The organism is Corynebacterium sp. UMB9976, assembly GCF_030212265.1.
In the GTDB taxonomy this organism is placed as follows: Bacteria; Actinomycetota; Actinomycetes; order Mycobacteriales; family Mycobacteriaceae; genus Corynebacterium.
This window is the reverse complement of record NZ_JASODY010000014.1, coordinates 1-54558: the sequence shown is the minus strand read 5'-3', so window position 1 is coordinate 54558 and position 54558 is coordinate 1. Positions and strand designations below refer to the sequence as shown.

The 54558-nt window shown below is 64.2% G+C and carries 39 protein-coding genes and 2 pseudogenes; 21 read left to right on the top strand and 20 right to left on the bottom strand.

Annotated features, from left to right (window positions below):
* Positions 1-943: 943 nt before the first annotated feature.
* The 3 genes from QP140_RS10430 to QP140_RS07465 form a co-directional block, all read right to left on the bottom strand.
* On the bottom strand, positions 944-1156 hold the full coding sequence (locus tag QP140_RS10430) for a helix-turn-helix domain-containing protein (protein WP_442875024.1): 213 nt from the start codon (positions 1154-1156) through the stop codon (positions 944-946).
* The gene (locus QP140_RS07470; RefSeq protein WP_284758927.1) at positions 1146-1997 is read right to left on the bottom strand and encodes an FtsK/SpoIIIE domain-containing protein; all 852 of its coding nucleotides are present in this window, start codon (positions 1995-1997) and stop codon (positions 1146-1148) included. The genes QP140_RS10430 and QP140_RS07470 overlap by 11 nt, the downstream gene beginning before the upstream one ends.
* 374 nt (positions 1998-2371) lie before the next feature.
* Positions 2372-2716, bottom strand: coding sequence for a hypothetical protein (locus QP140_RS07465; protein WP_284758926.1), 345 nt, complete (start codon positions 2714-2716; stop codon positions 2372-2374).
* A 128-nt stretch (positions 2717-2844) separates the two neighbouring features.
* Between QP140_RS07465 and QP140_RS07460 the strand changes: the two genes are divergently transcribed.
* Together QP140_RS07460 and QP140_RS07455 are read left to right on the top strand one after the other, a co-directional pair.
* Entirely contained in the window at positions 2845-3714 is an 870-nt protein-coding gene (locus QP140_RS07460) for a helix-turn-helix domain-containing protein (protein WP_284758925.1), read from the top strand.
* A 40-nt stretch (positions 3715-3754) separates the two neighbouring features.
* Positions 3755-7096, top strand: a complete 3342-nt coding sequence (locus QP140_RS07455) for a type ISP restriction/modification enzyme (RefSeq protein WP_284758924.1) — start codon at positions 3755-3757, stop codon at positions 7094-7096.
* A gap of 250 nt (positions 7097-7346) precedes the next feature.
* On the opposite strand, the gene QP140_RS10385 is transcribed toward QP140_RS07455, so the two are convergent.
* Together QP140_RS10385 and QP140_RS07445 are read right to left on the bottom strand one after the other, a co-directional pair.
* The gene (locus QP140_RS10385; protein WP_336620636.1) at positions 7347-8447 is read right to left on the bottom strand and encodes a replication initiator; all 1101 of its coding nucleotides are present in this window, start codon (positions 8445-8447) and stop codon (positions 7347-7349) included.
* Positions 8448-8751: 304 nt separating this feature from the next.
* The gene (locus QP140_RS07445; RefSeq protein ID WP_284758922.1) at positions 8752-9105 is read right to left on the bottom strand and encodes a proline racemase; all 354 of its coding nucleotides are present in this window, start codon (positions 9103-9105) and stop codon (positions 8752-8754) included.
* Positions 9106-9756: 651 nt separating this feature from the next.
* Here QP140_RS07445 and QP140_RS07440 point away from each other — a divergent pair.
* The 6 genes from QP140_RS07440 to QP140_RS07415 are packed head-to-tail and all read left to right on the top strand — an operon-like array spanning position 9757 to position 16833.
* Entirely contained in the window at positions 9757-13128 is a 3372-nt protein-coding gene (locus QP140_RS07440) for a DUF4040 family protein (protein WP_284758920.1), read from the top strand.
* On the top strand, positions 13125-13643 hold the full coding sequence (locus tag QP140_RS07435; protein ID WP_284758918.1) for a cation:proton antiporter subunit C: 519 nt from the start codon (positions 13125-13127) through the stop codon (positions 13641-13643). The genes QP140_RS07440 and QP140_RS07435 overlap by 4 nt, the downstream gene beginning before the upstream one ends.
* Positions 13643-15409, top strand: coding sequence for a monovalent cation/H+ antiporter subunit D family protein (locus QP140_RS07430; protein ID WP_284758917.1), 1767 nt, complete (start codon positions 13643-13645; stop codon positions 15407-15409). Before QP140_RS07435 ends, QP140_RS07430 begins: the two co-directional genes overlap by 1 nt.
* Positions 15409-16119 carry a Na+/H+ antiporter subunit E gene (locus QP140_RS07425; RefSeq protein ID WP_284758916.1) on the top strand — a complete coding sequence of 237 codons (711 nt, stop codon included), beginning with the start codon at positions 15409-15411 and terminating at the stop codon, positions 16117-16119. Before QP140_RS07430 ends, QP140_RS07425 begins: the two co-directional genes overlap by 1 nt.
* Positions 16120-16398, top strand: coding sequence for a cation:proton antiporter (locus tag QP140_RS07420; protein WP_070759227.1), 279 nt, complete (start codon positions 16120-16122; stop codon positions 16396-16398). It begins immediately after the preceding gene.
* A gap of 3 nt (positions 16399-16401) precedes the next feature.
* A complete protein-coding gene (locus QP140_RS07415) occupies positions 16402-16833 on the top strand; it encodes a Na+/H+ antiporter subunit G (protein WP_070759225.1) in 432 nt (143 codons plus the stop codon).
* A gap of 90 nt (positions 16834-16923) precedes the next feature.
* On the opposite strand, the gene QP140_RS07410 is transcribed toward QP140_RS07415, so the two are convergent.
* Positions 16924-17349 carry an organic hydroperoxide resistance protein gene (locus tag QP140_RS07410; protein WP_012361116.1) on the bottom strand — a complete coding sequence of 142 codons (426 nt, stop codon included), beginning with the start codon at positions 17347-17349 and terminating at the stop codon, positions 16924-16926.
* Positions 17350-17401: 52 nt separating this feature from the next.
* On the bottom strand, positions 17402-19018 hold the full coding sequence (locus tag QP140_RS07405; protein WP_442875023.1) for a catalase: 1617 nt from the start codon (positions 19016-19018) through the stop codon (positions 17402-17404).
* A gap of 228 nt (positions 19019-19246) precedes the next feature.
* On the opposite strand from QP140_RS07405, the gene QP140_RS07400 reads away from it, so the two are divergent.
* The 4 genes from QP140_RS07400 (at position 19247) to QP140_RS07385 (ending at position 24375) form a co-directional block, all read left to right on the top strand.
* Positions 19247-19909, top strand: coding sequence for an RNA polymerase sigma factor (locus QP140_RS07400; RefSeq protein WP_284758914.1), 663 nt, complete (start codon positions 19247-19249; stop codon positions 19907-19909).
* A 47-nt stretch (positions 19910-19956) separates the two neighbouring features.
* On the top strand, positions 19957-21441 hold the full coding sequence (locus QP140_RS07395; protein ID WP_284758912.1) for a TIGR01777 family oxidoreductase: 1485 nt from the start codon (positions 19957-19959) through the stop codon (positions 21439-21441).
* Between the two features lie 3 nt (positions 21442-21444).
* Positions 21445-22710: a ferrochelatase gene (locus QP140_RS07390; protein ID WP_284758911.1), complete on the top strand. Its 1266-nt coding sequence runs from the start codon at positions 21445-21447 to the stop codon at positions 22708-22710.
* A gap of 132 nt (positions 22711-22842) precedes the next feature.
* Positions 22843-24375, top strand: a complete 1533-nt coding sequence (locus QP140_RS07385) for an ABC transporter permease (protein WP_284758910.1) — start codon at positions 22843-22845, stop codon at positions 24373-24375.
* Positions 24376-24527: 152 nt separating this feature from the next.
* On the opposite strand, the gene QP140_RS07380 is transcribed toward QP140_RS07385, so the two are convergent.
* Both QP140_RS07380 and QP140_RS07375 read right to left on the bottom strand, forming a co-directional pair.
* Positions 24528-25565 (bottom strand): aspartate-semialdehyde dehydrogenase, encoded by a 1038-nt coding sequence (locus QP140_RS07380; RefSeq protein WP_284758908.1) that lies wholly within the window; start codon positions 25563-25565, stop codon positions 24528-24530.
* Between the two features lie 52 nt (positions 25566-25617).
* Positions 25618-26883 (bottom strand): aspartate kinase, encoded by a 1266-nt coding sequence (locus tag QP140_RS07375; protein WP_012361123.1) that lies wholly within the window; start codon positions 26881-26883, stop codon positions 25618-25620.
* Positions 26884-27052: 169 nt separating this feature from the next.
* On the opposite strand from QP140_RS07375, the gene QP140_RS07370 reads away from it, so the two are divergent.
* Positions 27053-27898, top strand: coding sequence for a DMT family transporter (locus QP140_RS07370; protein ID WP_284758930.1), 846 nt, complete (start codon positions 27053-27055; stop codon positions 27896-27898).
* Positions 27899-28000: 102 nt separating this feature from the next.
* Positions 28001-29776, top strand: a complete 1776-nt coding sequence (locus QP140_RS07365; protein ID WP_284758906.1) for a long-chain-fatty-acid--CoA ligase — start codon at positions 28001-28003, stop codon at positions 29774-29776.
* Between the two features lie 219 nt (positions 29777-29995).
* On the opposite strand, the gene QP140_RS07360 is transcribed toward QP140_RS07365, so the two are convergent.
* The 4 genes from QP140_RS07360 to QP140_RS07345 are packed head-to-tail and all read right to left on the bottom strand — an operon-like array spanning position 29996 to position 36419.
* Positions 29996-33145 (bottom strand): SpaA isopeptide-forming pilin-related protein, encoded by a 3150-nt coding sequence (locus QP140_RS07360; RefSeq protein WP_284758904.1) that lies wholly within the window; start codon positions 33143-33145, stop codon positions 29996-29998.
* Positions 33146-33150: 5 nt separating this feature from the next.
* Positions 33151-33984 carry an adhesin gene (locus QP140_RS07355; RefSeq protein WP_284758903.1) on the bottom strand — a complete coding sequence of 278 codons (834 nt, stop codon included), beginning with the start codon at positions 33982-33984 and terminating at the stop codon, positions 33151-33153.
* A complete protein-coding gene (locus QP140_RS07350; RefSeq protein WP_284758902.1) occupies positions 33977-34915 on the bottom strand; it encodes a class C sortase in 939 nt (312 codons plus the stop codon). The genes QP140_RS07355 and QP140_RS07350 overlap by 8 nt, the downstream gene beginning before the upstream one ends.
* A gap of 40 nt (positions 34916-34955) precedes the next feature.
* Positions 34956-36419 (bottom strand): SpaH/EbpB family LPXTG-anchored major pilin, encoded by a 1464-nt coding sequence (locus QP140_RS07345; protein WP_284758900.1) that lies wholly within the window; start codon positions 36417-36419, stop codon positions 34956-34958.
* 534 nt (positions 36420-36953) lie between these two features.
* Between QP140_RS07345 and QP140_RS07340 the strand changes: the two genes are divergently transcribed.
* From QP140_RS07340 to QP140_RS07310, 7 genes and pseudogenes are all read left to right on the top strand, one after another.
* Positions 36954-37967 carry a class C sortase gene (locus tag QP140_RS07340; RefSeq protein WP_284758899.1) on the top strand — a complete coding sequence of 338 codons (1014 nt, stop codon included), beginning with the start codon at positions 36954-36956 and terminating at the stop codon, positions 37965-37967.
* A gap of 41 nt (positions 37968-38008) precedes the next feature.
* A complete protein-coding gene (locus QP140_RS07335; protein WP_284758897.1) occupies positions 38009-38923 on the top strand; it encodes a hypothetical protein in 915 nt (304 codons plus the stop codon).
* 307 nt (positions 38924-39230) lie between these two features.
* Positions 39231-41072: a 2-isopropylmalate synthase gene (gene leuA, locus QP140_RS07330; RefSeq protein ID WP_148811357.1), complete on the top strand. Its 1842-nt coding sequence runs from the start codon at positions 39231-39233 to the stop codon at positions 41070-41072.
* A 258-nt stretch (positions 41073-41330) separates the two neighbouring features.
* On the top strand, positions 41331-43169 hold the full coding sequence (locus tag QP140_RS07325) for a DNA polymerase III subunit epsilon (RefSeq protein WP_284758896.1): 1839 nt from the start codon (positions 41331-41333) through the stop codon (positions 43167-43169).
* A 31-nt stretch (positions 43170-43200) separates the two neighbouring features.
* The gene (locus QP140_RS07320) at positions 43201-44613 is read left to right on the top strand and encodes a MurT ligase domain-containing protein (RefSeq protein ID WP_284758928.1); all 1413 of its coding nucleotides are present in this window, start codon (positions 43201-43203) and stop codon (positions 44611-44613) included.
* Positions 44613-45434, top strand: a pseudogene (locus QP140_RS07315) (type 1 glutamine amidotransferase); the annotation flags it as partial. The gene QP140_RS07320 and the pseudogene QP140_RS07315, both read left to right, overlap by 1 nt.
* 391 nt (positions 45435-45825) lie before the next feature.
* A complete protein-coding gene (locus QP140_RS07310; RefSeq protein ID WP_284758895.1) occupies positions 45826-46845 on the top strand; it encodes an FAD-dependent oxidoreductase in 1020 nt (339 codons plus the stop codon).
* On the opposite strand, the gene QP140_RS10425 is transcribed toward QP140_RS07310, so the two are convergent.
* From QP140_RS10425 to QP140_RS07280, 7 genes and pseudogenes are all read right to left on the bottom strand, one after another.
* The gene (locus tag QP140_RS10425) at positions 46842-46919 is read right to left on the bottom strand and encodes a hypothetical protein (RefSeq protein WP_371441318.1); all 78 of its coding nucleotides are present in this window, start codon (positions 46917-46919) and stop codon (positions 46842-46844) included. The genes QP140_RS07310 and QP140_RS10425 overlap by 4 nt on opposite strands.
* Positions 46920-46943: 24 nt before the next feature.
* Positions 46944-47660: pseudogene (locus QP140_RS07305) on the bottom strand (recombination mediator RecR); the annotation flags it as partial.
* Positions 47661-47749: 89 nt separating this feature from the next.
* Positions 47750-48067: a YbaB/EbfC family nucleoid-associated protein gene (locus QP140_RS07300; RefSeq protein ID WP_015382056.1), complete on the bottom strand. Its 318-nt coding sequence runs from the start codon at positions 48065-48067 to the stop codon at positions 47750-47752.
* Positions 48068-48185: 118 nt separating this feature from the next.
* Positions 48186-51374: a DNA polymerase III subunit gamma and tau gene (locus QP140_RS07295; protein ID WP_284758893.1), complete on the bottom strand. Its 3189-nt coding sequence runs from the start codon at positions 51372-51374 to the stop codon at positions 48186-48188.
* A gap of 207 nt (positions 51375-51581) precedes the next feature.
* A complete protein-coding gene (locus tag QP140_RS07290) occupies positions 51582-52217 on the bottom strand; it encodes a TM2 domain-containing protein (RefSeq protein WP_284758891.1) in 636 nt (211 codons plus the stop codon).
* A 109-nt stretch (positions 52218-52326) separates the two neighbouring features.
* Positions 52327-53007 (bottom strand): hypothetical protein, encoded by a 681-nt coding sequence (locus tag QP140_RS07285; protein WP_070759770.1) that lies wholly within the window; start codon positions 53005-53007, stop codon positions 52327-52329.
* 32 nt (positions 53008-53039) lie between these two features.
* The gene (locus QP140_RS07280; RefSeq protein ID WP_284758890.1) at positions 53040-54338 is read right to left on the bottom strand and encodes an aminotransferase class I/II-fold pyridoxal phosphate-dependent enzyme; all 1299 of its coding nucleotides are present in this window, start codon (positions 54336-54338) and stop codon (positions 53040-53042) included.
* Positions 54339-54558: the final 220 nt, after the last annotated feature.

Sequence of the window (54558 nt, the reverse complement as noted above, 5' to 3'; positions counted from 1 at the left end):
AAGCGCGACATCGAATGCAACGGCTATGTTGAAGGGGCGAAAGCCACCGGGTGGAAACAAGCCATCAACCAACTAGCTGTGGCATACCCCGACCGATTCGCGGACTACTTGTAAACCAAGCCCCCGCACACAAACAATCGGACACTCTCGCCGGACCGTCTCGCGACAGAAGGTAGTCGTCCGCATGGCGCCCACGCGAGAGAACTTGCACCACCGGGAGCAACCGTTGCGCCAGTGGCACGATTCGCATGCGTCCTGACTTCGGGACTTTTTCTGTCATGCCCTCCGGGTGGGATCTCATCACGTGGATTCTCGGGGGCTCTTCCTCGAGGCACACGTCCCCAACACGTAGCGATCGTGCTTCACCCCACCTCAAACCTGTCAGGGCCAAGAACAGGACAACGTCACCATTAAAGCCGCCGATGGTTTTCACGAGGGCTTCTAGCTCCACTTCATCCATCGGCCTAATCTGATGGACTTTCTTTTTCCTTCGCGGAACTTCGACCTGCTGCATCGGATCATTCAAGATGTATCCCTTAGCCTCCGCCCACCGGAAAAATGCAGCGAGACTATCCGCGTACCGTCGCACTGTGGCAATAGATTTTCTCTTCCGCCAGGTGTCGATCAGCAGTTGTAGGTCTTGCGCTTTTATTCCCCGGATTTGGCGACGGCACATCGCTGCAGGCACAAGCCGCATCACCATTTGATCCATGGAGTATGTCGAGTCTGCGACTTCTTCGCTGCGAATCGAGAGCCAAACGTCAACCACCTGTTGCACCGAAGAACGACCAAGCCGCGCAGAGAACGAGGCGTCTGAGTATTTCAGACGCTCCAGCTCTTCCCAAGCTTTAGCCTCTTTCTGGGTGTCAAAGGTTCGAGATATCTGCTGGCCTCGGATCTTTACCAACCCTTGCCAGCGTTCCCCTCGTTTCCTAGCCATGCTTCACCGACTCTCAAGTAGGCGGCGCACATCAGCCCTCGCGTAGCGCACTACGCGCCCCTCAGCAATCACTGGCTGCAAAGGAGGCGATCCCAACCTGCGCCACGATGAGAGTGTGGAACGTGAAATAGACAGGATTTCTGCAACCTCACGCGGGGTGAGCACGGGCCCATAATCTGCCCAACGAACCGGACTACTTGCTGCCTTAGAAGACATCGCGACCGGCCCCCTTCTTCGACCTTTCGAGAACCCAGGACTCAATCTTGTTGTCGCTGATGAAGGGAGCTCGAACCCTTACAGGTGCCGGCTCGCCATCCGTCCGGACATACCCGATTCCGGCAGTAGCGTATCCATTAGATTCCGTAGCAGGTTCAATCATGTGCGCTTTCGCCCCTAGCTCTACAGCCCCACTTCCAAGCACTATGTCCACTTCTTGAGCCGACTCCACTCGCAGACAAACACGATTCATGAAATGCGGACGATATGGCCCGAGCATATCCTTCTGCGGCTGCTGAGCTGCCGCTAGAACATAGATCCCCGAGGAACGCCCCTGCGACATAAGCTGTTGCAGCGAGCTACGCACTGCCGTCTGCCACTTCCGGTCTTCCATGACACTCAAGGCATTAAACTCATCGATCACGAGCAAAATCACCGGATTATCGTCCGAGTGCTCAAAGCTCCGCCGACCGGCACTCTGACGACGCTGCATCACCCGAACAAGGTTCTGCAACGACCGCAGAATTTCTGGACCATCGAAAGCAACCGCTTCAAAAGCACCATCGACGCCCGCCAGTTCAGCACGCTTAGGGTCAATACCCCACAGCTGAGCACCGCGACCATCCATTCCGTACTGGGCCACAACACTCATGACGTAGCTCCAAAGCATGGATCCCTTTCCCGATCCCGTGGCTCCGACGATCAACGTATGACCAAGGTTGAGTTCTCGAGCAGCACCCGAGTCATCACGGCCGATCGGCAATTTCCCAACGGAACTTTTCGCTGAAAATTCACTCGCCTCAAACTTTTCGGGCGCAGCTTCACGGTTGTAGACCTCCACCTCTGCACATCCACGACCGATTGGAACAACCTTCACTTCACGTGCGCACAAGGCATCTCGGATCGCATCTGCACAACCCACGATGTCTTCGACGGTTCTACCTGGGTTCGGCCGTACTCGAAATGCAAACGCGTCCGCATCTATCTTCTTTCGAGAGAAAACACGCGGCCGGTGTCGGACCGTCCGCTGATCCTCGCCCGCCCCGCGTGTCTCAATGCGAGTAAGCCCCGCGCCATCCCACACCGGTCGAAGTCGTCGTGTCAGCCGAGAGGTGGGGCCAAAGTGAAACAGCCCCGCCATCAAAAGAGCCAACAAGCTGGTCCCCCAAGCGACCATCGCCAGCTTCGGATCTGTTTGCCCAATCGCCAATAACATCACTTCACCCCCGCATCCTTAATCCCATCCAGAACCACCGTCACACGAACGTTGAACTGGTCCTTCGGCATGACACGCAACTCTCCCTTACCGACCCCGCTGAGTACAGTGCCGAAGGGCAACTCAGGCAGCTCACGAACAGGCGACTCGACACGAACCGCCCCTAAAGATTGGCCATCAATGGCAACAGCTGCATCAAACGCAAAGACCTGCTTGCCGTTCTCGAAGACGACCGGCTCATCCGTAGCCTTACCGTCCCGATACTTGAACTTTCCCCGCGTCTCACCTGTGGGCACCACCTGAACCCGGCGGGCATCGTCTACTGGCAGCACTACTCCAGCCATGAAACTCTCCTAACTAGACAACTGAGCCGGTCCGCCTATTTAGCAGATCTTCATCTGCTTATTTAGCGGCTCAATATCGAAGGTATATCAGGAGTGCTTGCAGCGCAATGAAGTTCTAAGATGAGATCATGGCTCCCAACAGACGTTCCGGCCGCTACGACGCCGAAAGCTCGACTTCCTACGTTGTACGCACCAACCTCCGCCGCCTACGAGAAATGCGCAGGTTAACGCAAGATCAGGCTGTTTCCCGCCTCGAGCCTCCCCACCTGTCATCCAGCAGTCTCGGCAAGATCGAAAACGGAGACCGGAGCGTATCTATCGAAGAAGCAGTCCAACTTTCCGTCGCATATCAGGTCCCCCTTCAAGTCATCATCTGCCCCTGGGAACCACTAACCCCACAGCAATCACCTGCGTTATCAGGTGCTGACCGGATGACAGGCGTCCGAGATACTCAAAACTGGCTACTCAACTTCGAATACCCCCGCTACCCCACAACAATCGCTCGCGTTGGCTCTGCGCTCGAAGGGGCAGCCAATGCACTAGTTTTCCGAAACCCTGAAAACCTCGAAAAACTTGCAGCAGACCCCACCCCAAAAACGTTAAATTCGCTGCTCAACGAAGCCATCGAAGTAATTCTTGCACCCCTAGAAAAAGCCATCGACGCGCTAATTAACGACCTAGAAGACTGGCTCGGTTTTAACCCCTTCCAGCTATTCGAGGGATTCGAAGAGACCCCACAAAATTATTGGCCCCCTGAGCTTCAACAGCGGCTCAAACAAGCTCAACTTCAGGATGCCCCAGAGAAAATGGAAACACTCTGGAAAGCCCACCGAGCCATCTTGGATCAAGCAGACCAGTTGGAGAACGAGTACATGACAGACCTCATCTACGCCACACCAACCATGCCTGGCGATCTCAGCAGTTGGATCCAGGACCAGCTTCTAAGGTTGCAACAATGGCACCCTATCTACACTGCACTTCGAACAAACCTCCTGTAGATCCACCCCAACCCCAGACCGCTGACGCTAAAATCATGGTGTGACTACCACTTTCGATGACGTTTACAGCCAGCTGCTTTCGGACCTCCAGCGCATTGATACCGAACTCGGCCGAGACAAGCGCACGAGCCCTGAAGATCAGCTCAAGGTTCCTGTTCATAATCTCCTCACGAGCCTCGGCAGACTCCGTTCAGAGCAAATCAACGTCGCCACAGAACACCGCCAGCAACGATACGACCAAGTGGAGGGCGTTCGGCTCGACCTTGCTGTCAAAAATGGCCACGGCCAGCTTCTTGGCCACATCGAACTTAAAGCGCCTACTAAATCAGCGAACCCCTACCGCCCCACTGGGTGGACCCGCCACGATAAAAAGCAGTGGAAGCGCCTATCGAACCATTCCAACTTGATTTACACCAACGGTTGGGAGTGGACACTGCTGCGCTACGGATCCGACCGCCCACTAGCGCACGTCAGAATCGATCCGGACGCTGCCCCAGCAGTGGCTAAGACAACTCAGGCAGAGTTGCAGGATCTACTGCAGCAATTTCTCTCTTGGCGCCCCTCCACACCATCAACTCCAAAGGGACTCGCCGACACGCTGGCACCCCTCACACGGTTCCTACGTGACACGGTTATCGACGTTGTTACTGACAACGACCCAGACTCCCTAGACAAGCTTTACAACTCGTGGACAGCGGACCTCATGCCCGGTGCCACGAAAGCGCAGTTCGCCGACTCCTTCGCACAAACTTTTACCTACGCACTACTCTTGGCCCGCGTCGAGTCCGACGTTCCTGCTGAACAGTTCGACTCGAATTCGATTACACCCACCCTTCGGACCAACGGCCACCGTCTTATCAGTTCAGTCCTCGAACTGATGGCCCAACGGCAAAACCGCGAACTAGTCGAAGGCCCCGTAGCACTACTGGAAGCAACGATCGGCACTGTAAACGTCGATAAATTCACTCAAAAGGCGGACCCATGGTTGTACTTCTATGAAGACTTCCTCGCTGCGTACGACGAAAAAATGCGAAAAACCGCCGGCGTGTACTACACCCCGGTCGAAATCGTTGAGACACAGGTTCGATTGCTCGACGACGCGCTTAAAACGCGGTTCGGCCGCCCCGAAGGTTTAGGGGATGAGGCAACCAGCATCCTGGACAACGCAACGGGTACCGCTACCTACCCACTAGCAGTCGCACGCCGTGTCCTCGATCGAGCGGCATCACCCCAAGACGCCGCTCGCAGCCTCGCAAAACGCTTGTTTGCATTCGAACTACTCATGGGGCCATACTCCGTTGCCCACATGCGCCTAACCCAACTTCTGGAAGCAACTGGCGCAGACCTCGGAGCCGATGGTGTCCAGGTGTTCCTGACCAACTCGCTCACTGATCCAGGCGAGGTTTCCGGTGACAATGAGCAGATGTCAATCTGGGAGGTCCTCGAAGACATCAACGAAGAAACCCGCAAGGCTGGGCTTGTTAAAAATTCCCAGACGCCCATCCGGGTCATCCTTGGAAACCCCCCGTACGACCGCGGCTCAAAGGCCAAGACCCTTGGGGCAGGATCTACACAGTACAAAAACATCGTTTTAGAGGAGACCAATGGACATCCACCACTCCTCGAAGATTTTATCGAACCGCTGAGAGCTCGAAAGCAGGGTGGACAGGCAAAAAATCTTTACAACTCGTACATCTACTTCATCCGATGGGCGATTTGGAAAGCCTGTGAACAACGCCCTGGACAAACAGGAATCGTTAGCTACATCACTGCAGCTTCCTACCTAAGGGGACCGGGATTCGCCGGCGTCCGCGAACACATGCGGAGGATCTTTGATGAAGTCTGGATCATCGACCTGGGCGGAGAAGGCCGCGGGGCACGTCAAGAAGAGAACGTTTTCTCTATCCAAACTCCAGTCGCCATTTTCGTAGGAGTGCAACACCCAACCACAGCCAACGGCACCCCAAAGAAGAACGCGGACCGCCTCCGTCAAAAGGCTACAATCTACTACCGTCGAGTGACGGGGACGAGAAAACAAAAGCTTGAATCACTGGGCAGCATTGCGGCACCGTCACCCCGACATCACCCAGGTTGGGAAAAACTTCCCCTTACAGAATGGGGCGACAAGTTCGCACCTTCCAGCGCAGCTGCGCTGTCTGATGGGCTACCGCTCGACAATATCTTTCCTTGGAGCATCTCAGGAGCTCAGTTTAAACGCACCTGGCCTATTGCGGCCACCAAGGAAGCTCTAACCCTGCGCTGGAAACGTCTTTTTGAAGATGGTCCTGCCGATCCCGAGCTTTTTTCACCCGATCGAGACCTAACGACAGCCACTCAGAAAACCCATGCTGTCACCGGCGAACCGCTCCCACGGCTTTCCAACCCCACAGCTCAGGACTCCATGCTGGAACCAGTACGGTACGGGTACCGCAGCTTCGACCGACAGTGGTGCCTCCCGGACCACCGTGTAGGGACATACATCCGTCAGAGCCTCTGGGACACTTCGTCGAACGACCAGCTCTTTCTTTCGACAGTCACGACCACTCCTTTGAGTAAAGGCCCCGCCATCACGATCAGCCCCTACGTACCGGATCTACACTTTTTCAGGGGATCGTTTGGCGCTAAAAATGTACACCCCTTGTACCGCTCCGACGGCGTAGACCACCCCAATGTATCCTCCGAGCTGCTCCAGGCACTCGAACACCATTACGGCCGAACTGTTAGCGCTTTCGAAGTTCTCAGCTACGTGGTGGGGCTTCTAGGAACCTCGGCATACACCGAAATTTTCGAGGAAGAACTCACTGAGTCAGTTCCCCACGTGCCATTCACAGCGAGCGAAGAGTTATTTCAACGGGTAGTTGCCTTTGGCCGGAAAATTATCTTCGAGCAGTCATGGGGTGAAAGAGGCGGCGAACTCAACGAATTCGGACAGCCAACCGGGCAGCGATATAAAGGACGAGCCAGGATCGGCGAACCAACCCCGTCAGCTCCATACCCCCAATCATGGTCCTATACGCCCGACTCTCACGAACTACTGGTTGGGAACGGTCGGTTCGACCATGTTTCCCCCGAAGTCATGAATTTCGAAATTTCCGGACTCAAGGTCATTGATTCTTGGTTGGACTACCGCATGGCTCGCCCCACCGGGAAATCCTCATCTGGCTTAGGCCAAATCCAAGCCAACTTTTGGGAACATGACACCGAGCTGCTTGAACTTCTTTGGCAGATCGAATTCATGATTAACGCTGAGGTTGAAGGCCGCGACTTGCTTAATGAAGTCTTCGCCGAGGAGAAGATTCCGCCAACAGAGCTTGGGGTTCCAAACGATGCAGAACGCAAAGCACCTCCCCGAAGCAAGCGTGGCACGCTTCCCGAGCTTTAGCTTGACCACCGAAACCGCGCACACTGTTTGAGATTTTCTCTACATGATCAAGGCGGGCCCGACCAGCGGGCCCGCAAAGTGGCGCCGGCCACCTGTTAAAACTGCGTCCGGCGCCACTCTAGGAGCACACCAACTTCAGATCCCCCTGTGCTGCTAACGAATCTAACTACGCCGCTTTCTTTCTGGTCTTAGGCACGCGAAACTGGCGAAGCCCCCTCACTTCGCCAAGCAGCTTTTCCTCCGCCTCGTTCTATCCTCGAACTCGCTCGTCGACACTCCTCATCCGCCAAAGCCCACCCGATTCAGCTCGCAATACAGCATCCAACTGTTCCTGAGCCTGCTCAAGCAGCGTCATTTTCTCAGCGAATTCTCGCCGGGTCCGCACCAAATCCATCTTCCGCAGATCACACCATCCGCGACGGTGAACTCCCCCACGACTCTTCGACATTGTGCTGCTGCGAGCACCCCACCGGCGATGACACAAACGGCCACAAGCCATTGCCCCTCCAGAGCACTGACCACAGTTCATATCCCGAGCTGCACCGTCGAGGCGGTCGAAATGCTCCCGGGCACGCCAATCTCGCGCCCATTCGCCATCTTCGGATACGTCCTTCGTCACATAAGCCAATGCTTTTGCAAGGTATCGTGCGGCTTTCTTGCGGTCCTCGCCTGTTTTGATCTCTCGAATATCCAACGCCTTAGCACCCCATCGCCAACGGTTATCCACCACAACATCTGAAACCTGCTGACGAATGAGCTGCGTTACATCGCCTCCGTGTGAACCTGGTGCTGTAACTAGTGCATGCCAATCACACCGGGGAATGCGCAGGATCACATGGAGATGCAAAGCACCGCGCAATTGCCACTCCGAAACCTTCACGTAATCCATCGTCGGTAGAAGCTTTTTCAAACGCGTGTTCGTAGCATTCCACAGCCGCCCTACATTGTGATTCCACTGCACAGCTACATCGAAACGGTAGCTATCCAGATCAACGGCAACACCCCGAAGTCCTCGGTCTTTGTCTGCATGATGAAACTTCCCGCAACGACACCGCACTTCGCTTCTACCCTGCTTGGGAACCCGGTGAACAGCCCCGAACGACGGAGCTGTCAAGGTCAGTAGATAGAACGCATACTCGCCAACGCTCGACTCCAGCTCCTCGTAACCTGCCTTTAGCAGTCTCCGGTAGTCCCCTTGCGCCAAGTACGAGCACGATTCACACTGCTTTTTCCTTCTGCTTCCACAACGCACATGCTGTACTCGGCCGTCCTTATCTATTACCCGCACAGGCCTCGAGCAGGGGCCGACACGAACACGGCCTCGCTTTTCGCCTGCCTCGACATCACTCATCATCTGTCACCCGTCTGTCACCCGCGGTGACAAAACAAGGTGCACAAGACGCACACACCCTCACGCAAAAGCTGTAAAAGCGCAGTTGGCAGCTACCAGATATAGCTCTCTCTTCGTTCGGGACGAGGGGGTCGCAGGTTCAAATCCTGTTATCCCGACCACGTGATTGAAGCCCTGGCCTTTCGGCCGGGGCTTTAATCACACCTGCAGTTCATCGCCGGGCATACTCCATCACGTCGCCCCCCTACATGCCGCAGACCACTGTCCGATCTCGCAGCCCCGCTGATGGCGACACAGTCGTAAACTAGCCCTGAGGATTCATTCGACGCTGGTAGTCAGCCGTATCAACAGGGTCTCCAACCCGGTTCCCCGCAGCGTCGACAACCTCCACGTCGATCACCATCTCACGCATATACGCAGATTGTTGAGTAGTCCAGCCAAACTCCGTGGCATAAAAATCACCGAGATTGCCGCCCCACGGTGCGATGGCGGCAGGCCATTCATCAGCGCGTTCGATACCATTCGGGTCAATATGAATCGTCATGTGCCCATCGACGAGGCTCACCTTCGTCACAGCCTGAGCAAGAACCACCCCAGACTCCGCTCGCTCCTTGATCCAATTGCGCACGATGACATCTGGCTCTGAAGAATTTTTCATAGACATCTCCTTCAATTTGTAGTCTTCTCCCCACCTTAAAAGGCTTTTCCGTTGTTTCGGCTAACCGTCCACAAGAACTTTGAAGAAGACCTTAGGGACCGGTGCCGACATCAACTAAGCACTCGCCTAGGACACCGCACACCCCAAGCAGCATCCTGGTCACCCCGTGGCTAGATTAGCTCATTTCCCAGCTCAAACTAAAAACTTACGAAGCACTTCGCACGCGAGCTATCGCAGCGAGCATTAGGTCGATAGTCGCACTCCAGCACTCCCGAGAACAATGCGACCCCGCTGAAGCCGTCGCGTCCCAAAACCACCCTGTTGCCCATGTGGTGTGTGTGTGGCAAAAGTGCCAAAAGGGGCCTCGTGTTGGATCTCACAACCTGGCTGATAGACTGAGAAAGTCGCATAACTGCTATCCGCATCACATTGTGACGCTCGAGCCCCCGGGTTTATCCGCACAGAGCGCCGTCACCACGAGTCGCACCGCGGAAAGCACCCGGCGCCCGCGCGCCACAACCGCCACCGGACAACGCAGGTCTATGCGTTAGACCTTTGCACGCCGCGCCTCCAGGGTCCGCGACCAGCAGCCACTGGCTGCGGGTCCCCCGGGGCCGCACACCGAGTCCTTAGTTGGGGTGTTTTTAGCACGTGGCTCTGCTTGCGATCCCAGCCACCGTTGCGGTGGCCCTCGTTTTAGTTCCACTGCTGGTCAAAGTTCTCGACCGAAACGCGGGCTGGCCACTAGCAATCACCTTCGTCGCGCTGGCGGGGTACGTCCTCAAGCACGCGCGCGTCCCGATGGAGGGCGGCGCACACCGCTGGTCAGCAACCTGGATTGAAGGTGCGCTACCCGCCACCTCCGCGCACCCCGATGGCGGGGATATCACCTTCGGGCTGACAATGGACGCGCTCAGCCTCTTCTTCACGCTGCTCGCGCTGCTCATCGGCGCAGTGGTGTTCATCTACTCCACCCGCTACCTGCACCCGGGCGAGAAGATCCTCAGCTTCTACCTGTTGATGACGGCCTTCATGCTCGCGGTGCTGCTGCTGGTGCTGGCTAGCGACGTCGCCCTGCTGTTCATCGGCTGGGAGCTCGTCTCGCTGGCCTCCTTCTTCCTCATCGCCCGCTCCGGCAGCTCGGGCCAGGCCGGTTCCACCCGAACCCTGATCCTGACCTTCGTGGGAGGCCTGTTCCTCATCGCCGCGCTGGGCATCATGGTCGGCGTCACCGGCTCCACCCAGCTGGCCGACATCCTCGCGAACCCGAGCTGGGGCAATAACGCGGTGCTCACTGGCGTGACCGCCGTGCTGATCGCGATGGCGGGCTTCTCCAAGGCCGCGCAGATCCCCTTCCACTTCTGGCTGCCCGAGGCCATGGCCGCGGACACCCCGGTCTCCGCGTTCCTGCACGCCGCAGCGGTCGTCAAGGCTGGTGTCTACCTGCTGCTGCGCTTCTCGGGAATCTTCCAGGGAACAATGATCTGGCACTACACGCTGATCATCATCGGCATGGTCACGGCACTGATGGCCGCCTTGTTCGCCATGCAGAAGACGGACCTGAAGAAGCTCACCGCGTACTCCACGGTCTCCCAGCTGGGCTGGATCGTGGCCACCATCGGCGTGGGCACCCCCTTCGCCATCACCGCGGCGATCGTGCACACCGCGGCGCACGCGCTCTTCAAGTCCTCCCTGTTCATGCTGGTCGGCGTGGTCGACCACCAGGCGGGTTCCCGCGATACCCGACGCCTGGGCTCGCTGTGGCGCCGCATGCCCTTCACCTTCTGGTCCGCGGTCGTCGCCGCCGGCTCCATGGCTGCGATCCCCCCGACCCTGGGATTTGTTTCCAAGGAGGGCATGCTTACCGCCTTCCAGGAGGCACCGTTCTCCCAGGCCGGTGTCTGGGTGCTGCTGGCGGTCGCTGGCATCGGCGCCCTCGCGACGTTCATGTACTCCGCCCGCTATGTCTTCGGCGCCTTCGTCGACGGCAAGACGGACGAGTCCGAGACCCGCGAGGCCCCGGTCAGTCTCTGGCTGCCCGCCGCCCTGCCGGGCCTGCTCTCCCTGCCCGCCGTGTTCTTCCTGGCCTGGCCGGAAAGCTGGCTGGATAACATCGCCGTGGCCACCGGCGTGGGTGAGGCGCAGACCCACCTGACGATGTGGCACGGCATCAACGCCCCACTCGTGATCTCCGTGATCGTGATGGTGCTGGGTGTGATCGGCATCTTCCAGCGCAAGGCCATCTTCCGCTGGTTCCAGCACCAGCCGCTCGGCCCCTACACCGGCGCGGAGATCATCCACCTGGTCACGGAGTGGATGATCCGCTTCGGCCGCGTGGTCGCCGCCCCGGCCAACTCCATGGCCGCCAACCGCCACGTGTTCTGGATCCTGGCGATGTTCATCACCCTGGGGCTGTTCAGCCTGATCGGACCGGGCCGCCTGCACGGCCTCGGCGATCTGCCGGCCCGCATGGAGGGCGCGGACCGCGTCACCGACCTGATCGGCCTGCTCATCATCGGCGCGGCACTCACCGCCCTGCTCGGCACCCGCTCGCGCCTGGCCTCCGTGGTGCTCGTCGGCATGGTCGGTGTGGGTGTCTCCTTCATGATGCTCACCCTCGGCGCCCCGGACGTCGCCCAGACGAACCTGCTGGTCGAGCTGTGCGTGACCGTCATCATGATGCTGGTGGTCCGCCACCAGCCGCGCCTGTACCTACGCGAGGGCGAGAACCGCGCCCGCTTCGCCACCATGATCGCCACGGTCGTGGGTCTGGTGACCTTCTTCGGCGTCTGGATGCTGCAGAGCCGCCACCCACGCCCGGAGCTGGCGGAGTGGTACCTGGAGAACACCCCGGACGCCACCGGCGCGGACAACGTCGTCGCCGCGATCCTCGTGGAATTCCGTGGCTACGATACGTTGGGCGAGCTGATCGTCCTCGGCATGGCGGGCATCGTCATCGCCGCGATCATCTCCTCCATGCCGCGCTCCCCGAAGCCGGGCTACGGCCCGGGCTCGACCTCCGAGGCTTTCCGCGCACCGGGTCAGACCCGCTTCCCGGATGTCCACAAGGTCCCGGAGCTGGCACCGTTCTACTCCAAGAACCTGCGCTCCACCCACTTGAACTCGATCCTGCCGCGCATGGCACTGTACCCGCTGATCCCGATCGTGGTCATCCTCTCGCTGATCACCTTCTGGCGCGGCCACAACGCCCCGGGCGGTGGCTTCCTCGCGGCCCTCGTCGCGGCCTGTGGCCTGTTCTTCTGGTACCTCGCGCAGTCCCGCGCCCGGAAGCTGGGCTCCGACAACCTGGGCTACACGCTCATTGGTATCGGCATGCTGCTGGCCCTGTGCACCGGCCTGCTGGGCTTCCTGCAGGGCTCCTTCCTGGCGCCGCTGCACGGCACGTTCCTGGGCCAGCACATGACCACCTCGCTGCTCTTCGACGGCGGCATCTACTTCGCGGTCTTCGGGCTCATCGTCGTGGTCATCAACCAGCTCGGCGGGCGTGACCGCCCGGGCAACCAGTACGCCCGGGCCAACCAGGATCGCTACATCCCGGCCAAGACGCACCCGGCCTCCGCACAGCAGGCCAGCGAGTCGGCGAAGCGCACGGTGGCCGAGGCCTTCAGCCAGTCCCCCGTCGCGGTGCGCATCGGCGGGTCCAATATCGTGCTCAACCCCTCCGAGGTCAGCCGCGCCGCCCGCGAAGCGGAAGCCCGGCACCGTTCGGAGCGTGAGTCCGCAAAGCGGCCCGCCGGCTCCGTGAGCCCGATCCCGGAGGCAAGGCCAACAGATTCCGCGGAACGCGCTACCGAGGCGGAACGCGGTGGCGTCGTGAAGGCAAAGGACGCAGCCCCCGCCCACCGGGAAGAAACCGAAGAAGAGTTCAAGGCACGTAAACGCCGAGAACGGCGGCTCACCGGCCACGACGCATTCGACCGAGAACTCGACGAACTGCGCAGCAAACGAGGCCAAGTAAACCCAGCACCCCAGGAAAAGAAGCGGAGAGGAGACGACCAGTGATTCTTGCAGCAATCATCGCAATCCTCGTCGGTGGCGGTGTCTACCTCATCCTCCAGCGAGGCATGCTCCGCCAGATTCTGGGGCTGTCCCTGATCAGCCACGGCGTGAACCTCATGATCCTCGGTGCCGGCGTGCCGGTGTGGCGCAGTGAACCGCTGATGAACCGCACGAGCGCCGCCGAGGCCGGCGACCCGCTCCCCCAGGCTTTCGTGCTGACGGCCATCGTGATCTCCATGGCGGCGACGGCCGTCATGCTCGCGCTGGCTGCCGTGGGGCGGGACGACGACACCGCCTCTGCGGAGGATCCGGAGCGCGCCGCACGCACGTTCCGCGGGCTGTCGACCCTCTCGCGGCACACGGACACCGAGCAGGTGGCCAAGGAGGCCGAACAGGCGGCGGCTGCGAAGCACACGCCACAGGCAGACACGCTGGGCGCACCCTACGGTAAGGGCGGCCCCCACGGTGCCGGTAGCGGCGCCGGGAACAGCACTAATAACGGCAAGGAGGAGCGATAATGACGTCCCTGCTCCTTGCGGCTAACAACCCCCAGTCCCCGGACGCTTTCGCCGACGGGGCGGTTCTCGCCCTGTTCGTCGTGGTGCCACTCATCGCCGCCGGCCTGTGCACCTTCCTGCCCTGGGCGAAGGCCCGAAACCTGCTGGCACTGCTGGTACCAGCCTTCGGGCTAGCGACCTCCGGCTGGCTGCTGGTCCGCTTCGGCGGCGACGAGTCGGTGATCGCCGATAACGTCGGTAACTTCGTGGGCGGCGTGGCGATCCCACTGGCCGCGGACACGCTGAGCGCCCTGATGATCTTCACCACCGCCCTGGTTGCGCTGGTGGCCAACTGGTTCGCCCTCGTCGTGGGCGAGATGCGCGCCCGCTTCTACCCCGCCCTCGTGCTGATGCTCCTGGGCGGCGCGTGGGGCGCGATCCTCACCGCGGACCTGTTCAACCTCTTCGTGTTCATCGAGGTCATGCTGATGCCGTCCTTCGGGCTGGTAGCGATGACCGGAACCTGGGGTCGCCTGGCCGCAGCCCGCACGTTCATCGTGGTGAACCTGGTGACCTCCCTGCTGCTGGTCTCCGGCGTGGTGATGACCTACGCCGTGGTCGGCACGACGAACCTGGCTGCTCTGGCTGGTGCCGCTGGCCCGCGCGGCGAGGCAGGCTTCGCCGATGGCATCTACGGCACGCAGTGGCAGCTGGTGGTCGCCCTCGGCATGGTGCTGCTGGCCCTGTCCGTTAAGGCCGGTGTCACCCCGACGCACACCTGGCTGCCGCGGGCGTACCCGTTCACCTCCCCGGCCGTGATGGCACTGTTCTCCGGCCTACACACGAAGGTCGCGGTCTACGGCATCCTGCGCGTCTACATGACCGTCTTCGAGGGTGACGCCCGCTACGCGTGGGCGATCCTCGTCATCATGGTCCTGGGCATGTTCATCGGCGGCTTCGCAGGCCTGTCGGAGAACACGATCCGCGGGGTGCTGGCCTACCAGATGGTCAACGGCATCCCGTACATGCTGATCCCGCTGGCCTTCCTCTCCGCCCGCCCGACCCTGGTGCTGGGCGCTGGACTGTTCTACATGCTGCACCACATGGTGATCGCCGCCAGCCTCATCATGGCCGGTGGCGCGATCGAGGAGACCTATGGCCACGGCAGGCTCCGCCCGCTGCACGGCCTGATGCGCCGCGACCCCTTCGTGGCGACGGTGTTCGCCGCCGGCGCGCTGGCGATCGTGGGCTTCCCACCCTTCTCCGGCCTGTGGGGCAAGCTGGCGCTGGTCTTCGGCATTGCCGAGGACGGCAGCTGGAAGGCGTGGCTGGCGATCGGCACGATCATCCTGACCTCCATCGGCGCGCTGCTGAGCATGATCTACGTGTGGCGCGAGATCTTCTGGGGCCGTCCGATGAACCGCAACGAGGCGGACCCGGATCTGCGCATCAAGCCGAAGTACGTGCTCCCGTCTGCCGCGATGGCCGTGGTCTCCGTGGTGATCTTCTTCGCCGCGGGCCCAATCTTCTCCATCACCAACCGGGCAGCGGAGGACCTCATCGACACCACCGAGTACGTCAGCACCGTTTTCGACGCCAACCAGTCCGACGAGCTGGTGGGCGGGCCTGGCCCGATCGGGCAGGTGCTAGACCCGGGTCCGTCCGGACTGGCGCACGTGCCGGGTGCGGATGAGCCGCAGGGCGTGTCCGAGGTTGCCCACGGCGATGCGGACGCCGCCGATAACGCCACCGCCGATAATGCCGGTGGTCAGGAAGGAGCACGCTAATGAAGCCCTGGAAAGTCCCCTTCCACTGCCTGTTCTACGCGGGCTGGCTGATCGGCCAGGTGATCAAGGAGTCGATCGTGATGATGATCGACACCTTCGGCACCGGCCGCCGCATCGCCCCGGTGGTGATCTACTACCCGCTACGGGTCCGTAAGGAACGCAATATCGCCGCCCTCGCGGCCTCCATCACCATCACCCCGGGCACGCTGGCCCTGGGCATCACGGGCCCGAAGGAGGTCGACTACGACGCGGAGCGCGGCGAGCGCTCCCTCAACGACGCCTTCGAGGTCAAGTCCAGCGAGTACGAGGTGCAGCACCGCGATACCGCACAGCGCTACCTCGCGATCCACGCCATGTACGGCCAGGATCCGCTGGAGCTGATGGAGGGCTTCGCCGAGATGGAGGAGACGCTGGTGCCGTCGGTGAAGGGCATCAAGCAGAACTTCGACGTCGACTCCCTCGTGGAGCGGGGCCGTCCGGGACCTCGCGGTTTCCGTGGTTCCCGCGGTGGCCGTGCCTCCGACGAGACGGTCTTCGACGTGGAGAAGGTGGACTCCACCCCGCACGCCGCGGCCTACGTCGCCGCCGTCCTGAGCGAGGACTCCGAGGACGGTGCGAAGGCGGACGCCCCGAAGCACGAGGACTACGGCTTCCGCGACCCCCTGTACCCGAACAAGTACCGCGACCAGAAGAAGAAAAAGGGGAAGTAGATGGAACCCACAACGCTGCTCTACATCCTGGTCGGCATCGCCGCGGCGATCATCGTCCTTGGTTTGCTGACGGTGCTGTACCGTGCGGTGACCACCAAGAACGACGGGCGCCGCGCGGTGCTGTCCGACATGCTTTTCGCCTGCATGATCGCGCTGTTCCTGTGCTTGAGCATCTTTAACCACACGGCGATTACCTACGAGGTCGCGATGTTCGCCGGGCTGTTTTCCGCCCTGTCGACTGGTGCCGCGGCCCGCATTATCACCCGAGGGAGGCGCTAAACCATGGCTGTTTCTACCGCTGCTACCGCTGCGTCTACGAACGAGCTGCTGTTGGCTGCATCCGAGCAGGTTGAGTACCAGGAGCCGAGCTGGTTCGCGGTCGTGCTGATCGGCATCCTGGCGATCACCGGATCGGTGTTCGTGCTGGTGTCCGCCCGCGCGATGTACCTGGCTCCAGATGCACTGAGCCAGCTGAACATGACCGGCCCCGCAATGGGCGTGGGTATTCCGCTGCTGATCTGCGCGAACCTGGTCTTCCACTTCGCCACCGAGGGATTCGTGTTGGGCTATCTGATCCGTGCCTGCGTCGCGATCACGGCCTTCCTGGTGATCAGCTCGGTGGGTTCCTTCTTCATGGGGCGCGCGCTGCACGCCACCCACTGGGATCACACGGTGCCGCTGTCCGGTGGTACCCGCCAGCCAGACGCGAAGTAGCGCCGCTGCTCCCCTCCCCCAGATAGCGCGAAGGCCGCCCAGAGGATGTCCTCCGGGCGGCCTTTCGCTGTGCGCTAGTTAGTCAGCGGCTTAGGCGACCTTGGCGACGACCTCCACGTCGGTGTCGCCGCGCATTGCCTTGGAGTACGGGCAGAAGGCGTGGGCCGCCTGCACGAGCTCATCGGCCTGCGCCTGCTCCACACCGAAGAGGGTGGCCTCGATGCGGGAGGTGATGCGGAAACCCTCATCGACGGAGTTCAGGGTGCACTCCACCAGAACCTCGGGAGCCTTGGAAAGATCCACGCCGTTGTCCTTCATCTGCTTCTGCAGCGCACCGTTGAAGCAGGCCGCCCAGCCAGCAGCGACGAGCTGCTCCGGGTTGGTGCCCTCACCGGAGCCACCGAGCTCCTTCGGCGGGCGGACGTCCAGGTCGATCTGGCGATCCGAGGTAGCGACGTGGCCGTCGCGGCCGCCGCCGGTGGACAGTGCCTTCGCGTTGTACAGCGCCTTGCTCATCGAAAACTCCTTCGCTGGTTGCTTAAAACCTTGCTCTGCTGCCCGAGTGTACTTACTTGCTGGCGGTGAAGAGTTCCTTCACGCGAGCAGCCAGCTCCTCGTCCACGTGGCCCCAGTAGGTGTAGCACTGCTGTTCCACCTGCTCGGAGACACCAGCCATCGCGCCCGCGATGTTCTTGGCCAGGCGCTCGCGCTGCTCGTCGTCCATGACCTCGCGGACGAGCTGGCCGGCCTGTGCGAAGTCGTCGTCCTCTTCGTGGCGGTGGTATGCGCCGAAGGTCAGGTCGCCGCCGTAGTTCTCGTCGAACAGGCCGAGCTCATCAGCCAGGCCGGTGCCGGACTCGGCGCCGCGGCCGAAGCCGTACTGGGACTCGCCGGCGGCAATACCCTTCTGGACCACGCCCGAGCCGTCGGAGGTGTCCTGGGTTCCCTCGCCGCGCTCGAAGCGGTTCGGGGAGTACACCGGGGTGTCGCGTGGCGGGAACTCATAGGCCATCGCGCCGTCCTTGGTGTTGTACCGGTTCAGGTCCTTGCGGATCGGGCGGTTGACCGGCAGCTGGGCGTTGTTCGCGCCGAGGCGGTAGCGCTGGACGTCCTGGTAGGCGAAGACGCGGGCGAGCAGCATCTTGTCCGGGGAGAAGCCCACGCCCGGCACGATGTTCGACGGCGCGAAAGCGGCCTGCTCGATCTGTGCGAAGTGGTTCTCCGGGTTCTGGTTCAGCGTGAAGTGGCCGACGTCGATCAGCGGGTAGTCCTTCTGCGACCAGGTCTTGGTCAGGTCGAAGGGGTTCCAGCGGTAGTCCTTGGCCTCCTCGAAGGGCATGATCTGCACCTTGACGTCCCAGGTCGGGTAGTCGCCGCGCTCGATGGCGTCGAAGAGGTCCTGGCGGTTGTGGTCGAAGTCGCCGGAACCGACGATCTTGTTGGCTTCTTCGTCGGTGAGGGTCTTCCAGCCCTGGCGGGTCTTGAAGTGGTACTTCACCCAGAATCGCTCACCGGAGGCGTTGATCCACTGGTAGGTGTGGGAGCCGAAGCCGTCCATGTGGCGGAAGGTGGCCGGGATGCCGCGGTCGCCCATGAGGTAGGTGACCTGGTGGGCGGATTCTGGGGAGCGGGTCCAGAAGTCCCACTGCATATCCGCAGAGCGCAGGCCGTTGTTCAGGCGCTTCTGGGAGCGGATGAAGTCCGGGAATTTCACGCCGTCGCGGAGGAAGAACACCGGGGTGTTGTTGCCCACGATGTCGTAGTTGCCCTCCTGGGTGTAGAACTTCAGGCTGAAGCCACGCACGTCGCGCACGGTGTCCGGGAAGCCGAGCTCGCCGGCGACCGTGGAGAAGCGGGCGAGCATCGGGGTGACGCGCCCCTTCTGGAAGAGGTCTGCCTTCGTGTACTGGGAGACGTCCTCGGTGATGGTCAGTTCACCGAACGCGCCGGAGCCCTTGGCGTGGACGTTGCGCTCCGGGATGCGCTCGCGGTTGAAGGACTGGTGCTTCTCCACCAGCGAGACGTCGTGCAGCGCGATCGGCCCCTGGTCCCCGACGGTGGCGGAGTGCTCCTGGGTGGTGATGGGGGCACCGTTGTTTCGGGTGGCATGACCGGTGACGGGGCACATGCCCCGGGATGCGATGTCCTTGGCGGTCAGGTTGCCGGTGTTCTTCTGGTTAGTCACGGTGATCCTCCTTAGGGAATGTGGCTTCCATCACCCAGGTTGCCACAGTGGCGAACACGCCGCCACAGTCTTTACCTATCAATCAAGGTCTATTAAATAGGTTAAACACTATCTATCCGGCGCGCAACCATCGCCCCTACCTATCGATGCGCCAACGAGCGCCACGTCCACATCCCGGCTCGCAGGGGAGCGTGAAAACCGCAGGCCACTGCTAAGCTGGTCTTTAACATGAGCAACTTCCCTCCCTCCCCCGCTGGCCGTCACGGCCGCACCGCCGAGGTCGACGCACACGTCACCGACCTCGCGCTGCGTGCCGCCCGGGGAGATAAGGCAGCGCTCAACGAGTTCATCGCCGCCACCCACGACGACGTCTGGCGACTGCTCGCACACCTGGCGAACCCGGACCAGGCGGATGACCTCACCCAGGAGACCTACCTGCGGGTCCTCTCCGCACTCCCCCGCTTCGCTGCCCGCTCCACGGCCCGCACCTGGATCCTTTCCCTGGCCCGGCGCGTGTGGGTGGATAACATCCGCCACGACATGGCCCGCCCCCGCAAGTCCGCCGCCGAGTGGGAGGACGCCGCCGGCGACACCCCCGCGGCCGAGACCACGGGTGGCTCCAGCTGGGCGGAGTGGCTGGACACCCAGGACATGCTGAACTCCCTGGAACCGGACCGCCGGGAGGCGCTGATCCTCACCCAGATGCTGGGCTATACCTACGCGGAGGCCGCGAAGATCGCGAACGTGCGCACCGGCACCATTCGCTCCCGTGTTGCTCGGGCGCGGGCCGACCTGGTCGAGATGCAGCAGGCGCAGCAGGCCCGCCAGGAACGCCAGCAGACCGAGGCCACCGGGCCCACCCGCCTGGGGCGGCGGTTGTGGCAGGCGTAGTGCCCGAGCCTGACGTCCTAAAAATTTAGCGCGCGTACCCTGGGGTCATGAGCGAGACAGTCTTCGAGCAGACCCTAGATCACCCCATTGACCAGGTGTGGGGCGTGCATGCGACGCCGGGGATCGTCACCCGGCTGACGCCTGGTTTCACGCGTGTGCGGCTGCTGCAGGAGGCCGGGAATCTGAAGAGCGGGCTGACGCGCATGCGTTTCCCCGGCGGCGTGGTGTGGGAGGGCAAGCACGACCCGGGGTTCTACCGCCCGCTCGTCGCGGCCAGTGGTGGGCGACCGGCGCACGTGGACTCCCCGGCGCAGTTTTCGGACGTCTGCGCGACTCCCGGGGTCGGTTCGGCGTTCGGTTGGCGCCATGTCCATTCTTTTCAGGACGCCCCTACCGGGGGCGGAACTATCTTGTGTGATCGGATCACCACGAATGCGCCGAGTTTTCTGGCAGACCAGCTGCTCAAGGGGGTTTTCGGCTACCGGCAAGCGCAGCTGGCGGGGGATCTGAAGCACCTGCAGCAGGCCCGGGGCTGGGCCGGGGAGTCCACCGGTGAGATGACGATCGCGGTGACCGGCGCGACGGGTGCGGTGGGCACGCAGCTGTGCGCGCTGCTGCAGTTGGCGGGGCACCGGGTGATCCGGCTGAGCCGGAACCCGCAGCCGCTGATCGATGAGGCGAATGCGCGCCCGGGTGGGGCGGCGGTGCATTACCGGCGCTGGAATCCGGAGCACCCGGCCGAGGATCTACTGGCCGATGTGGATGCGGTGGTGCACCTGGCTGGCAGTTCGATCGCGGGCAGGTTTACAGAAGAACACCTGGCGACGGTCGCGGGCTCGCGGATCGAGCCGACCCGGAAGCTCGCGGAGCTGGCGGCGCGCACGGATCGGGTCCACACCTTCGTGTCAGCCTCGGCAGTGGGTTTCTACGGGGCCAATGCGCCGGAGCCGGTGGATGAGTCCGCCCCGGCGGATGAGTCCTCGACGCTGGGCCGGATCGTCCGGGACTGGGAGGCCGCGACGGAGCCTGCGGTGGCTGCCGGGCTGCGCGTCGTGCAGGTGCGTACCGGGCTGGTGATGGCCGCGGGCACCGCGCTGCTGGATCTGCTGACCGCGCAGGCCAAGCTGGGCGGCGGGGCGCTCGGCAGCGGGCGGCAGTTCTTCCCGTGGATCGCGATGAATGACCTCGTGGATATCTACCACCGGGCGCTGACCGACCCGATGCTGCACGGCCCGGTCAATGCGGTGGCGCCGGGGATCGTGCGCAACCGGGAGTTCATGGCCACGCTGGCGGAGGTGGGCGGAAACCCGCTGCTCCCGCGGGGCCTGCGGTCTAAGATGCAGGTGCCGGTTCCGGCTGCTGGGCCCCGGCTGCTGCTGGGTGAGGATGGTGCCGCTGAGCTGGCGCTGGCGGATCAGAACGTGCGCCCCGCCGTGCTGGCCGATCTGGGTCACGAGTTCCGGACCCCGGAGCTGGCCGACGCGCTGCGGCACGAGTTGGGGAAGAACCCAGCGCGCCCACTACAGTCATAGGTTATGAGCGCTACGGATTCTGCTTTCGCTGCCGCACCGGCTGGCCGGTCGGCTCTGCTGTTCCTTTCCTTCGGCGGGCCCGAGAAGTCGGAGGATGTGATCCCGTTCCTGGAGAACGTGACGCGTGGCCGGGGCATCCCCCGCGAGCGGCTGGAGAAGGTCGGGGAGCACTATTACGCCCTGGGCGGGCGCTCCCCCATCAATGACCAGAACAAGCAGATCATCGCGAATATCGAGGCCGAGCTGGCCACCCGTGGCGTGGACCTGCCCGTGTACTTCGGCAACCGGAACTGGGAGCCGTATGTCGAGGACACGATGGTGCAGCTGGCCCGCGAGGGCTTCGACACGGTGTACGTGTTCGTCACCAGCGCCTGGGGTGGCTACTCGGGCTGTGGCCAGTACAACGAGGACATCCGCCGTGCCCTCGACGCGGTGCGCGAGGCTGGGCTGGAAGCGCCTAAGGTGCAGCGCCTGCCGCACTTCCACGATCACCCGGCGTTCGTTTCTGCCTTCGCCGCTGCGGTGGACGCGGCGCGCGCGGAGCTTCCCGCTTCCGTTCAGGACGACGCCGACCTGGTGTTTACCGCGCATTCCGTGCCGAATAAGGCGGACGATACCGGCGGGCCGCGCAGCTTCGGGGGCAACCTGTACTCGGAGCAGGTGCTCAATGCCTCCCGTCTGATCCAGGAGGCCTCGAGCTTCGCGGGTCAGCCTGGTTCGGGCGCGTCCCTGGGGTGGACGGGCCAGCTGGCGGCGGGCAAGCCGGTGGGCGGCCGCGGGGACGGCCCGGCCCACACGGGTGAGACCGCGGGCGTGGACCTTGGCGTGGGCACTCCCCATGACGTGGAGTTGGTGTGGCAGTCCCGCTCTGGCTCGCCACACGTGCCGTGGCTGGAGCCGGATGTGTGCGATCACCTCGAGGCGCGCGTGGCGGCGGGCAATAAGCGCCCGATCGTGCTCTGCCCGGTGGGATTCATCACCGACCACGTGGAGGTCATGTGGGACCTGGACACGGAGGTCCGGGAGGTCGCGGAGGAGCACGGGGTGCCCTTCGTGCGAGCAGCCACGCCGGGCCTGGATTCCAGCTTCGCCAGCATGATCGTGGACCTGGTCGCGGAGGTCGCTGATGGCGAGCTGCCGGTCGCTGAGTTCACTGAGGCGCAGCGTGCTGCGGCGGAGCTGGTGAAGAAGCTGGGGACGGTGCCGAATTTCGGCGGCACCTGCGACGGCGCGCCGTGCGCACCGGGTTGCTGCGGGGCCCAGCGCTAAGCCAACCGCGGCGCTGGGGTCGAGGCCGCGGAGACCTCGCGGCAAGCACGGTTCGCCTACTCTCTGTTCGCCGGGTGGCGGGAGGCGCTAGCATCGGGAAGGTCAACCTTTCCCAACCGTCATGAAAGGGTCGTGACGCACGAGATGGCGAATCCCTATAACCAAGACCCCACCGACCCGGCTGAGGGTCCGGACGCGACCGGGCCCGCGAACGCTGATCGCGCCGCGACAACTGACGGCGCCGCCGCAGCCGAGGGCAGCGCAGCGACCGATAGCGACGCTGTGGCTCACGGGGACGTCCCGACCGGTGACGTCGCCGCGCAGGGCACCGCTGCTGACGGCACCGTCGCGGATGGCGCTACCCCGGTGAACGGCGCGGTTCCTGCGGACGGCACCGCGGAGGGCGCCGTCCCGGGCGAGGAACAGGAACAGAAGAAGCCTGCGGGACCGATGGCGCTGTCCATCGGCACGGCGATCATGTCGATCGCAGCCATCGCGGTGATCTTCCTGACCTTCCTGTGGCCCGCCCAGAATGCCGAACCGCAGAACATCCCGGTGGGCATCGCGGCGTCGGAAAAGACCTTCAATGAGCTCGACAGCCAGATGAAGGAGGTCGCGGAACAGAACCAGCTCGTCATCCCCTTCACGATGGAGCGCTACGAGGACGCCTCCGCCGCGCGCACCGCGGTGAAGAACAACGAGGTTCAGGGCGCGCTGGTGATCTCGGATGAGCCGGGTCAGGTGCGTGCGCTGCTGGCGTCCGCGAATGGCCTGGAGCCCTCCCGGGCGATCGCGGAGTTCGCCCAGGAGGTTAACCAGCTGCCGGCGCAGCGCGCGCAGCTCGAGGGCAAGCAGCCTTCCCCGGAGGTCATGCAGGCCGCGATGGCTGGCCCGGATATCCAGGACCTGGTGCCGCTGTCCGAGCAGGAGCAGCAGGGCAAGACGCTGGGGAAGATGACGCTCCCGCTGGTCTTCGCCGGTCTGCTGCTGGGGCTCGCCTCGGTGGGGCTACTGCGTGGCGCTCAGCAGCGGGTGCTGACTCTGCTGGCGGGATCGGTGCTCGGTGGCCTGATCGCGGCTGTCGTGACGGTGCTGACGGTGGGTTATGTGGATGGCAACCTGGTCTCCCTGTGGCTCTCCTTCACGCTGGGGATCCTGGCTATCGCCGCTCCGGTGGCGGGCCTCGGCGCCCTGCTGGGCAGCTACGGGGCGTGGATCGGCGTGGCGATCCCGGTGCTGGCTTACCCGCTCTCTGGGGCGAACGAGCCGCGCGAGTTCCTGGGCGCGCTGGGCAACCTCGGCGAGGCGCTGGCCCCAGGTGCGGCGACGCGGCTGAACAAGCTGCTGGTGCACTTCCCGGATGCCGCGCTGTGGCAGCCGCTGCTGGTGCTGCTGGCCTGGTCGGTGCTGGGCATCGCGCTGATCGCGGTCGGTCAGCTGCGCGATGAGCAGGAGGCCAATGAGGATCATGAGGCCTTCGGCGAGGACGTTGGCGAGCCCATTGGCGCGGAAGCCGGCACGGCCGCCGAGAATGGCGCATTCGCTGGGAACGGTGCTGCCGGGTACGGCGCTGCGAACCACGACACTGGGGCGCACGGCGCCCAGCAGGCGAATGCTGGCGAGGGTATCGCCTCTGCCGAGGGCACTCCCACGGACCGCACCTAGCTTCTGCGAATAGCTCTCGGACAAGACAAAGGGGGCGGCCTAGCGTGATGCTAGGCCGCCCCCTTTCGCTATGCGCTGACCACTGGAGCATGCTCTCGGAACACACGCCAGATATGGCGCCGGGCCGGACGTCGCCCGCGCCCGGCAGCGGGCTACTTATCGAGCAGCAGCTCCGCGATCTGGATGGTGTTGAGCGCCGCACCCTTGCGCAGGTTATCGCCGGCCACGACGAACACCAGGCCGCGGTTGCCGTCGACCGCCTGGTCCTGGCGGATACGGCCGACGAGGGTGTCGTCGATGCCGGTTGCCTGCAGCGGGGTCGGGACGTCCACGACCTTCACGCCCGGGGTGGCCTCCAGGACCTCGCGGGCGCGGTCCGCGGTGAGCTCGTTGGCGAACTCCGCCTGCACGGTCATCATGTGGCCGGTGAACACCGGGACGCGCACACAGGTGCCGGATACCTTCAGCTCCGGGATGCCCAGGATGCGGCGGGACTCGTTGCGCAGCTTCTGCTCCTCGTCGGTCTCCCCAGTGCCATCGTCCACGAGGTTGCCGGCCATCGGCAGGGAGTTGAAGGCGATCGGCGCCACGTAGGGGCCGAGGTCCTCCGCGGTGAAGGCAGAGCCGTCCTCGACGAGCTGCTCCATCTTGTCCAGGTTCTCGCGCAGCTGGTTCATCAGGGTCTGCACGCCAGCCAGCCCGGAGCCGGAAACCGCCTGGTAGGAGGAGACGTGCAGGTGGGTCAGGCCGGCTTCCTTGTGCAGCGCGCCCAGTGCCGGCATGCAGGCCATGGTGGTGCAGTTCGGGTTCGCGATGATGCCCTTGCCGGCACCCGTCTTATCGCCGGGGTTGACCTCGGAGACGATGAGCGGGACCTCGGTGTCCTTGCGCCAGGCGGAGGAGTTATCCACCACGGTCGCACCGGCCTCCGCGAAGCGCGGGGCGTGCTCCCGGGAGGTCGCGCCACCGGCGGAGAACAGAGCGATATCGATGCCCTTGAGTTCCTCGGTCGGCGTGGCGGCGACGTCCTCAACAACAATCTTCTTGCCACCGAACTCCAGCTCCTTGCCTGCGGAGCGGGAGGAGGCGAAGAAGCGCACCTGATCGGCTGGGAAGTTGCGCTCCTGGAGCAGGTCGCGCATCACCTGGCCGACCTGGCCGGTGGCGCCGACGACAGCAAGCGTGGTCACGGGGAATCAGTCCTTAAAAGATTTTTTAGAGAAGTTCTTGTGGGCGTAGTGTTTAGCGGCCAGTTCCGGCGTAGACGGTGGCCTCTTCGTCGCCGCCCAGCTGGAAGCGGTCGTGCAGGGCGGTGACGGCCTTATCGACGTCGTGCTCGCGGATCAGCACGGAGATGCGGATCTCGGAGGTGGAGATCAGCTCGATGTTGACGTTCGCGTCACGCAGCGCCTCGGTGAAGTCGGCGGTGACACCCGGGTGGGACTTCATGCCGGCACCGACGAGGGAGACCTTGCCGACCTGGTCGTCGTACAGGACGTTCTGCCAGTCGCCGGACTCCTGCATGCCCTTGAGCAGCTTCACGGCGCGGGCGCCGTCCTCGCGTGGGCAGGTGAAGGTAATGTCGGTGCGGTTGTCGTCCAGCTTGGAGACGTTCTGCAGGACCATGTCGATGTTGATCTCGGCGTCCGCGACGGCGCGGAAGATGCGGGCGGCCTCGCCCGGCGCGTCTGGGATTCCGACGACGGTGATCTTCGCCTCGGAGCGGTCGTGGGCAACGCCCGTGAGTACTGCTTCTTCCACTGGAATATCCTCCATCGATCCGGAAACTAGGGTGCCATTGTCGTTGCTGTATGAGGAGCGCACGCGCAGGGGGACGTCGAAGGCCCGGGCGTACTCCACGGAGCGGAGCATGAGGACCTTGGCGCCGACGGCGGCCATCTCCAGCATCTCCTCGAAGCTGATGTTATCCAGCTTCTTTGCATCGCTGACGATGCGTGGGTCGGCGGTGTAGACGCCGTCGACGTCGGAGTAGATCTCGCAGACGTCTGCGTCCAGAGCCGCGGCGAGGGCGACGGCGGTGGCGTCCGAACCACCGCGGCCGAGGGTGGTGATGTCCTTCGTCTCGCGGTTCACTCCCTGGAAGCCTGCGACGATGCAGATCTTGCCCTCGTCGAGCGCCTCGCGGACGCGGCCTGGGGTGACCTCGACGATGCGTGCGTTGCCGTGGCGCTCGGTGGTGATCACGCCGGCCTGGGAGCCGGTGAAGCTCTGCGCGTCGGCGCCGAGGGATGCGATTGCCATGGCCACGAGGGCGTTGGAGACGCGCTCACCGGCGGTGAGGAGCATGTCCATCTCGCGGGCCGGTGGCACGGGGTTGACCTGCTCGGCGAGGTCCAGGAGTTCATCGGTGGTGTCACCCATGGCGGAGCAGACGACGACCACGTCGTTGCCCTGCTTTTTAGTGTCCACGATCCGTTCCGCCACGCTGCGGATGCGCTCTGCTGATTCCAGCGAGGAGCCGCCGTATTTTTGCACGATGAGTGCCATGTAGTTTTGGCCCGCCTTCCCGGATGCTCGGAGTTATTTGGGGTGGTTTTTCGTGTTGCCGTTGTGGGGCGTTTTCCGTGTTACACAGATTACAGGAGGGTCTAGCGCGCCCCTATAGGAGGGCGCTGGCCGGGGGCAACCGCTTGTTGGTTTAGGGTGGAGGCCGATGATGCATAGCAACGCACTGGCGATTTTCTTCGGTCTCGCCTCCGCGCTCACGATCGCGTGGGGCACGGTGGTTCGGCACCGGGTCGCCGAGGATTCCGGGGGGACGGATACCTCTTCTGTGGTCGCGGCGATCACCCGTGTGCGGTGGTGGGCCGGGCTGGGCCTGTCCTTTTTGGGCTATGCCTTCCAGATTGTCGCGTTGGCTTTCGGCACCTTGTTGGTCGTGCAGCCGATTCTGGTGCTCTCCCTGATGTTCACCCTGCCGCTCTCGGCGAAGCTTTCTGGCCGCCGGATCTCGAAGTCGGAGACGGCGTGGGCGGCACTGCTCACGGTCGCGGTGGCGGTGATCGTGGTTTTGGGCCGCCCGCAGGCCGGGGTGGCGCAGCCTTCCCTGCCGCGGTGGTTGACGGCGCTGGGCATCGGCGTGGTGATCTTCGTGGTGATGTATCTGGCTTCACTGCGGTTGCGGAGCTCGAATCGGGCGCTGATTTTGGGCTCGATCACCGGCGGGATCATGGGCTATGTGGCGGTGCTGTCCAAGGCTGTGACGGATATTTTTACCCGCTCCGGGGTGCTGGATCTGCTGATCAGTTGGGAGCTGTGGGGGCTGATCGGCCTGGCGGTGATCGGCACGGCGGTGCAGCAGGCCTCCTTCAACGCGGGCCCGTTGAAGAACTCCCTGCCGGCGATGACGGTGGTGGAGCCGATCTTCGCTTTCGCGCTGGGGTACACGATCTTGGGCGAGAAGTTCGACGTCTCCGGCTACCAGTGGATCTACATGGCCGCCGCGTTGGTGATCATGATCGTCTCCACGGTGGTGCTCTCCCGGAAGACGATCACCGACTAGGCGGAACTAGCCACGCGGGCCGGGGTGGCTGGCATATCATCGTGAGTCGGGCTTGATTCAAACCCCCAACTACTGCCCTCAATTGTCCGGAGGAACCCCACCGTGAGCACTGCACCGTCCCAGAACAGCTCTTCTGACCAGGCCAAGCCGTGGCTGAAGTTCTATACGGAAGGGACTGCCCCGAATCTGGACTATGGGGAGACCACCCTGGTCAGCATCTTCCGCGACGCGGTGCGGAAGTACGGCAAGCGGGATGCGATGTGGTTCCTGGGCACGCAGGTCACGTACAGCGAGTTCGGGGAGCTGGTGGATAAGGCCGCGGCCGTCCTGAAGGAAAACGGCGTGAAGCGGGGCGACCGGGTGGCCGTCGTCCTCCCGAACTGCCCTGCGAACCTGGTTGCGTTCTACGCCATCGTCTCCCTGGGGGCCACGGCGGTGTATCACAACCCGCTGTACACGGCGCACGAGCTGGAGGGTCCGTTCGCAGATCACGGCGCGAAGGTTGCGGTGTTCTGGGATAACACGGCCGATATTGCGCAGCACCTGGTGGATACCACCCCGCTGGAGAAGGTGTTCACCGTGAACATCACGAAGTCGATGCCGCTGCTGCAGCGGGTCGCGCTCTCCCTGCCGGTGCCGGCGCTGCGCAAGGCGAAGGCGAAGCTGACGGGTGGGCCGACCCAGTTTGAGGACTGGGACGGAGCCGTGGATGCGGTGGCACCGGGGTTGGGGCGCCGTGCGATTCAGGACGCCCTGCCGATGGTCCAGCCGGAGTGCCCGGCGTTGATTCTGTACACCTCGGGCACGACTGGTTCGCCGAAGGGTGCAGTACTGAGCCACCGGAATATCTGCGCGAACCTGATCCAGGGCAAGGCCTGGGTGCCGGGCCTGGGCGAGCAGGCCGATCCGGAGCGGATGCTGGCCGCGCTGCCGATGTTCCACGCTTATGGCATGACGATGAACGGTGCGCTGGCACCGCTGATCGGCGGGGAGTTGCTGCTGCTCCCGGCACCGGAGCCTTCCCTGCTGCAGCAGGTGATTAAGAAGAAGAAGCCGACGTGGGTGCCGGGCGTGCCCGCCCTGTACCAGGCGATCGTGAAGCTGGCGGAGGAAAAGGACCTCGACCTGTCCACGATGCGGAACTCCTTCTCCGGCGCTTCTGCCCTGCCGGTGGCGACGGTGGAGAACTGGGAGAAGCTCACCCACGGCCGCCTGGTGGAGGGCTACGGCCTGACCGAGACCTCCCCGATCGTGCTGGGTAATCCGATGAGTGATGACCGCCGCCCGGGCTACGTCGGTGTTCCGTTCCCAGATACGGAGGCCCGCGTGGTGGATCAGGACGACCCCACGAAGCCGCTGGACTACGGCGAGGAGGGCGAGCTGGTGGTGCGCGGGCCGCAAGTCTTCGGCGGCTACCTGCACCAGGAGCAGCTCAATGAGAAGATCTTCGCGGATGGCTGGTTCCGCACGGGTGATATGGCCGTGATGGAGGCCGATGGTTTCGTGAAGATCGTCTCCCGCCTGAAGGAGATGATCGTCACCGGTGGCTTCAACGTCTACCCTGCCGAGGTGGAGGAGGCTCTGCTGGAGCACCCGGAGGTCAAGGAGGCCGCCGTGGTGGGCCTGTCGAAGGAGGACGGCTCCGAGCGCGTGGTCGCCGCGGTGACGCTGGAAGAGGCCGCGGAGGACGAGGAGCACGAGCCACGCCGCGTGGGCGAGAAGCTGCACGATTCGCTGCGCCAGCACTGCAAGAAGGTGCTGACGGGCTATAAGGTGCCGCGGGAGTTCTTCCACGTGGCAACGCTGCCGGCCGACCAGATGGGCAAGGTGCGCCGCACCCAGATGCGCGCGATCCTGGAGGAGCTGGAGCGCCGCTAGTTTATAGCGGGCGTTGGATGGGGTAGGTAGCCGCGAGGTTGTTTTCGCTAACGGCCCTTCGGGCGTTGCGCCCCCAATAGCGGCTCCGTCAGAGGATGGAAGTACCAGAACCAGAAAGGGGCGGGCTCAGCGTGGTTCGCTGGGCCCGCCCCTTCATGCGTGCCTACCCCCTAGGCTGGGTGGCGCGATGCACGCACCACCCCCCTCACTCGGTGCACCTTAGGCAGTCTTGCGACGACCGAACACAAGACCCGCCGCTGCGACCGCGGCGCCAATGAGCCCCACGAGACCCACGCCGTAACCACCGGTCTTCGGTAGCTTTCCGGACGCGGTATCCGCAACCCGCAGGATCATCTTATCGCCTTGGCCACTCACTTGGATTTGTCCGCTGCTGGTACTGACAGCAGAAATCTTATACTGCTTAGTCTTCTCATCCACTGAAATCTGAAACTCAACCGGCTGGGCTAGCAGGTTGAGCCCCTTCGGCGCCTTGGTCTCAACAAGGAAGAACGTGCCAGTCTTTTCCACCTTGATGGATTCCTGCCCGGGCTTGATGGTGTGGAGCTCTCCAGCGCTGTAGTCCGGCTGGCCTCCCTTGGACGGGTAGACCTTGAAGGTCGCGCCACCCAACCCTGGCATTTCCACGATGTTATCGCCGTCGTACTGAGCCTTCCTGAAGGTCAGCTTGCCCGGCGGAGTTTCCGGTTGCTTGTAGTTATCAACTACGCAGGAAACCGAAGACAGCTTCTTATCTTTCTCGCTCATCGTGACCTTGAAACCGAACTCACCGTCATTTGTGACTTCAATAGGTTTGGTTACCCCGTCACGGGTTTCGGTACACACAGCATTCTTGCCATTCCTCTTATAGAGGTTGTAGCCCGGCTGCTGCGTCTCTACCAGAGTCAGCTCCTGCTTTTTTTCGCTCTGGATGTTCCAGGTAGCCGTTCCGCGATCCTTATCGCCCCAAGAAGTCGTCTTCAGCGACGTTCGGACGAGGTCACCATCACCTGGGTCGATGATGTCCTGGCCACCGGCAGAGAGGGTGAACTCCCAACCGGGCTCACCGTCTTTGCCTTCGAGCACATTGCCGTTTTCATCGACAATCCTCTTCTTGACGGTCACTACACCGTTGCATCGTGTGGTTACGTCTTGGGCGATTTTCTTCATCTGTTCGGCAAGATTGCTGTAGTTAGACACCCTCACCGTGTCACCGGTGCCCGAGATATCCTCACCCATGGTCTTTACACCACGTGTACCGTAGGTCCACCTCGATTGATTGAGAGTGACCGTCTCCTGCCTCCCATTGGGCAGGCGCTCAAACACCTGCAGGGCCTGGCTGCCGGCCGCGTCGTATGCCATTTTCAGATTCGCCAAGGTGTCGGTGTTGATGTAATTGGCGTGCACAGCCTTCGGGTGATCACTTCGAATTTTGTAGTAGAGGCCTGGGGCTTGTCCCGGATCTGCTGTCCAGCCAATCCGCTTGGCGTCTTTGAGCACCAGATCATTCTGCACAACGGGGCGTTGGCTGCTTCGCCCGCCAAGTGTCAGATCAACCATGATTGGCACAACACGGGTACCGGCAGCTTTGAGTTCGTTGGCTGCCTTAATCGCGTCGTTGAGAGCACTAGCCTGAACGAATTCACCACCGATGCCCTTGCTCTTGATTGTCGAGGAGGTCGTGGGCATACCATCCGTGATGAAGTACACCACGTCGTAGTCGTGATCCTTGACCTGCTCCAGGCCCGCTTCCCAGTTCGTAGCGCTGTTATTTGGGTTATAGTTCCAGTTCCGAACTACGTTTCTTGCCTGCTGGACGCCCTGCTCCGACTGCATTGAAATATACGGCGGGTTCTTACCGTGTGTCGTTCCATCCTGATTAGCTGGACCACTACTTGCGAAGTTATAGATTCCAAGTTCAGCTGGAGTGCCCTGCAGGGAATCGATAAATGCATTCGCGGCCTTTTTAGATGCTTCGAAACCATCAGTATCTGCGTAACTGAGCGATGTCGAAAGGTCTGCTACTACGGCAATGCGCAGGCCACAACGCTGTGGCATCGGCGGGTTGGGAACTCGTCCGTTCACCCACTGAGCTCCATCTGGCGGAGAGATAATCGGCGGCGGTTTTGGCTCACTCTTTTTCTCGCCATACACATCAAGAGTGACCTTCAGATTCTTGTTCTCCGAGAGATTATTAGTGAAGGTGAATACCGCATCCTTCGGCACGACGGCAGAGTCAACCGGCTTGCCATCCTTTACCGGAACAACGTCCATAGTGATGACCCCATTGCCAATATTGACGTTGCGCTTCTGCAAGGTGACACCTGGCTCGATCTGATCCAGGGTGAGATTGTACTTCTGCGGGTCCAAGAAGGTCGCGTCAGTCTCGATACGCACGGTTGCGTACTTCATGTGAGATTCCTCAGTCACCTTAGCCGTAAAAGCATTGGGCTTCTTCGGATCTACTGGGTCAGCTTTAACTGCAAATTCGTGGCCGATGGCATCAAAGTGACGCCCTTCGACAGCCGGTGGCTTGGGGTTTTCGGGCGAACCCGAACAGTCCTTAACCTCACCGCTTAGCCTGAATGACCACTCGGTATTAGCCCCTGCAGCGAACTGGTATCCGTTCTGTGGCTTCGCGGTGACCTTAACGGTGGCCTTTTTTCCCTCGTAGAAGTGCTGACCGGCTTGCTTGCGCTCGCCATCAATGAAGTAGTCGACGCCCTTGGTGTCTGGGATGTTGATGTAGCCCTTCTCAACACAGGTGGATGCGGTGGCTGGGTCAACTGCGGTTGGTGCCGCAGGGGTCACGGAGGTGCCCGGCTCCGGTTTCGGGTCCGGCTGTGGCTCCGGGTCAGGCTGCGGGTCCGGATCAGGATTCGGTTCGGTTGGCGGAGGGGCGCTGCCGCTCAAAGTGCCCTTCGGGCTAACGGACACCGTTCCCGATACTTTAGGCGCAGTAAAGTACGGCGAAATTCTAATGATTTCGCCCTTTTTCACTGCAATATTCAGACCATCATGGGTAACCGTCAACGGAGCTTGCTGTGCACTGCCCGATGGTGAAATTTTCGGGGAAAGTGTAGTGTTCCCGACTTTCAGCTCGTATGCCTTCAGCCAGCCAGAACCACCAATTTGAAAATCAAGGCTCGTGATCGTGGCGTCTTCCTCAACCGTGAACTCGAACGGGGGGTAGTACTTTCTGGTATCCAGGTCTTTGAAGTCTCGCTTCTGCGGACTCACCGGGATCGCCGTGGCCTGCGCCTGCGCAACAGGGGCCGGCAGGCTCGGCAGCGCGCCCGGGACAGCGACGCCGAAAATCAGCGCAAGCGCGGCGGTCAGCGCGGCCGCTACACCCATGAACTTTGTTTTCATTGTCGCTACCCTTCTTGCTTTCGCTTCTTCGTTATCAACAGCATCAACAGCCCGGCGCCCATCAGCGCCACTGCGGCGAGGACGAGCCCGATGATCTGCACACCAGTCATCGCCAGGTCGCCCTGTCCGCGTTCTTGCTCATCGCCCGGCCCGGGGGTTTCCCCTGGTGGCGGGGTCTCGCCCGGTGGGGTGTCCCCTGGGGGCGGGGTGGTCGGCGGCGTCCCCGGTGGGGTCGACGGCGGCGTCTCCGGAGGTTCGGTCGGTGGGGTGGTCGGCGGAACCGTGCTGCTCGTCTTCGCCACGATCACGCCTTCCACCGGCCGGGGGTTATCAGCGACGGTGTGGAAAGGCACCGCCACGAGGAAAGGCTCGATTTCCCGGTACTCTCCCGCCGCGGCGCCAGCCGGTGCCTGGGAGGTGACCAGGTAGATGCCCTTCTCGAGCCCCTGGAAGCGGACCTGGCCGGCGTGGTTGGTCACGGCCGTGATCGTGCGGTCGGTCGGCCAGTCCGCGATCTTGTTCGCGCCGGTGTTGCGGACCTTCGCCATGTCTGCGGCGTTCTCCGGGTCGATGCCCTGCAGCCGCTCCAGCTTGATGGTCACGCCCGCAACCTTGCCCGTGGCAGGGCTGAGTGGATCGCCATTGCCCGGGGAGAGCGTGATGCTCAGCGTGTCGGTCCCGTAGTCGCGGGACACGCCGGGCTGATCGCTCAGCCCAGCAACCTTGGCTGCATCGGCGATACCGACGGCACCGTGTGCGCCGCCGAGCAGGCCAGCGCTGAGGGCGATGGCCGCCACGAGGCTGCGGCTGGTCCGCGCCGCGCGTGCTTGGCTAGTCATCTGCGCCAGCCCCTTCGTCATTCATCGTTTCTGTCGTTTCCTGGGATTCGTTATCCCGCTTTTGCTTCAGCAGCCACCGCAGCAGCAGGAGCAGCACCAGCGCTGCTGCCGCGACGAGGGCGTACATCCACCACTGCCACCCAGCACCGTGGTTCTTGTCGAAGATCTCGTGGTCCGATTCGTCCAGCGGAACCTGGTGGCCGCGCACCAGCAGGCGGTGTGTGTTGATCCCGTAGGGGGTGCAGGTGATCAGGGTGATGTAATCCTTGCCCTGCTCCGGGCGGAGGTCCTCGGTTTCGGTGGGCAGCACGACCTTGATCTGGTCGACCACGTACTTCAGCTTCTCGCCGGAGACCTGGATGTAGAAGGCATCACCCTTCTCCGCCTTGTTGAGGTGGTCGAACATGGTGGAGTTCGCCAGGCCCGTGTGCCCGGTGATCACCGAGTGCGTGCCCTTGCCGCCGACCGGCAGGTCGGAGCCGAACAGGTGCCCCAATCCCTTTTGCAAAGTGTCGTTATCTGTCCCGTGGAAGATCGGCAGGTCTGCCTTGATCTTGGGGAAGATGAGGCGCGCCATCGCGTCGTTCGCGTCGAGCTGGTCGAGGTATTCCTGGTAGTCCGGGTTGTTCTCGTCGAAGCGGGCGAGCCAGGGGTCGAGGATGGGGCCGGTGGTTCGGTTCTCGTTGTATTTGTGGGCGTTATCCCACTGCGTGTTTTTGACTTCTTCTGGGATGCTTTTTTCGAGTTTCGCGTAGTCTTGCGCGACCTTCGTGGCGACGTAGTTGTTCCACAGGGTGGACGTCACCGGGTACAGCATCACGAGCACCCCGAGGATCACGAGCACCGCGGCCAGCACGGGGCTGGTCTTGGTGCTGTTGGCACGGCGTGGTTCCTTCTTCGGTTCCACGCTGGTGCTGAGGGTGTGATCCACGGGGTACTCCTGAGGCTGGTTTTACCGGTTCAGCGGGCTATTAGTTCTTAGCGCCGCGACGTGCGAACCATGCACCGGCTGCCACGATGGCGGCACCGATTGCGGCCAGGATGCCAACACCCATGCCACCGGTCATCGGCAGGTTCGGGGTGTCCTGCTTGACGTTCTCGATGTCCTTCTTGAGGGTGACGGTGTCGCTGCCGTCGGCAGTGCTCGCAATGTTCTCGCGAGTGAAGTCGATCTCAATCGGATCCTTCAGCTCAGCGTAACCAGCCGGGGCCTTGGTCTCCTTCAGACAGAACTTCTTGGTTGCCGGAGCTTCCTTGTTGTCCTCGAAATCGGTGACGTGCAGACCATCGATGGTGAAGGTGCCATCAGCGCCGGTGGTCCACTTGTTAACACCGTCGATCGTGATCTGGCTGCCCAGCTTGGTGGCCGAGGTGCACTGGTAGAGCTCGAACTCTGCGCCCTCGAGGACCTTGCCCTTTTCCTCGCCGTCCTTCTTCACGACCTTCAGCTTGCCGTGGTAAGTGACAACCTCGTTGGTCTCGTTCTTGACCTCGTTGCCGGTGTTCGGGTTGTTGAAGATGACGTCAGCCTGGTTCTTCAGCTCGGTGGTTTCACCGACTGCCTTGCGCTTCACGTCGAAGGTCAGAGACATCTTGTCACCGGACTTCACCTTCGCCAGGCCCTGCTCGGTCAGCTTAACAACGAGCTTGTTGCCGTTAGTCTTCGGGTCGTTGACCGTGTAATCCCCCTCGCCGAGAACGGTGTTGCCGGCCTTGACCTCGGTGACCTTCTGGAAGTCCAGTCGCTTATCCAGCTGGTCCTCGAAGCGGAAAGCGGTCAGCGTCTTACCCTCGCCCCAGGTCGGCGCATCGGCCTTGATGGTGTAGGTGTAGGCGTCCTGGATATTCTGGTCGGCATCCTTGACGGTCTTCTCAGTCTTGGTCTCGGTGTTCTTCGGGTATGCGACGACGTCGTAGTTCCACGCGTCGGATGCCTCGTTGACCATCGGGATAGAGACGATGAACGGTGCGCCGGTCACGATGCCGTCCGGAGCATTGGTCTCCTCGACCAGGTAGATGCCCAAGTCCAGGCCCTGGAAGGAAACCTTGCCGTCTGCACCAGTGGTCTGCTCAAAGGTCGTGCTGGTCTCGTGGCCTGCGGCGTCAGCTGCAGTCTTCGGGAAGGTGCTCCAATCCCCGTTCTGCAGGTCGTAGTCAAGCTTGGTGATCTTGAAGGTCACACCCGGCAGCGCTTCGCCCGGGACACCTTCCATCTCCTCACCGGTGGCAGCCTGATCAGACTCTGCACCCTTCTTCTTGTGCAGGGTCAGGGAGCCCTTCTTATTGAAGTCGATGTTGCCCTTCTGGACCTCCTGCGTCTGCTCGATGGCGTTATCCTGCGCAACAGCGATCGAGCCCGGGGCGGCAATGCCCAGGGAGAGGCCAGCAATGGCGGCAAAAGTGACCGAACGAACGGTCAGAGAGTTCTTCTTCACTGGAGTGAATTCCTTTACATCAGTAGTGACTGGAGCGCATAGCGCCCCTCGACGTTCAGCGACCCACTCCGGTTAGCTGCTTTTAAGCTTGCCGCCCTTTCGGCCACGACACCTTAAAATTCGCTGGTGGTCACACGCACCCGAAGCCACTTTGTTGACAGATCACACTTGTTGTGATGTCACCAATTTTCTTGGCTTCAGCCCCGCGATTCCCACTTAGTGAATCGCACACATTTAACATATAACGAACGCCGCATCTCCAGTACCCCCACAGCTAAAACGTATTGAGGCATACATTATTCCTCCCCCAAAACAAACCCGCCGGGCGCAACATAAAACTCACCCTGCCTGGACTGTTGAGCATTCTTTCTTTATAAATGCACAAGCAATAACCTCCCCCCTAATTGGGGTACAAATCGATAAGGGTCTCACAGGAAAAATTGAGCCTTTCCGGACCTCACAGCGAAGAATAGACTTCAGTTCTCCAGGCTCAACCGGAGCGAACACTAGCCCCTTCAACAGAAGTTAAGACCAATGACAGACCAATCCCCAGCGCCGAACACGACGGACGCGCCCCCGGTCCGCCGAGGCAAGAAACTGAACGCCAACGCGATCATCGCCGTTGTCCTCATCCTCGCCGGCCTGGGCGTGCTGCTGTACCCGGTGCTCGCCACCCAGTGGAATAACTACCAGCAGTCCCGCGCCGCCGAGGCCTACTCCGAGCTCGAAAAAGGCGTGCCCCCAGAGGTACTCAACAAGGCCTGGGAGGAGGCGCAGCAATACAACGCCAACCTGGGAGACATCGACCCCGGCGATGCCTGGACCAGCTCCGACGACGAGAGCTCCCCCGCCTATCAGCGTTACCTGAAGTACCTCTCCGTCCTGAACGACACCGAGGCCATGGGCCGCATCGTGCTGCCCTCCATCAAGTCCGACCTGCCCATCTTCCACGGCACCTCCGACCGGGTGCTGGCCCGCGGGGTGGGCCACCTCTACGGCACGGATCTGCCCGTCGGCGCACCAGGGGAGCTCGGTGAGGACGGTTCCATCCCGCCCGCTCCACCGGAGGGCCGGCTGTCTGCACTGTCTGCCCACACTGGCCTGCAGAACGCCACCCTGTGGGACAACCTCGATCAGATCGAGAAGGGTGACCCGGTCTACGTCGCCGCGGCGGGCGAGAAGCTGAAGTACGAGGTCCGGGACATCGAGGTCGTCACCCCAGATAAGACCAGCCTGCTGCGCCGCACGCCGAACAAGGATCTGCTCACGCTCATCACCTGCACCCCCTACGGCATCAACACGCACCGGTTAATCATCACCGCCGAGCGCGTGCCGATGGACCCGCAGGAGGAATCGGTCTTCGACGGGCAGGGCACCACGTGGCAGTGGTGGATGTGGGCCATCCTCGCCGCCGCCGCGATCATTGTGCTGCTGCTGATCCGCTGGTGGTGGAAGAACTTCCGCAGCCAGAAGGGCGGCGAGGAGGAGCCCGCCACGCCGGGCACTGAGGGCACACAAGAGGCTACGGGCAACGACACCGAAAGCTAGCGGGCGAAAAGCAACCGGCGATGGCTTAGGATCTACAGGTCATGAGCTCATCATCTTCTCAGGCTTCTGTGACCCGCCGCCTCACCACCACCGGCGCATTCGCACTGGCAGTAGCCACCGCTGCAACGCTGGCCACCGCTCCCGCCTCCGCCGCACCCCGGCCAGTACAAGATTCCAAAGGCTTCATCGTCTCTCCGGCGCGCACCCAGATCAGCTTCACCTACTCCCCCACCGGCTTCGTCGCCGGCACCCGCAACCAGCACGAGGCCCGCCCGGGGCTGTCCATCGTGAAGCTCTACATCGCGGACTACGTGTTCAAGCACGGAACGCCCGCCGATAAGGCCCGCGCCGCCGAGATGATCCGCACCTCCAACGACGCGATCGCCTCCCAGCTCTACCGCAAGTACCCGCAGTCCATCTCCGCGACCGCGCGGGCCTACGGGCTGCGCAACACCCACTCCAATGCGCACTGGGGCTACGCCCGCACCTCCTCTTACGACTCCATGAAGTTCGTGGAGGCCAAGAAGCGGCGCAACTACAACGACCCGGTGCTCGTCGCGATGCGGCAGGCCACCCCGCGCGCCGCGGACGGCTACGCCCAGGACTACGGCACCGCCGTCCTGCCGGGTGCGGTGGGCACGAAGTGGGGTTGGTCGGACGACCGCCGCAGCGTCCACGCCTCCGTGACCTACGGGCGGGACTTCACCGTCTCCGCGAATACCTGGGGAAACAAGCACGCGCTGACCAACGACGTCCGCGGCGCCTTCCGCGGCACCATGGGTGCGCCCGCTCGTCCGGCGCCAGGGCGACCACTCACCCCGGCGCAGCAGGCCGCGACCAATTGGGCCAATGACATGGAACGCGCTGCCCTCAACGCGCCAGGCTCATCCGTGAACGAGCGCGCCATCCGCGACGCCCGGCGCGGGCTGGACCCGTGGATCATGCGGCTGCCCTAACGCCAAACCAGCCCTAGCGCCGTACTAGCCCTAGACCCCGCACCAGCCCCACCACCAGAGGCCGATTCCCACCAGGTGAACACCCCCGCCCGGGCAATGGAACTGACATGTGTTCTGTTTCACGCTACACTGAGCCACATGATTTCCCCTCACCCGCGCAGCGGCGGCGCCATTCTCCTTATTAGCCGCGGCGGGGCCTAGTAGGTAGACACACCAAACCGACCGGCTCCCCGTCGCGGGGTTTTTGCATGCCGGTCGGTTTTTTCATTGCCACAGCACGACACCGACAACACTTAGGGAAGAAACCATGAGCAACACCGACTCCTTCATCTCCGCACCAGCCCAGATCCAGACCCCCAACGGGGAGATCCCGGCCGACCAGCCGGCCTGGAACAAGCAGCGCAACTCCCAGATGCCGAACCGCCGCTACCTGCCCTTCTTCGAGGAAGTCGACCACATCACCCTGCCGGACCGCACCTGGCCGGATAAGGTCATCGACCGCGCGCCACAGTGGTGTGCCGTCGACCTGCGCGACGGCAACCAGGCCCTGATCGACCCCATGAGCCCAGAGCGCAAGCGCCGCATGTTCGACATGCTGGTCGAAATGGGTTACAAGGAGATCGAGGTCGGCTTCCCGTCCGCATCCCAGACGGACTACGACTTCGTCCGCGAGATCATCGAAGAGAACAAGATCCCAGACGACGTCACCATCCAGGTCCTGGTCCAGGCCCGCGAGCACCTGATCCGCCGCACCTTCGAAGCCTGCGCCGGGGCGAAGAACGTCATCGTCCACTTCTACAACTCCACCTCCGAGCTGCAGCGCCGCGTCGTCTTCCGCAAGGACAAGGAAGGCATCAAGAAGCTGGCCACCGACGCAGCCCACCTGATCAAGGAAATCGCCCAGGACTACCCGGACACCAACTGGCGCTGGGAGTACTCCCCGGAGTCCTTCACCGGCACCGAGATCGAGTACGCCAAGGAAGTCTGCGACGCCGTCGTCGAGGTCATCGACCCGACCCCGGAGAACCCGATCATCATCAACCTGCCCTCCACGGTGGAGATGATCACCCCGAACGTCTACGCGGACTCCATCGAGTGGATGCACCGCAACCTGAACCGCCGCGACTCCATCATCCTCTCCCTGCACCCTCACAACGACCGCGGCGAGGGCGTGGCCGCCGCCGAGCTGGGCTACCTGGCCGGCGCCGACCGCATCGAGGGCTGCCTGTTCGGCAACGGTGAGCGCACCGGCAACGTCTGCCTGGTCACCCTGGGCCTGAACATGCTGACCCAGGGCGTGGACCCGCAGATCGACTTCTCCGACATCGACCAGATCCGCCGCACCGTGGAGTACTGCAACCAGCTGCGCGTCCCGGAGCGCCACCCGTACGGCGGTGAACTGGTATTCACCGCGTTCTCCGGCTCCCACCAGGACGCCATCAACAAGGGCCTGGCGGCCATGGCGGAACGCGACGCCGCCGAGGACACCCCGGAGGACCCAGCCAGCGCGGACTCCGAGACCCTGACCGAGGCCGTCCGCAACGTCACCTGGGAGGTGCCGTACCTGCCGATCGACCCGAAGGACATCGGGCGCTCCTACGAGGCCGTGATCCGCGTGAACTCCCAGTCCGGTAAGGGCGGGGTCGCCTACATCATGAAGACCGACCACAACCTGGACCTGCCGCGCCCGATGCAGGTGGAGTTCTCCGGCATCGTCCAGGCAGTCACCGACGCCGAGGGCGGCGAAGTGAACCCGAAGGCCATGTGGGACATCTTCGCCACCGAGTACCTGGACCGCACCGCGCCGGTGGACGTGATCTCCACGACCGTCGACGGCGGCCAGAACGAGGGCGAGGAGTCCGCCGTAACCTCCCAGATCGAGTTCAACGGCGAGCCGAAGACCCTCAAGGGCCGCGGTAACGGCCCAATCGCCGCCTACTGCAACGCCCTGGAGTCCCTGGGCGTGGACGTGGAGGTTCAGGAGTACAACCAGCACGCCCGCACCAGCGGTGACGACGCCGAAGCCGCCGCCTACGTGCTGGCCGAGGTCAACGGGCAGCGCGTCTGGGGCGCCGGTATTGCCGGCTCAATTACCTACGCCTCCCTGAAGGCGGTGACCTCCGCGGTCAACCGCGCGCTGAATAGCTAACAGGGAGGCTCCCGGGGGACAGGGCGGGGCACGGGCGCGAGAGGATTCGCGCTGGCGGCCCCGCCCTTCGGCGTGCGAGGGGGACGCTATCCGCTGCCCCGCCCTTCGCCGTGCGTGGGGTAGGTGCGGGGTGAAGAGCTCACGGGGCCACGCGCCCGCGGGGTGAGCTGTGCACGCGGGTGCACCGCCGTGCGCACGGGCGGCGAAGCTGCGCGCCCGCGGGGTGGGTGCGGGGCGCGTGGACTAACATGGTTCCCAATGAATAACCAGCAGTTTTCGGATTCGGGCGACCGCCCCGCACCCCGTCGCCGCGCCCGCCGCAGGGTCAGCCGCCGCGCCGGCTCCCCGTCGGCGGCAGCCGTCGCCTCCGCATCCGCCGTCGAGGCCGCCGAAGCGCTCCGCCCGGGTAGCCGACGCTCGGCCGCAGACGGCGCCAGCTACCCCACGACCAGCCGGGATGGTTCCGACCAGACCGGCCCCAACCAACCCGGCTCCGACCAGTCCGGCTCGGGTCACTCAGGCACGACCAGCGCAGGCACGAGCACCGCGACGACCGGCAACGCCGCCGAACCCTCCGAGCACCCCAGCCCGGCCCACACCATCCCCACCCCGCCCAGCGTTGCGGACGCCCCCACCGTCGCGGTGGCCGTCACCACCAGCGGGATTCACCCGACCACGGCCCGGCTCATCGCCCTAGCCGGGGTCTACTACGACGCCGACGGCGCCGAGGTCGGCCACTTCGTCCAGGCCCTCAACCCCAGCGAGGACCCCGGCCCGTGGCACACGCACGGCTTCGACGCCGGCGAGCTCGCCCAGCAGATCGGTTTCGCCACCGCCGCCGCGGAGATCAAGGCAGCCCTCGACGGCCGCGAGGTTATCCTCCACGACGCCCCCTTCGCCTGGGGATTCATCACCCACGAGTTCCGCCGGGCCCAGCGGGCCGCCAACCGCGGACGTGGGCGTGGCCGCTCCGGCAGGGGTCGTGGGCGCGGCCGCAGCAAGGCCATCCCCACCCCGGAACCGGCGGCGCTGATCGACACCCTGGCCACCACACGCCGCCAGGAAATGCCCGCCGTCGACCCCCGCGCCCGGGCGGTCGCGCAGCTCTACCCGCACAACGCCCCGGCCGATGCTCTCCCGGAGCTCGGCGCGGCGGCGTCCGACCAGCGGGCAGCAACCCCTGCCGAGGAGCTCCTGGTCGCCGACGCCCGCCTACTCGGGGCACTGCACGCCACGCAGCAGGAACGGGCAGACCGGGACGGCGGCGACGTCGTCCGCCTCGACCCCGAGGACCTGACCGCGGACCAGTTCGGTCTGCAGCGCAGCGCCATCCGCATAGACGCCATCAACGCCCCGCGACCGCTCGAGAACCCCGGCACCCCGGAGGGCGACGGCGGCAGCTGGCAGCTCGTCGCGGGCATGGAATTCGTGGTCAGCCCGGACGTCGCCCGCGACCCCGACGAGCTCATCGAGCAGGGCGTGGCAGCCGGGCTGGTGTACTCCGAGAAGCTGAACCGCACCTCCAGCCTGGTGGTCTGCAATCAGAACTTCGAGCTGCGCGGCAAGGCCATGCACGCCGATCGGAAGGACATCCCGCTGCTCAGCGACGAGGAGTTCCTCGATGCGCTCGAGGATGTCGCCGAAGGCACGCGAAATACCGAGCCCGGCCGCGGTGGTGGCCAGCGGGGTGGTCAGCGTGGTGGCGGCCAGCGCAGTGGGAGCGGTGGCGGTAGTGGTCAGCGCTCCGGTGGTCGCGGTGGCCAGCGTGGCAGCGGCCGGTCCGGCTCCGGTGATTCGGGATCGGGCTCCGGTAACCGGCGCAAGCGCTCGCGCGGGGGACGTCGCCGTGGCGGCGGCTCGCAGGGCGGCGCTAAGAACGATGGCGCTCAGAACGGTTCCGGCAGCGGCAACCAGGCCGGAAAGAACAACGGCTCCACTACCCAGAAAACCGACAGCAAGAACCCGAAGAACACCGGAAAAAACAGTTCCGAGCAGCCGAAACGCAAACGCAAGCGCGGTGGACGTCGTCGTGGCCGCGGCGGACGCGGGTCGAACGGACAAGGCAGCAAGACTAACGTAGGCAAACGTGAAAACTAAGAATCCGAACGGCAACGGCGGCACCCGCCGCATGAGCCTGCGCAGCCGCATCGCCTGCCAGGCCGCAGACCTCGCGACGTGGGCGTCCCAGAAAACGGGCCGCGGTGCGGGCGGAATGATCGGCGGGCTCATCGCCAACGCCATCGACCCGAACCTCCTCGCGCAGCTTAGCCAGGGCCGCCCGACGGTGCTGGTCACCGGCACGAACGGCAAGTCCACGACCACCCGGATGCTCGCGCACGCGCTTGCGTCCCGCTACAGCGTCGCCACCAACGAGGGCGGCGACAACATGGACGCCGGCGTCATCTCCGCGCTGCTCGCGGGAAGGGACAAGGACGTTGTCGCGCTCGAGGTCGACGAGCTCCACGTCCCGAATATCGCGGAGAAGCTGGACGCGGACGTGCTCGTCCTGCTCAACCTCACCCGCGACCAGCTGGACCGCGTGGGCGAGATCAACAAGATCGAACGCGCGCTGCGGGCCTGCGTGGAGGCGCGGCCGGACATGACGGTGATCGCGAACTGCGACGATGTCCAGGTCACCTCCGTGGCGTGGGACGCGCCGAACGTCGTGTGGGTCTCCGCTGGTGCTGGCTTCGTGGGGGATTCCACCAGCTGCCCGCGCACCGGCGGGCACATCGTGCGCACCGAGGACGACTGGTACGCCGTGAAGAAGCTCCCGGATGGGCGCGAGTTCCGCCGGCCCGAGCCGACCTGGTGGGTCGATAAAGACGGCCTCGGACATGCCGGGGAAGGCGCTCGTGCCGGTGGTGCTGGTGCGAGCGGCGCTGACGCGAGCGGCGCTGACGTGGTTAGCGCTGGCGCGGGTGACCAGACCCTGCCCATGAACCTGCAGCTCCCCGGCCGCGCCAACCGTGGCAATGCGGCCCAGGCGATCGCGGCAGCCGTCGTCATGGACGTGCCGGTCAAGGATGCGCTGCGCGCCGCGGAGGAGGTCACGGACGTCGCCGGACGCTACTCCCTCGTCGAATTCGAGGGCCGCACGCTGCGTCTCATGCTCGCGAAGAACCCCGCGGGCTGGCAGGAAGCGCTGTCGATGATTGACCGGGGCGTGGACTCCGTCGTCATTGCCGTGAACGGGCAGGTCGCGGACGGGCAGGACCTCTCCTGGATTTGGGACGTCCGCTTCGAAGACTTCGAGGGCCAGCAGGTGCTCGCCGCAGGTGAGCGCGGCACTGACCTGGCCGTGCGGCTGGGCTACGCCGGAGTGCGGCACACGCTGATCAAGGACACGGTGGACGCCGTGCTCGCGTGCCCGCCGGGCCGCGTGGAGGTGCTCGCAAACTACACCGCCTTCCGCGACCTGAAACGCGAGCTGGAGCGGCGCGGCGCGACAACCGTCGAGGCTGATGAGGCTAACGGCACGGATGCCATCAGCACCACCGGCGAGGCGACAACCACCGCGACCGAGGAGGACGCGCGATAATGGCAGAGCTCAACATTGGCCTGGTACTGCCCGACGTGCTCGGCACCTACGGCGACGACGGCAACGCACTCGTGCTGCGGCAACGCGCCCGCCTGCGCGGCATCACCGCGGAGATCCACACCATCCGCTACGGGGAGGCCGTCCCGGAGACGCTGGACGTCTACACCCTGGGTGGCGGCGAGGACGTCGCCCAGTTACTGGCCGCGGAGCACCTGCGCGCCGACGGTGGCCTGGTGCGCGCGGCTGAGTCGGGGCGGCCGGTGCTCGCGATTTGTGCGGGCCTGCAGGTGCTCGGCGAGTCCTTCCACGCCGGTGGGAAGCTCGCGGAGGGGCTTGGTCTGCTGGATGCGACGACGTCCCAGCTGGGCGAGCGCATGATCGGCGAGCTGCACTCGGAGCCTTACCGGCCGGGTGGTGATGGTGATGGTGCGGGTGCCGGTGCGGGGGCCAGCGCTGACGGTGCGAATGCTGGCGACGCGGGCGCGAACGCCCAGTCGCTGGCCGCTGACCTGAACGAACTGACCGAGCCGCTCACCGGCTTCGCCAACCACATGGGGGCGACGATTCTTGGCCCCGATGCCCGCCCGCTGGGCATCCTGCGCGCCCGCGGCGGGATGGTCGGAAACACGGACGCGCACGGTGTTGAGGCTGCTGACGTCGTAGTAAAAAACAGCGAGGAACAGCAGCGTTACGAGGGCGCGGTGCAGGGTTCCGTGATCGCGACGTACATGCACGGGCCGGCGCTGGCGCGGAATCCGCAGCTCGCGGACGTGCTGCTCGCGCGTGCGCTCGGGACGACCGTGGCTGAGCTGCCGGAGCTGGGCGCGGGCAGCATCGCGGAGTTCGAGGGCGTCCCGGCTGGGGACGCTGGCGATGGCGCGGGCGGCGCTGGGAATGCAGGCCGCGCGGGAAATGCAGACCAAGGCGCGAGCCGCGCTACGAGCGCTGGCCGCACGGGCGCTGGTGGAGGTGTTGGTACCGGTGCTGGCCGGGCTGATGGCGGTGCTGGCGCTGGCCGTGGGGCGGGCACTGGTGCCGGCAGCCCGGACGGCCGTGATTTCGCGGCGCAGCTCACCGCTGAGGTGGAGCAGCTGCGCCGCGAGCGCCTGAGCTAGTCCCCAAGCGTCGCGCCCCTAGCCGCGCGCGCCCGCCCCGCGCCGGTCCCCGGCGGCCAGCGGGAGAGCGTCCGCGCCCTCGGTATATTCGATACACATGGTCGCCAATATCCACGATTGCATCATCGTCGGCGCCGGCCAGGCCGGGCTCTCCACCGCGTTCTACCTGCAAAGACGCGGGATCACCCCCGTGATCCTCGACAATCAGCCCGGCCCCGGCGCAGCGTGGCGACACGTCTGGCCCTCCATGACGCTGTTCTCCACCCCGGGTTTCTCCAACATGTCGGGCATGCCCATGCCGAGCTACCACGGGCCGGGGGACTTCCCCGACGCCCAGCACGTCATCGACTATTTCACCGCATATGAGCAACGTTATGGCTTCGACATTCGGCGCCCTGTTGACGTCCTGAAAGTGGACGCAGACACCACGGACGGCTTCGTCCTCGACACCAGCGAGGGCGAGTTCCGGGCGCGCACCGTCATCGCGGCGACGGGAACGTGGTCCGCACCGTTCGTCCCCTTCCTGCCCGGTACCTTCCGCGGGCAGCAACGGCATTCCGCGACCTACCCGGGGCCGGAAGAGTTCCGCGGCAAGAAGGTCGCGGTGGTCGGCGCGGCGAACTCGGGGGCGCAGATCGCGGCGGAGCTGACGGACGTCGCGGAGGTCACCTGGTTCACTCGCCACGAGCCGCGGTGGATGCCCGACGACGTCGACGGGCGCGTCCTGTTCCGGCGGAATCGGGAACGCGCGCAGGCTGTTTTCGCTGGTGAGGACGACCCTGGTGGCGATCGCAACCTCGGGGAGATCGTGATGCTGCCGAAGGTGCTGGAGGCCCGGGACTCGGGTGCGTTGCAGGCGACGCCGATGTTCGATTCGCTGAATGAGCTGACAGAGGCGGGCTTCGATGAGCTCGTGTGGTGCACGGGTTTCCGCCCGGCTGTGCGGCCGTTCCGCGAGCTGGTGCGGACGACGGACGCGGGGCAGTTGCGCTCTACCGTGGCCGGGTTTCACCTGGTGGGTTACGGGGAGGCGACGGGCCCCGGGGCCGGCACGATCATGGGTGTGCAGCCTTTCGCACGCGAGGTGGCCGGGGAGGTCGCGGAGGAGCTGGGCTAGAGCTTCAACTGGGTACGGCCAGCGAATGCGCGGGAGAGCGTGAGCTCGTCCACGAACTCCAGGTCCCCACCCATGGGGATCCCGCTGGCCAGGCGCGAGACCGTCAGCCCCGGGAACTCCTTCAGCAAACGCCCCAGGTAGGAGGCCGTCGCCTCGCCCTCAGTGTTCGGGTCGGTGGCGATGATGACCTCGGTGATTTCCGGGGCCTCGCGGTACTCGACCTCGTCGGCATCGCGTTCATTGCCCGTGGCCTCGCTGCCAGCACCCCCACCCGAGCCGTCGCTGCCTACTCCAGCGCCACCAGCACCAGCACCGCTGCCACCACCAGCGCCACCAGCGCCGCCGGCCATCAGCGACCCCTGCACCGGCCCACCGGCCGACGCGTGCGGCGCGCTCACCGCCACATCCGGCAGCACCCCACCGATCCGCTGCACGAGCGCGGTCACGTTCAGCTCCCCCGGCCCCACGCCATTCAGCGGGTCCAGCGCCCCACCGAGCACGTGGTACCTGCCCCGGTACTCACCGGTGCGCTCGATGACCTGAATGTCCTTCGGCTCCTCGACCACGCACACCAGGCTGGCGTCCCTGGAAGAATCCGCGCAGATGCGGCAGACGTCTTCCTGGGAGATGTTGTGGCAGATACGGCAAAACGCCACGCCGGAGTGCAGATTCCCCAGCGCGGCTTGGAAACGTTCGATGTCCTCGCCGGTCGCGGTTTCCAGCAGGTGGAGGGCAATGCGCTGCGCGCTTTTCGGCCCGATGCCTGGGAGGCTGGCGAACTCGTCGATGACGTCCTGAAGCGGACCTTCAAACAAAGTGAGCTTTCCCCGTTTCGTTAGTGGCGTTTAGCCGTAGTGCGTGCCCCACGCGCACCCGCCCCCATGGGCCACGTGGGGTCAAAGTGTTAGAAAGGCAGTCCGCCGCCACCGAGGTCAGCCAGCGGGCCCATCTTCTCCTGGGCGAGGTCCTGCAGCTTCTGGTTGGCGTCCTGGAATGCGCCGATGATGAGGTCCTGGAGGGTTTCGACGTCCTCCGGGTCCACGACCTCCGGGTCGATCTTCAGGTCCTGAACTTCGCCGCCGCCGGAGAGCACGAGGGTGACCTTGCCGTTGCCGGCCTCACCAACGATGGAGGACGCGACGATTTCCGCCTGCGCCTCCTGCAGCTGCTTCTGCATGCGCTGGGCCTGGGCCATGATGTCGTTCATGTTTGGCTGGGACATTTTCCTTGTTCCTTCGCTTCTCGGTTTCTAGGGTTTTTGTTCTTTTTCGGCTGCCACTTTACCCATTCGGTCGGAGGTTGTCGGTGGCAGTTCACTGTGTATTTTCCTGTGCGTTTTCCTAGCGTGTGCGCTCGCCGCCGAGGATGTTCTCGATGAGTTCACCCGCGATCTCCAGGGCGGGCCGCGTTTCACGCTTCCCGGCTTCACCGGTGGCGAGGTCGTCCATGATTTCGTCTTGCTGCCTGCGGAGGGCTTCCTCTGGGTCGGTGGGTTGGGTCCTTTGATTTGGGACGTCAACCCCTTGGCCTCCGAAAGCCCCACCGTTATTGGGCTGCCCGGCGGGGTGTGGGCCGCCCGACTGGTCGCCCTGTGGGGCTCCGCCGGCCGGCCCGGGGCCCGCGTTGCCTGTACCTGGTACGGGGCCGTTGGGGTAGCCACCGGGGCCGGAGTCCCAGGGGTCCTCCGGCGGTTCGTCCGGGAGGGGCACGCCGTTGAAGCCGTTGGCGAGCTTGTATTCCCTGCTGGCGGCGTATTTCGCGGCGCGGGCGCGCCAGCCGCTCTGGGGCTTGGCCTCTTCGGTGTGGCTTGGCCCCTGGGGAGCTGGGGTTGGGGAGGTTGCCTGGGCGGCGCTGGCTTCGGCCATGCGGCGGGCGCGTTCGAGGGCGCTGCTGCCCGCGCTCGGCTGGGTGGTCTGGGCGGGCTGAGCTGGCTGGGTGGCCTGCTTCGGCGCAGTCTGGCTTGCTCCAGCTTCCTCACCCGGCGCGAACTGGTCGGACTGCGTCGGGGCAGTCTGGCCCGCACCGGCCTCCTCGCCTGGTTCGTGCCTGCCGGCATCGCTCACACCGGTCGGTGCAGGCGACGCAGTCTGCGAGGAGCTCGCCTGGCTGTGCTGACCGGGCTCTGCCTGGCTTGCCGCTGACTGGCTAGCCTCCGTCTGCCTATTAGAGTTCCCGCTGGTCGTGCTGGTTGGCTTTGCCGACTCAGCCGGGGCCTCCTCAGCTGAGCCGGCCTGGGCTTTTCCCGGGTTATTCCCGCCCACGGTAGCGACCACCGTGTGCGCTGCACCGAGGACTTCCTCGGCCGCCTTGCTATAAATCGGGGCATTGCGGTCGCTGTTGACGAACTTCGCGAGCGCGCCCGTGGCGTGCTCCACCACGATCTGACCCGCGGTGGGTTGCTCTGCTGCCAGGGTGGCGTCGCGGCCAGCGATCCACGCGCTCAGGTCGTGCTCGCGCACCTTTTCGAGAATCTGCTGCCAGGCCTGCTCGTCGACCTGCGCGGCTTCGCCGGATGGCGCAGCCTCGGTGTTCGCAGCAGCCTCGGTGGGTTGCGCAGCCCCCGCGGGAGCCGCGGCTGGTTTCCCGGTCGGCTGCCCGGAGGGTTGCTCGGTGTTCTCGGCCTGGGCATTCCCCGACTGGGGCTGCTGGTCAGAGGTCGCTACACCGCTGGCTACTGGGCTGGTCTGCGACTGCGCCGGGACGCCAGCGCCCTCGCCATGACCTGCGCCTGCCTGCTGCGGCGCTTGGCCCGCGTTCGCGCGGGCGGCCCGGCGGCGGTCCATGATCTCCCGAGCCTCGCGGGCCTGGGCGATCGCCGGATCCTCATCCGGAGCACCGGCAGTGCTGTTCTCCTGCCCGGCAGCCTGAGCTGCAGCGTTCACATCCTGCGCCGCTGTTGCAGCACCCTGCTGCTCCTGCGCGTCATTCGCAGGCTGCTGGGCGCGAGCCGCCTCCGCGGCCTCCTGCACGGCTGGCTTCTCCGGCTGGGGCGCTGCCCCCTGACCGGCCGGAACAGCGCCCTGTGCGGTGCTCTGCCCATCACTCTGCTCAGCAGCCTGGTCCTCGGCCTCCTGGCCAGGCTGACCGGACTGTGCGGGCTGACCATCCTGGGCGGCAGCATTCCCCGGCTGCTCTGGCTGCTGCGCCACGCCCTGCGACACCTGGTTCTGTTCCGCCGAAGCACCCGACTCCGCAGCACCCGACTCCGCCGACGTAGCCGCCGCCGATGCCGCCTCCGCCGATGCCTTGCGGCGCCGCGGCCGCTCATAACGCTTACCGCTCGACAGGCCCGACGCATCCCCCTGCGGGGTCGCCCCAGCACCCACGGCCGGGCTCGCCAGCCCACCGCTAGCACCCATCGGCCCGGCAGCGCGCACCCCCGTGCCCTGCTCCAGCGCCTCAACACGCTGCGCGAGCGCCTCCACCGTCATACCCGCGGCCGGAAGCGCCATCCGCGCGCACAAAATCTCCAACAGCAACCGCGGCGACGTCGCCCCACGCATCTGCGCGAGACCATCGTTGACCACCGCAGCACACCGCGTCAGCGTCGCCGGCCCCAGCGCCTCGGCCTGCTGCCGCAGCGCGTCCTGCTCCTGGGCCGGCACATCCACCAGCCCGCGCTCGAAAGCATCCGGCACCGCCTGGACAATCAGCAGGTCGCGGAAGCGATCCAGCAGGTCCATCGCAAAGCGGCGCGGGTCGTAACCGGCGTTGATGACGTCGTCGACAACCGCGAACAAGCCCGCCTGATCCTGGGCAGCCAACGCCTCCGCGGAACGGTCCAGCAGCGAAGAGTCCGTCACGCCCAGCAGCGCCACCGCCCGCTGGTAAGTCACGCCCTCCGGGCCCGCACCGGCGAGCAGCTGATCCATGATGGACAGCGAGTCACGCGGCGAACCCCCGCCTGCGCGCACGACCAGCGGATACACGGCGTCCTCGACCACCGCGCCCTCGTCGGCGACGATGCGCTCCAACAGGCCGCGCATGTCCGGCGGGGTGAGCAACCGGAAAGGATAATTGTGCGTCCGCGAGCGGATCGTCGCCAGCAGCTTCTCCGGCTCAGTGGTCGCGAAGATGAAGATGAGGTGCTCCGGCGGCTCCTCCACGATCTTCAGGAGGGTGTTGAAGCCCTCCGTGGTGATCATGTGCGCCTCATCGATGATGAACACGCGGTAGCGGGAATCAGCCGGCGCGTAGAACGCCCGGTCGCGCAGCTCCCGCATGTCGTCCACACCACGGTGGGACGCGGCGTCCAGTTCGGTGACGTCCAAGCTGCCCGGGCCGCCAGGGGCGAGCGCGATACAGGAATCGCACTTCCCGCACGGCGTGGACGTCGGCCCCTCCACGCAGTTCAGCGAGCGCGCGAGGATGCGTGCCGAGGAGGTCTTACCGCAACCACGCGGGCCCGAGAACAAGTACGCATGGTTGATGCGCCCACTGTCCAGCGCGACGGACAGCGGCTCGGTTACATGCTCCTGCCCCACGACCTCGGCAAACGAGGCCGGGCGGTACTTCCGGTATAAAGCCACGCCCCTAGGTTACCCGGCGGGGCAGACACGCCAATTCGGTCCTTCTCCCCCAGTACCTTTGCGGTCCGGCTTACTTCTTTGGGGCCGCCCTCCCCTTTTTTTATGACGACGACGCCGCCCGCACCGTCACGGTGGACTGTCACGGCACCGCCCGCGACGTCGTTACCCCTGAAACCGGCAGGATTACCTGCGGCGTGCCCCGCGGCGTCACAACAGCGGGTAGCCGTCCCCGTCCTCGAAATAGGGGCCGGCGCCCAGGAGGATCATGATGAACTCGACCATCGACCAGATGTACACCGCGAGGAGGATCGGGATGCCGATGAGGAGGATGGAGGTGGCCCAGCCGAAAATCGTGAGCCCCAGCTGCCACTTCGCCCGGCGCTGATAACCCAGGTAGAAGTTGTGCACGCCCAGCGTCCCCAGGAATACCGCTAGCACCGCAGCGACGATCGAGTTGCGGGAGCTGGAGCGCATGGCATCAAAATCTTGAGAACCGTGGCTCGGGTAACCGGGCACCGCGGAGGACGCGGCGAGACCGTCGCTTCCGTAGTCGGTGTCGCCACGACGGCCACCCTCGGCATAGTCCATGCCGGTGGGGAATCCGGGCAACCCCTGGTACTTGGGCTTGTACTGCTGTCCGGACCTGTACTGGTGCTTGTTCGGGTACCCGGGCTTGTTCGCGGCGTGGTCTGCCTGCAGGTCGTCGTAGAGGTCGCGGTACTCGTCGGCGATGGGGTTGTATGGGTTTTGGAAGTCCCCGAGCCCGCCCATCGGGTCGCCGATGAACGGATCCTCCCCATGCGGATTGGAGTGCCCGTGAGAGTACGGGTTCTTCGCCATCATCGCCTCCAGGCACCTCCTATCCTCAATCCTTCGGCTTATATGTGCCACCTGCGGGAACGACCAGCGGGCTTGCGGGACCGTCGCCGCAGGACTCGCAGCCTGACGCAGACTAGCGCATCAGATCGTTGATATTAACTTGCTGCTCGACCAAGTAGTTCTGGAGCTCGTCCACGCCGTTGCGCCCCTCGTCGGCAGCACGGTCGAGGATGTCCAGCTCGGCGTCGGTGATCATCACCAGCTGGGCGGGCACCGTCAGCCGGCCCGGGTGCGTGTAGTCGAAGCCCTTGTCGCTGACCGGGCCATCCTCACCGATCTGGTCGGCCTTCTTGGCGCCGTCCCCGCCGTCGCCCGCGATCTCGTGGACCTGCGGAACACCCTTCTCCCAGAGGAAAGGCACGATCAGCAGCCCGTGACGAGCGGAAAGCCCCTCGCGCACGTGGTCACCCAGACCACGCATCACCGTGCCCGGCTGCGGGGTCCACACACCCGGGTCCTGGGAGACCATCGTCGCGGCGGCAGCCACCAGGTTCGGCGCAAGGTCGTCGTGACCGGCAGCCACCGTGACGAACTCGACACGCACCTCGGTGCCCGGTTCCGCCTCCAGGCCGACCTCGATGCGCCCTGCGTCCAGGCTCATCGCGACGGTCTCCGGCGCGGCCGTACCGTCCCCACCGAGGGCGACGGATGCGGCGGCGAACTCCGGGAAGGACTCACCAACCCGGTAGGTGTCCACCTCAAGGGGTTCGGGCAGCAGCTGCTCGACCCAGGCGAAAGTTTCCTCTTGGTTCATGTGTCCTCCTTAAGCTCCGACGTGGCCAGGCCTTAGGCCCCGGCCTCCACGGCCTCGATCGCGGCGAGCAGCACGCAGGTCGCGAAGCCGTCCATCGCCAGGCGCACCTGCTCCAGCTCCGGCATCGACGGTGCCAGGCGCAGGTTCTGATCCTTCGGGTCCTGCTTCAGCGGGAACGTCGACCCCGCCCCGGTCAGCGCAACGCCGGCCTCCTTGGCCAGCTCAACGACGCGGCCGGCGGTCCCCTCGACCACGTTGACGCTGATGAAGTAGCCACCAGCCGGGTCGGTCCACTCCGCAACACCCAGGCCGCCGAGGCGCTCCTCCAGGATTTCGACGACCGCGCGGAACTTCGGGGCCAGGGATCCCGCGTGCTTCCGCATCAGCGCGCGCACGCCCTCGGCATCGCCGAAGAACTGGGCGTGAGCCAGCTGGTTGACCTTATTCGGCCCGATGCCGCGCACGATCGCGTGGCGCTTCCACCAGTCCAGGTTCTCCTCGGAGGAGGCGAAGAAGGCCACGCCGGAACCCGCCTGCGTGATCTTGGAGGTGGAGGACATGCACCAGAAACGATTCGGGTTGCCCGCCTCCGCGGCGAAGCCGAGGACGTCGTACACCGGCGGGAACTCGTCCGTCAGGGTGTGGACAACGTAGGCGTTGTCCCACACGATGCGGAAGTCCGGCGCCGCCGTCTCCATGGACGCCAGCTCGCGGCAGACGTCCTCGGAGTACAGGGTGCCCGTCGGGTTGGAGAACATCGGGACAGCCCACATGCCCTTGACCAGCGGGTCCTTCACCAGCTCGCGGACCTGATCCAGGTCCGGGCCATCCTCGAGAAGGTCCACGGTGATCATCTCGAAACCGAAGTGCTCGGTGATGGTGTGGTGGCGGTCGTAGCCCGGGACCGGGCAGATCCACTTGAGCTTCTCGCCCTTCTCCGCCGCCTCCGCTGCCTCGGCCGCCCACGGGGTGGCGGAATCGTTGGTGCCGAAGGTGTATGCCCAGGCCACGAGGTCGAAGGCCATGTTCAGGGAGGAAGCATCGCCACAGACGATGTTCTCCGGGGCCACGCCGATGATCTCCGACCAGATATTGCGGATATCCGCGATGCCGGTCAGCCCACCGTAGTTGCGGGTGTCGGTGCCATCGGCGGCGATGAAGTTCTTGCCCGGGAGGCTGAGCAGATCCACCGCGAAGTCCAGCTGTTCGGTGGACGGCTTACCGCGGGTGAGATCCAGCTTCAGGCCCTGGGCCTTGAGATCTGCGTACTTCTTCTCAACCTCGGGCTTGAGGGAAAGAAGCTGGTCACGGTCGATGTTTGCGAACTGCACGGTGCTGGCGCCTCCTGCGTATGGGGCTCAAAGAATTCTGTGGCAAATACCATTTTTGATTCTAACAAGCGCCCCAGACACGGGCTTGGTCTGTGCACACAAGCTGAGCCCCCACCAGCAGCTCCCACCGGATCAGTTCACTGGGGTTAAGTAAAGAAAAGTGTGTCCGCATGCCACCATAACCCCAGACCACACACCACAAATCACCAAAGAATAGCTC

Excerpts from the sequence above, each read along its gene's own strand:
- QP140_RS10430 (WP_442875024.1), bottom strand. The coding sequence starts at position 1,156 with ATGTCTTCTAAGGCAGCAAGTAGTCCGGTTCGTTGGGCAGATTATGGG.
- QP140_RS07465 (WP_284758926.1), bottom strand. The coding sequence starts at position 2,716 with ATGGCTGGAGTAGTGCTGCCAGTAGACGATGCCCGCCGGGTTCAGGTG.
- QP140_RS07460 (WP_284758925.1), top strand. The coding sequence starts at position 2,845 with ATGGCTCCCAACAGACGTTCCGGCCGCTACGACGCCGAAAGCTCGACT.
- QP140_RS10385 (WP_336620636.1), bottom strand. The coding sequence starts at position 8,447 with ATGAGTGATGTCGAGGCAGGCGAAAAGCGAGGCCGTGTTCGTGTCGGC.
- QP140_RS07445 (WP_284758922.1), bottom strand. The coding sequence starts at position 9,105 with ATGAAAAATTCTTCAGAGCCAGATGTCATCGTGCGCAATTGGATCAAG.
- QP140_RS07430 (WP_284758917.1), top strand. The coding sequence starts at position 13,643 with ATGACGTCCCTGCTCCTTGCGGCTAACAACCCCCAGTCCCCGGACGCT.
- QP140_RS07425 (WP_284758916.1), top strand. The coding sequence starts at position 15,409 with ATGAAGCCCTGGAAAGTCCCCTTCCACTGCCTGTTCTACGCGGGCTGG.
- QP140_RS07420 (WP_070759227.1), top strand. The coding sequence starts at position 16,120 with ATGGAACCCACAACGCTGCTCTACATCCTGGTCGGCATCGCCGCGGCG.
- QP140_RS07415 (WP_070759225.1), top strand. The coding sequence starts at position 16,402 with ATGGCTGTTTCTACCGCTGCTACCGCTGCGTCTACGAACGAGCTGCTG.
- QP140_RS07410 (WP_012361116.1), bottom strand. The coding sequence starts at position 17,349 with ATGAGCAAGGCGCTGTACAACGCGAAGGCACTGTCCACCGGCGGCGGC.
- QP140_RS07400 (WP_284758914.1), top strand. The coding sequence starts at position 19,247 with ATGAGCAACTTCCCTCCCTCCCCCGCTGGCCGTCACGGCCGCACCGCC.
- QP140_RS07395 (WP_284758912.1), top strand. The coding sequence starts at position 19,957 with ATGAGCGAGACAGTCTTCGAGCAGACCCTAGATCACCCCATTGACCAG.
- QP140_RS07390 (WP_284758911.1), top strand. The coding sequence starts at position 21,445 with ATGAGCGCTACGGATTCTGCTTTCGCTGCCGCACCGGCTGGCCGGTCG.
- QP140_RS07375 (WP_012361123.1), bottom strand. The coding sequence starts at position 26,883 with ATGGCACTCATCGTGCAAAAATACGGCGGCTCCTCGCTGGAATCAGCA.
- QP140_RS07370 (WP_284758930.1), top strand. The coding sequence starts at position 27,053 with ATGCATAGCAACGCACTGGCGATTTTCTTCGGTCTCGCCTCCGCGCTC.
- QP140_RS07360 (WP_284758904.1), bottom strand. The coding sequence starts at position 33,145 with ATGAAAACAAAGTTCATGGGTGTAGCGGCCGCGCTGACCGCCGCGCTT.
- QP140_RS07355 (WP_284758903.1), bottom strand. The coding sequence starts at position 33,984 with ATGACTAGCCAAGCACGCGCGGCGCGGACCAGCCGCAGCCTCGTGGCG.
- QP140_RS07340 (WP_284758899.1), top strand. The coding sequence starts at position 36,954 with ATGACAGACCAATCCCCAGCGCCGAACACGACGGACGCGCCCCCGGTC.
- QP140_RS07335 (WP_284758897.1), top strand. The coding sequence starts at position 38,009 with ATGAGCTCATCATCTTCTCAGGCTTCTGTGACCCGCCGCCTCACCACC.
- leuA (WP_148811357.1), top strand. The coding sequence starts at position 39,231 with ATGAGCAACACCGACTCCTTCATCTCCGCACCAGCCCAGATCCAGACC.
- QP140_RS07325 (WP_284758896.1), top strand. The coding sequence starts at position 41,331 with ATGAATAACCAGCAGTTTTCGGATTCGGGCGACCGCCCCGCACCCCGT.
- QP140_RS07320 (WP_284758928.1), top strand. The coding sequence starts at position 43,201 with ATGAGCCTGCGCAGCCGCATCGCCTGCCAGGCCGCAGACCTCGCGACG.
- QP140_RS07310 (WP_284758895.1), top strand. The coding sequence starts at position 45,826 with ATGGTCGCCAATATCCACGATTGCATCATCGTCGGCGCCGGCCAGGCC.
- QP140_RS10425 (WP_371441318.1), bottom strand. The coding sequence starts at position 46,919 with ATGGGTGGGGACCTGGAGTTCGTGGACGAGCTCACGCTCTCCCGCGCA.
- QP140_RS07300 (WP_015382056.1), bottom strand. The coding sequence starts at position 48,067 with ATGTCCCAGCCAAACATGAACGACATCATGGCCCAGGCCCAGCGCATG.
- QP140_RS07290 (WP_284758891.1), bottom strand. The coding sequence starts at position 52,217 with ATGATGGCGAAGAACCCGTACTCTCACGGGCACTCCAATCCGCATGGG.
- QP140_RS07285 (WP_070759770.1), bottom strand. The coding sequence starts at position 53,007 with ATGAACCAAGAGGAAACTTTCGCCTGGGTCGAGCAGCTGCTGCCCGAA.